General features: G+C 62.2%; 50 protein-coding genes (2 of these 50 cut by a window edge). 24 read left to right on the plus strand and 26 right to left on the minus strand.

The genetic code is table 11. The features are described from left to right. Window positions 1-147: the 5' portion of an indolepyruvate ferredoxin oxidoreductase family protein gene (locus K1X12_RS06235; RefSeq protein WP_220986756.1), read on the minus strand. The gene continues 3,315 nt to the left of window position 1, outside the view; only the first 147 of its 3,462 coding nucleotides appear in the window; its start codon is at window positions 145-147; the stop codon falls past the left edge of the window. A gap of 127 nt (window positions 148-274) precedes the next feature. Between K1X12_RS06235 and K1X12_RS06240 the strand changes: the two genes are divergently transcribed. Further along, window positions 275-772: an Lrp/AsnC family transcriptional regulator gene (locus tag K1X12_RS06240; protein ID WP_220986757.1), complete on the plus strand. Its 498-nt coding sequence runs from the start codon at window positions 275-277 to the stop codon at window positions 770-772. Window positions 773-821: 49 nt separating this feature from the next. Next, entirely contained in the window at window positions 822-1,904 is a 1,083-nt protein-coding gene (locus K1X12_RS06245; RefSeq protein WP_220986758.1) for a serine hydrolase domain-containing protein, read from the plus strand. Here the strand turns inward: K1X12_RS06245 and K1X12_RS06250 are convergent. From K1X12_RS06250 to K1X12_RS06290, 9 genes are all read right to left on the minus strand, one after another. After that, window positions 1,901-2,980: a DUF2332 domain-containing protein gene (locus tag K1X12_RS06250; protein WP_220986759.1), complete on the minus strand. Its 1,080-nt coding sequence runs from the start codon at window positions 2,978-2,980 to the stop codon at window positions 1,901-1,903. The two genes, K1X12_RS06245 and K1X12_RS06250, sit on opposite strands and share 4 nt — an antisense overlap. Then, the gene (locus K1X12_RS06255; protein ID WP_220986760.1) at window positions 2,961-3,623 is read right to left on the minus strand and encodes a hypothetical protein; all 663 of its coding nucleotides are present in this window, start codon (window positions 3,621-3,623) and stop codon (window positions 2,961-2,963) included. Before K1X12_RS06255 ends, K1X12_RS06250 begins: the two co-directional genes overlap by 20 nt. Window positions 3,624-3,642: 19 nt before the next feature. Continuing rightward, on the minus strand, window positions 3,643-4,824 hold the full coding sequence (locus tag K1X12_RS06260) for a thiolase family protein (protein ID WP_220986761.1): 1,182 nt from the start codon (window positions 4,822-4,824) through the stop codon (window positions 3,643-3,645). 113 nt (window positions 4,825-4,937) lie between these two features. Then, on the minus strand, window positions 4,938-5,531 hold the full coding sequence (locus tag K1X12_RS06265; RefSeq protein WP_220986762.1) for a glutathione peroxidase: 594 nt from the start codon (window positions 5,529-5,531) through the stop codon (window positions 4,938-4,940). A 114-nt stretch (window positions 5,532-5,645) separates the two neighbouring features. Beyond that, window positions 5,646-5,975 (minus strand): hypothetical protein, encoded by a 330-nt coding sequence (locus K1X12_RS06270; protein ID WP_220986763.1) that lies wholly within the window; start codon window positions 5,973-5,975, stop codon window positions 5,646-5,648. 135 nt (window positions 5,976-6,110) lie between these two features. Beyond that, window positions 6,111-8,354, minus strand: coding sequence for a M13 family metallopeptidase (locus tag K1X12_RS06275; protein WP_220986764.1), 2,244 nt, complete (start codon window positions 8,352-8,354; stop codon window positions 6,111-6,113). A gap of 89 nt (window positions 8,355-8,443) precedes the next feature. After that, a complete protein-coding gene (locus tag K1X12_RS06280; RefSeq protein WP_220986765.1) occupies window positions 8,444-11,665 on the minus strand; it encodes an efflux RND transporter permease subunit in 3,222 nt (1,073 codons plus the stop codon). Continuing rightward, window positions 11,662-12,933 (minus strand): efflux RND transporter periplasmic adaptor subunit, encoded by a 1,272-nt coding sequence (locus K1X12_RS06285; protein WP_220986766.1) that lies wholly within the window; start codon window positions 12,931-12,933, stop codon window positions 11,662-11,664. The genes K1X12_RS06280 and K1X12_RS06285 overlap by 4 nt, the downstream gene beginning before the upstream one ends. A gap of 5 nt (window positions 12,934-12,938) precedes the next feature. Beyond that, on the minus strand, window positions 12,939-14,408 hold the full coding sequence (locus tag K1X12_RS06290; RefSeq protein WP_220986767.1) for an efflux transporter outer membrane subunit: 1,470 nt from the start codon (window positions 14,406-14,408) through the stop codon (window positions 12,939-12,941). 216 nt (window positions 14,409-14,624) lie between these two features. On the opposite strand from K1X12_RS06290, the gene K1X12_RS06295 reads away from it, so the two are divergent. After that, window positions 14,625-16,013, plus strand: a complete 1,389-nt coding sequence (locus K1X12_RS06295; RefSeq protein WP_220986768.1) for a sensor histidine kinase — start codon at window positions 14,625-14,627, stop codon at window positions 16,011-16,013. Window positions 16,014-16,144: 131 nt separating this feature from the next. Here the strand turns inward: K1X12_RS06295 and K1X12_RS06300 are convergent, their stop codons facing one another. Further along, window positions 16,145-16,696 carry a GcrA family cell cycle regulator gene (locus K1X12_RS06300; RefSeq protein ID WP_220986769.1) on the minus strand — a complete coding sequence of 184 codons (552 nt, stop codon included), beginning with the start codon at window positions 16,694-16,696 and terminating at the stop codon, window positions 16,145-16,147. Window positions 16,697-16,944: 248 nt separating this feature from the next. On the opposite strand from K1X12_RS06300, the gene K1X12_RS06305 reads away from it, so the two are divergent. Then, complete coding sequence (locus tag K1X12_RS06305) at window positions 16,945-17,772, plus strand: ABC transporter permease (protein WP_225907893.1); 828 nt, start codon at window positions 16,945-16,947, stop codon at window positions 17,770-17,772. Between the two features lie 117 nt (window positions 17,773-17,889). Further along, window positions 17,890-18,504: a hypothetical protein gene (locus K1X12_RS06310; RefSeq protein WP_220986771.1), complete on the plus strand. Its 615-nt coding sequence runs from the start codon at window positions 17,890-17,892 to the stop codon at window positions 18,502-18,504. Between the two features lie 99 nt (window positions 18,505-18,603). Here K1X12_RS06310 and K1X12_RS06315 read toward each other — a convergent pair whose 3' ends face one another. Beyond that, window positions 18,604-19,884, minus strand: a complete 1,281-nt coding sequence (locus K1X12_RS06315; RefSeq protein WP_220986772.1) for a spinster family MFS transporter — start codon at window positions 19,882-19,884, stop codon at window positions 18,604-18,606. Further along, the gene (locus K1X12_RS06320) at window positions 19,881-20,756 is read right to left on the minus strand and encodes an alpha/beta fold hydrolase (protein ID WP_220986773.1); all 876 of its coding nucleotides are present in this window, start codon (window positions 20,754-20,756) and stop codon (window positions 19,881-19,883) included. Before K1X12_RS06320 ends, K1X12_RS06315 begins: the two co-directional genes overlap by 4 nt. Window positions 20,757-20,960: 204 nt before the next feature. On the opposite strand from K1X12_RS06320, the gene K1X12_RS06325 reads away from it, so the two are divergent. Beyond that, window positions 20,961-21,614 carry a TetR/AcrR family transcriptional regulator gene (locus K1X12_RS06325; protein ID WP_439649733.1) on the plus strand — a complete coding sequence of 218 codons (654 nt, stop codon included), beginning with the start codon at window positions 20,961-20,963 and terminating at the stop codon, window positions 21,612-21,614. Between the two features lie 130 nt (window positions 21,615-21,744). On the opposite strand, the gene K1X12_RS06330 is transcribed toward K1X12_RS06325, so the two are convergent. Together K1X12_RS06330 and K1X12_RS06335 are read right to left on the minus strand one after the other, a co-directional pair. Next, the gene (locus K1X12_RS06330) at window positions 21,745-24,111 is read right to left on the minus strand and encodes a TonB-dependent receptor (RefSeq protein WP_220986774.1); all 2,367 of its coding nucleotides are present in this window, start codon (window positions 24,109-24,111) and stop codon (window positions 21,745-21,747) included. Window positions 24,112-24,417: 306 nt separating this feature from the next. Beyond that, window positions 24,418-24,720: a hypothetical protein gene (locus K1X12_RS06335; protein WP_220986775.1), complete on the minus strand. Its 303-nt coding sequence runs from the start codon at window positions 24,718-24,720 to the stop codon at window positions 24,418-24,420. A 247-nt stretch (window positions 24,721-24,967) separates the two neighbouring features. On the opposite strand from K1X12_RS06335, the gene K1X12_RS06340 reads away from it, so the two are divergent. Continuing rightward, entirely contained in the window at window positions 24,968-25,834 is an 867-nt protein-coding gene (locus tag K1X12_RS06340) for a hypothetical protein (protein WP_220986776.1), read from the plus strand. Between the two features lie 137 nt (window positions 25,835-25,971). Beyond that, on the plus strand, window positions 25,972-26,445 hold the full coding sequence (locus K1X12_RS06345) for an REP-associated tyrosine transposase (protein ID WP_220986777.1): 474 nt from the start codon (window positions 25,972-25,974) through the stop codon (window positions 26,443-26,445). A 174-nt stretch (window positions 26,446-26,619) separates the two neighbouring features. On the opposite strand, the gene K1X12_RS06350 is transcribed toward K1X12_RS06345, so the two are convergent. From K1X12_RS06350 to uvrB, 3 genes are read right to left on the minus strand one after another with little or no spacing between them, the layout of a single operon-like run. Beyond that, window positions 26,620-27,171: a Swt1 family HEPN domain-containing protein gene (locus K1X12_RS06350; RefSeq protein WP_220986778.1), complete on the minus strand. Its 552-nt coding sequence runs from the start codon at window positions 27,169-27,171 to the stop codon at window positions 26,620-26,622. A 31-nt stretch (window positions 27,172-27,202) separates the two neighbouring features. Beyond that, window positions 27,203-27,853, minus strand: a complete 651-nt coding sequence (locus K1X12_RS06355) for a DUF5343 domain-containing protein (protein WP_220986779.1) — start codon at window positions 27,851-27,853, stop codon at window positions 27,203-27,205. Continuing rightward, a complete protein-coding gene (gene uvrB, locus K1X12_RS06360) occupies window positions 27,854-30,043 on the minus strand; it encodes an excinuclease ABC subunit UvrB (protein WP_225907894.1) in 2,190 nt (729 codons plus the stop codon). It abuts the gene before it with no gap. Window positions 30,044-30,156: 113 nt separating this feature from the next. On the opposite strand from uvrB, the gene K1X12_RS06365 reads away from it, so the two are divergent. Next, window positions 30,157-30,507 (plus strand): DUF2200 domain-containing protein, encoded by a 351-nt coding sequence (locus tag K1X12_RS06365; protein ID WP_220986780.1) that lies wholly within the window; start codon window positions 30,157-30,159, stop codon window positions 30,505-30,507. On the opposite strand, the gene K1X12_RS06370 is transcribed toward K1X12_RS06365, so the two are convergent. After that, window positions 30,504-32,882 (minus strand): hypothetical protein, encoded by a 2,379-nt coding sequence (locus K1X12_RS06370; protein ID WP_220986781.1) that lies wholly within the window; start codon window positions 32,880-32,882, stop codon window positions 30,504-30,506. The two genes, K1X12_RS06365 and K1X12_RS06370, sit on opposite strands and share 4 nt — an antisense overlap. 148 nt (window positions 32,883-33,030) lie before the next feature. After that, complete coding sequence (locus K1X12_RS06375) at window positions 33,031-34,542, minus strand: inorganic phosphate transporter (protein ID WP_225907895.1); 1,512 nt, start codon at window positions 34,540-34,542, stop codon at window positions 33,031-33,033. 304 nt (window positions 34,543-34,846) lie between these two features. On the opposite strand from K1X12_RS06375, the gene K1X12_RS06380 reads away from it, so the two are divergent. Further along, window positions 34,847-36,328 carry a sigma-54-dependent transcriptional regulator gene (locus K1X12_RS06380; protein ID WP_220986782.1) on the plus strand — a complete coding sequence of 494 codons (1,482 nt, stop codon included), beginning with the start codon at window positions 34,847-34,849 and terminating at the stop codon, window positions 36,326-36,328. Window positions 36,329-36,351: 23 nt separating this feature from the next. On the opposite strand, the gene K1X12_RS06385 is transcribed toward K1X12_RS06380, so the two are convergent. The 3 genes from K1X12_RS06385 to K1X12_RS06395 form a co-directional block, all read right to left on the minus strand. Beyond that, window positions 36,352-37,335, minus strand: a complete 984-nt coding sequence (locus K1X12_RS06385; protein WP_220986783.1) for a bifunctional helix-turn-helix transcriptional regulator/GNAT family N-acetyltransferase — start codon at window positions 37,333-37,335, stop codon at window positions 36,352-36,354. 88 nt (window positions 37,336-37,423) lie between these two features. Then, window positions 37,424-38,611 carry an MFS transporter gene (locus K1X12_RS06390; RefSeq protein WP_220986784.1) on the minus strand — a complete coding sequence of 396 codons (1,188 nt, stop codon included), beginning with the start codon at window positions 38,609-38,611 and terminating at the stop codon, window positions 37,424-37,426. 159 nt (window positions 38,612-38,770) lie between these two features. Further along, a complete protein-coding gene (locus tag K1X12_RS06395; RefSeq protein ID WP_225907896.1) occupies window positions 38,771-39,688 on the minus strand; it encodes a hydrogen peroxide-inducible genes activator in 918 nt (305 codons plus the stop codon). Between the two features lie 119 nt (window positions 39,689-39,807). Between K1X12_RS06395 and K1X12_RS06400 the strand changes: the two genes are divergently transcribed. The 14 genes from K1X12_RS06400 to K1X12_RS06465 all read left to right on the plus strand — a co-directional run bounded on the left by K1X12_RS06400 (window position 39,808) and on the right by K1X12_RS06465 (window position 55,745). After that, window positions 39,808-40,365, plus strand: a complete 558-nt coding sequence (locus tag K1X12_RS06400) for a peroxiredoxin (protein WP_220986785.1) — start codon at window positions 39,808-39,810, stop codon at window positions 40,363-40,365. 125 nt (window positions 40,366-40,490) lie between these two features. Further along, a complete protein-coding gene (ahpD, locus tag K1X12_RS06405; RefSeq protein ID WP_220986786.1) occupies window positions 40,491-41,033 on the plus strand; it encodes an alkylhydroperoxidase, AhpD family in 543 nt (180 codons plus the stop codon). A 415-nt stretch (window positions 41,034-41,448) separates the two neighbouring features. After that, on the plus strand, window positions 41,449-41,946 hold the full coding sequence (locus tag K1X12_RS06410; RefSeq protein WP_220986787.1) for a division/cell wall cluster transcriptional repressor MraZ: 498 nt from the start codon (window positions 41,449-41,451) through the stop codon (window positions 41,944-41,946). Then, the gene (gene rsmH / locus K1X12_RS06415) at window positions 41,946-42,974 is read left to right on the plus strand and encodes a 16S rRNA (cytosine(1402)-N(4))-methyltransferase RsmH (protein WP_220986788.1); all 1,029 of its coding nucleotides are present in this window, start codon (window positions 41,946-41,948) and stop codon (window positions 42,972-42,974) included. The genes K1X12_RS06410 and rsmH overlap by 1 nt, the downstream gene beginning before the upstream one ends. Further along, complete coding sequence (gene ftsL / locus K1X12_RS06420) at window positions 42,971-43,333, plus strand: cell division protein FtsL (RefSeq protein ID WP_220986789.1); 363 nt, start codon at window positions 42,971-42,973, stop codon at window positions 43,331-43,333. Before rsmH ends, ftsL begins: the two co-directional genes overlap by 4 nt. Further along, complete coding sequence (locus tag K1X12_RS06425) at window positions 43,330-44,961, plus strand: peptidoglycan D,D-transpeptidase FtsI family protein (RefSeq protein WP_220986790.1); 1,632 nt, start codon at window positions 43,330-43,332, stop codon at window positions 44,959-44,961. Before ftsL ends, K1X12_RS06425 begins: the two co-directional genes overlap by 4 nt. Next, window positions 44,958-46,394, plus strand: coding sequence for a UDP-N-acetylmuramoyl-L-alanyl-D-glutamate--2,6-diaminopimelate ligase (locus K1X12_RS06430; RefSeq protein WP_220986791.1), 1,437 nt, complete (start codon window positions 44,958-44,960; stop codon window positions 46,392-46,394). The genes K1X12_RS06425 and K1X12_RS06430 overlap by 4 nt, the downstream gene beginning before the upstream one ends. Next, window positions 46,391-47,827, plus strand: coding sequence for a UDP-N-acetylmuramoyl-tripeptide--D-alanyl-D-alanine ligase (locus tag K1X12_RS06435; RefSeq protein WP_220986792.1), 1,437 nt, complete (start codon window positions 46,391-46,393; stop codon window positions 47,825-47,827). The genes K1X12_RS06430 and K1X12_RS06435 overlap by 4 nt, the downstream gene beginning before the upstream one ends. Next, entirely contained in the window at window positions 47,827-49,020 is a 1,194-nt protein-coding gene (gene mraY / locus K1X12_RS06440) for a phospho-N-acetylmuramoyl-pentapeptide-transferase (RefSeq protein WP_220986793.1), read from the plus strand. The genes K1X12_RS06435 and mraY overlap by 1 nt, the downstream gene beginning before the upstream one ends. 10 nt (window positions 49,021-49,030) lie before the next feature. Next, complete coding sequence (gene murD, locus K1X12_RS06445) at window positions 49,031-50,446, plus strand: UDP-N-acetylmuramoyl-L-alanine--D-glutamate ligase (RefSeq protein ID WP_220986794.1); 1,416 nt, start codon at window positions 49,031-49,033, stop codon at window positions 50,444-50,446. Continuing rightward, window positions 50,443-51,594 carry an FtsW/RodA/SpoVE family cell cycle protein gene (locus K1X12_RS06450; RefSeq protein ID WP_220986795.1) on the plus strand — a complete coding sequence of 384 codons (1,152 nt, stop codon included), beginning with the start codon at window positions 50,443-50,445 and terminating at the stop codon, window positions 51,592-51,594. Before murD ends, K1X12_RS06450 begins: the two co-directional genes overlap by 4 nt. Beyond that, entirely contained in the window at window positions 51,587-52,687 is a 1,101-nt protein-coding gene (gene murG, locus K1X12_RS06455; protein WP_220986796.1) for an undecaprenyldiphospho-muramoylpentapeptide beta-N-acetylglucosaminyltransferase, read from the plus strand. Before K1X12_RS06450 ends, murG begins: the two co-directional genes overlap by 8 nt. Before the next feature lie 49 nt (window positions 52,688-52,736). Then, complete coding sequence (gene murC / locus K1X12_RS06460; RefSeq protein WP_220986797.1) at window positions 52,737-54,161, plus strand: UDP-N-acetylmuramate--L-alanine ligase; 1,425 nt, start codon at window positions 52,737-52,739, stop codon at window positions 54,159-54,161. 93 nt (window positions 54,162-54,254) lie between these two features. Next, window positions 54,255-55,745 carry an MFS transporter gene (locus K1X12_RS06465; protein ID WP_220986798.1) on the plus strand — a complete coding sequence of 497 codons (1,491 nt, stop codon included), beginning with the start codon at window positions 54,255-54,257 and terminating at the stop codon, window positions 55,743-55,745. On the opposite strand, the gene K1X12_RS06470 is transcribed toward K1X12_RS06465, so the two are convergent. From K1X12_RS06470 to K1X12_RS06480, 3 genes are all read right to left on the minus strand, one after another. Beyond that, window positions 55,742-56,359 (minus strand): TadE/TadG family type IV pilus assembly protein, encoded by a 618-nt coding sequence (locus K1X12_RS06470; protein WP_220986799.1) that lies wholly within the window; start codon window positions 56,357-56,359, stop codon window positions 55,742-55,744. The two genes, K1X12_RS06465 and K1X12_RS06470, sit on opposite strands and share 4 nt — an antisense overlap. Further along, complete coding sequence (locus tag K1X12_RS06475; protein WP_220986800.1) at window positions 56,356-56,922, minus strand: TadE/TadG family type IV pilus assembly protein; 567 nt, start codon at window positions 56,920-56,922, stop codon at window positions 56,356-56,358. Before K1X12_RS06475 ends, K1X12_RS06470 begins: the two co-directional genes overlap by 4 nt. A gap of 104 nt (window positions 56,923-57,026) precedes the next feature. Then, window positions 57,027-57,040, minus strand: partial view of a pilus assembly protein N-terminal domain-containing protein gene (locus K1X12_RS06480; RefSeq protein ID WP_220986801.1) — the 3' portion only. The gene runs 436 nt beyond the window's last position; only the last 14 of its 450 coding nucleotides appear in the window; its start codon lies off the right edge, out of view; its stop codon occupies window positions 57,027-57,029.

The raw sequence follows: 57,040 nt of genomic DNA on the forward strand, positions 1-57,040 counted from the left end.
GATGAATCCGCCTGTCTTGTGGCCCGCAGCGGCATCGAGACGCTTGCGATCAAGCGGCAGGCGAACGAGCGCCTGGATGCCGGTCATATAAGCCTTGCCCTCGACAAGTTCGTATTTGTCGTCCAGCGTAACTTCACGATGTTTCATGGCAGACGAGTCCTTTGGGCGCCTGCGGCATATTATTGGGAAAATCGAACGAAATTGCTTGCCTATCTTGCGAGAGTTTTGTTATTTCCGGGAATATTATTCTATCAAAAGAGAGGTTCCTGGCAAATTGTCCCAAGAGCTTGACGCCATCGACGCCCGAATTCTGGACCTGATCCAGCATGATGCCAGCTTGTCCGTCGCGGAAATTGCTGAGCGTGTGGGGCTTTCTTCGTCGCCCTGCTGGCGCCGTATCAAGCGTATGGAGGAGGCCGGATTCATCAAGGGCCGCGTCACGCTGATCGACAATCATGCGCTGGGCCTGAATTTCGAGGTCATCGCCAGCGTCAAGCTGGCCCTGCCGAGCAAGGAGAACCTGGAGGCCTTCGAGGCGCTGGTGCAGGTCTGGCCGGAAGTGGTCGAATGTATGACTGTGACCGGTGCCGTAGACTATTCCATGCATATCGTAACAACGGACATGCATGCTTATGACAACTTCCTGCGAGACAAACTGCTGGGTTCCAAGCTGGTTTCGGATGTTCAGTCGCGGATCGTTATCCGGGTTGCCAAGAAAACCACGGCGCTTCCACTGGGGCTGGTCCGGCAGACGGCAAAGTCCAGCGACTAGGCTCGCGGGCCTGTCGAAACGGGTCGTTTTGATATCACTCTGTGTATTTTTGAGTACGCAGAGTGCCTTTTCAGAGACAAACAGTGACAAATCGGGACATCTCAGGGACATCCTGAGCGCGGCGCAGACCGAATACGGGCTGGTCGGCGTCGGGGCCGTGATCGCGACGCCGGAAGATGGCATCCTCGCCCTGGCGGTGACGGGCGCGCGGGCCAAGGGCGGCGAACCGGTCGCGCCGGGTGACGCCTGGCACATTGGGTCCAATACAAAGATGCTGACAGCGCTAGGCTGGGGCCGTCTTGTGGATGCAGGAGGGGCGCGCTGGGGCATGACCCTTGGCGAGATTTTCGAAGGCGACGACCTGGCGCCCGGCTGGCGGGACGTGACGATCGAGGAGCTGCTGGCCCACCGCTCTGGCGCAGCGGCCAATCCGGGTGGCTTCTGGATGCTGGGCGCGGGCCGCAATGGCGAGCCGGTGGCCCGGCAGCGCGCGAAGCTGGTGGATGCCACGCTGAAACAAGGCCCACCGGGAACGCGCGGCGCGTTCGTCTATTCCAATCTTGGCTACATCATCGCGGGCCGCGCGATGGAGAAGGTGGCCGGGACAGGGGAGACCTATGAGCAGCTGATGTGGCGGCTGGTGATCAAACAGGCACCCGATGGCGCAGGCCGGGGATTTGGTTTCGGGCCGCCAAAGGCCATTCAGGGGCACAAGCCGACGCTGCTCGGCGGGATGAAGCCTGCCGGATTTGGTCAGGAGGCTGATAATGCGCCGGCCTTTGCCTCGGCAGGCACCGCGCATATCAGCCTGGAAGGCCATGCCCGCCTGCTGCTGAGCTTTTTGGAGGGGCCGGACGCGCTGCCCGCCGCGATGCGGCAGAAGCTGATGACGCCTTATCCGGATGCGGCATCCGACTATGCGCTCGGCTGGGGCGTGCAGACGGGAAAGGATGGCAGCAAGGCTTACCTTCATGCGGGATCGAACACGATGTGGCTGTCTCAGGTGGTGGTGTTGCCCGAGCCGGGCGCCGTGATCATCGTCAACACCAATCAGGCCGGCAAGGACGCAGATGCGGCCATCCGTAAGCTGACGGGTGAATTGATTGAGTGGGTAAAGACCGGAACGCCCTAGAGCGGCTGAACGCGGCGGACGTGCCCATCGGAGCGAAGCAGCCGGTGGGTTTCGTTATCTGGCCAGACACGCAGATAGGTGATGAAGTCATTCGGATCGATGCCGACCTGATCTTCTCCCTGAAAGAAGGCGCCCGGTTCGAAACAAAGCCAGGCGAGGGGGCGCTCGAACGTTGCGGCGGCGCCTTCTTCTTCCAGCATCGCCTGCAGGGCGCGGCGCGTTTCGGCTGGCGGATATTGCAGGAAGACCGAGTGATAGACGACCGTGACGCCTTCTTCAGGGCGGGCGGCAAGCTTTGCGGCCAGCCATTCGGCGGCATCGGCAGCGTCAACAGAAACGCGCGTGCGACGCGCCAGATCCATCGCCGCGTCCAGCCGGGCAAGGCGCTCTGGCTGGTCGGGCCAGAAATAGGAGGCAAGGCGCAGGGCGGCGTCCGGCTCGTTCACATTGATGGGGCTCTGGTCGCAGGCGGCGCGCGAGACGATATTGAATGCAATGTCCAAATGATCCGGAGGCGGACCATCCCATTCGGTGTCGATCTCGATGCTCGGCTCGCCGGAAAGCTCCCAGCGGTGTGTCTTGTAGGTGAAGCGGTCCCAATTGAGATTGAGGCCGGCGCTCGCGCCCAGTTCCAGCAGGTGCATCGGCCCCGGATAAAGGCTGGCAGTCTTCAGGAATCCGGGCAGCAAGGCGATGGCGCGGCGCGTCTCGTTGGTTTGCGGCGGCGATTGGATGAAGAGGGCGGCTTCTGTGGCCCGCTCTGCCAGCAGCGCGCGGGCGACCGGCCAGACCTGCTCCATCGTCCAGTCGGGATTGGCGGCCGGATAGGCTGCGGCAAGCTGCGGGGCTGCGCCGCTGAGAACGCAATAATGCAGGAAGCCGGCAATGCGCAGGGAAAGCGCGTCGCGGCGCGGATTGCCCTTCCAGCCCTTGACCAGCTTCGAGACGGGGCCGCGTTTTTCAATGTCGGTGGCCATGGCGAGGCAGAGCGCCTGCATGAAGGGCGAGCCGAGCGCCGCGCAGAAGCCGGCCTGCTCGCGAAAATGCGCGAGGATGTCATCCTGCGATGGCGCCACCCGGTTGTGCTCCTATGCCCTGCGCACTACCGATAGACGTGTGCGTCGCTGGTGAATAGCCCGAATTTAGTGCGCCGCATATGATTTCCGGCGTTAACCCCACTCCCGCTTCATGCAGGGGCCGGGAAGCGCCGTAGCCGCTGAAACTCCAAGCATAAGCAAGGCCTTGCCAGACAAGCCAGGCGCGCTCCTCGGCGGCATACATGGCGCCATCGGGCAGGGTGGTGGGGGTGATTGCGCGGCGGGGGCGTTTGCCGCTGAGAACCTGCTGGACCTCGCCGGCGGCGCGGGCGTCGACTTCCGTGATGGACGCGCCGGGGGGCAGCTCTCCGGCTCGGATAAGCGCATCACGAAAGGCGACCGCCTCGGCCCGACGGCATTCGAAACAGGGACGGTGGCCGCCCGCCAGCGCGGTCGGCTCGTCCAGGAAGAAGAGTTCGGTGTAATGGCCGGGCCGCATCAGCTGGCGGCGCCGGTCCTTGAAGTCCAGCCGGCAGATGATCCAGCGCTGGCTGGCCCATTGCCGGGCTTTCAGGGACTGGTCATCCCGGTGAAAGCAGCCGCCCCGATTGCCCATGAAGGCGCCCCGTTCGGGCACTGCGTGCAGCAGCCCGAACGGATCAGCGCGGTTTTGCAGCGGCATGGCCGCGTGCGCCTGTTAATCAGACGCGCTCGACAGCCATGGCGATGCCTTCGCCGCCGCCGATGCAGAGGGAGGCCATGCCTTTCTTGAGGCCGCGGTCTTCCATGGCGGCCAGAAGGGTGATGAGCACGCGGGCGCCGGAGGCGCCGATCGGGTGGCCCATGGCGCAGGCGCCGCCATTCACGTTCAGCTTGTCATGGCTGATGCCGAGCTCTTTCATCGCGATCATCGGGACAACCGCGAAGGCTTCGTTGACTTCCCAGAGGTCGACATCCTCGACCTTCCAGCCGGCCTTATCGAGCGCCTTCTTCATGGCGGGCACGGGGGCGGTGGTGAAGTAGGCCGGTTCGTGCGCATGGCTGGAGGCCGAGACGATCTTGGCAATGGGCTTGAGGCCGCGTTTCCTGGCTTCCGACTCGCGCATCAGCACGACAGCCGCGGCGCCATCGGAAATGGCCGAGGCGTTGGCGGCGGTGACCGTGCCATCCTTGCTGAAGGCGGGGCGCAGGGTGGGGATCTTGTCCGGCATCGCTTCGCGGGGAAGCTGGTCGGTGTCGACCACGGTTTCGCCCTTGCGGGTTTTCACGGTGACGGGCGCGATTTCGCGCTTGAACTTGCCGGCCTTGGTAGCGTCCTGCGCGCGGCGCAGCGTTTCCAGCGCATAGGCGTCCTGCTGTTCGCGCGTGAACTGGTATTCGCGGGCGATCATGTCGGCGAAGTTGCCCATCGGGCCACCTTCATAGGCGTCTTCCAGGCCATCGGTGGCCATATGGTCGCGCGCCTGGGCGGCGCCGTATTTGTGGCCCTGGCGCAGGGTGATGAGGTGGGGCGCGTTGGTCATCGATTCCATGCCGCCCGCCACGATGACGCTGGCTTCACCGGCGAGGAGGGCGTTGCGGCCCTGAACGACGGCCTGCATGCCCGAGCCGCACATCTTGTTGATGGTGACCGCTTCGGTTTTCTTGTCGAGGCCAGCCTTGATGGCAGCCTGACGGGCAGGGGCCTGGCCCTGGCCAGCGGGCAGGCAGTTGCCCATGATGATTTCGTCGATCTCGGTGTCGCCCAGCTTGGCTTCGGCGGTGGCCGCTTTGACGGCATGGGCGCCAAGCTCATTGGCGGAGAAGCTGGCGAGTTCGCCGAGCAGGCCACCCATAGGGGTGCGGGCCATACCGACGATGACGACGGGATCTTTCTCTGACATGGGACGCGTTCCTTCCTGACGTTTAAGTTTTTGTGCAGCGCGCAAGACTTAGGCGCCGGACATGCCGTTTCGTCAAGGCCGGGACGGTTGGCGGGATCTGGCCGGGAACGCGGTCAGGTGCCGAGGGCGGCGTCGATATCGGCAGCGAGGCCCTTGTCGTTTGGCTTGACCGAAGAGGGGTAGGCCTTGAGCGGGATACCGTCCGCGCTGACGAGGATCTTGTGGAAGTTCCATTTGGGCTGGGCAGGATCGCCCAGCGTGGCGACGGCGGCCTTGTAGAAGGGGTGCTGGGAGGCGCCGATGACGGCGTATTTCTTCGTCAGCGGGAAGGTGACACCGTAATTGATTTCGCAGAAGGATTTCACGTCCTCCTCGGTGCCCGGCTCCTGTCCGCCAAAGTCGTTGGAGGGGACGCCGACAATGACCAGACCATCGGCCTTGCGATCCTCATAAAGGGTTTGCAGGCCTTCATACTGGGGCGTGTATCCGCAGCGCGAGGCGGTGTTTACCACCAGGATGGCCTTGGCGCCGAGGTGGGTAAGGTCGAGCGGTTTGCCATCGATGGAGAGAAATTCGGTCGCGGTCATGGGCGCGGCGGCCTCTTCGACTGGGGGAGTGGCGGTAGGCTTGGTCTCGGGCTGGCCGGCGGTCGCCTGCGAGCAGGCGGTCGTCAGGGCGGCGGCAAGGGCAAGCAGTGCAAGGCGCATGGCGCAAATCTCCCGTGGAACTGCCCCATAAGGTATAGGGCGCACGGGCGCCGCGTCATCCCCGGGAGAGATGAAAAACGCGTGAGGTTTGAAACTTGTTGCGCGATCTGCGCGTCAGATCAGCTTGAGGCCGACCTCGGAGCCCTTCTGCCAGACAAGCTGGGCACGCCCATCCATGCCGATTGAGGCGGCGCTGACCTTCAGGAAGCGGGGCATCGTTTCATTGGTCGGGAAGCGGATGCGCAGTCCGTTATCCGAATAGTCGAGCACGATGCCTTTGCGGCTGTAGCCGGACTCGAGATGAACGGTGACTTCGCGGTAGACCTGGGAGCGGACGGGGCGCGCAAAGTCCTCCTTCGAACGGGAAGAGGTCACCCTCTCTATCCGGGAGGCGTTGATGGTACCGGCTTTCCGGCCCCCGAAGAGACGCATCAGAAATGTCATTCCCAGCTCAAAGCAAGAATCATGCCGCAGCGTATCGCGACTATGATCATGAATACGAAAGCCGGGGTTAAAAGCTAGTTGACCGGGCAAATTCAATTGCCCGGTCAACCATCGAAACGTCAGCAACCAGGCCGGTTACCAGATGCGGATGCGCTCTTCCGGCGGCAGGTAGAGGGCATCACCCTCACCCACGCCGAACGCGTCGTACCATTCGTCGAAGTTACGCACGATGCCGTTGATCCGGTATTCCGGCGGCGAGTGCGGATCGGTCAGCAGTTGCTGGCGCTTGGCTTCATCCCGGTATTTCGCGCGCCAGACCTGGGCCCAGCCGAGGAAGAAGCGCTGGTCGCCGGAGAGGCCGTCGATGACAGGCGCTTTTTCGTCTTCGCTGACAGCGCCGTCGCCATTGGCGTCGAGGCTCAGCTGGTACGCCTTGTAGGCCATCGAAAGGCCACCAAGGTCGCCGATATTCTCGCCGAGGGTCAGGCGGCCATTGACGCAGGTCTTGCCGTCATCGAGTGGGCAGTAACCGTTGTATTGGGCAACGAGCGCGTCGCCGAGGAGGCGGAAGGCTGCCTGGTCTTCCGGTGTCCACCAGTTGTTGAGCGCGCCGGTGGCGTCGAACTTGGCGCCCTGGTCGTCAAAGCCGTGGCCCATCTCGTGACCGATCACGCCGCCGATCGCGCCGTAGTTCACAGCCGGATCGGCCGAGAGATTGAAGAATGGCGGCTGCAGAATTGCGGCCGGGAACACAATCTCATTGAAGCTCGGATTGTAGTAGGCGTTGACCGTTTGCGGGGTCATGAACCAGCGGGTCTTGTCGACCGTCGTGCCGAGATCGGACAGGTTGTCCTCCATCGCCCACTTGCTGGCGGCCATGGAATTGTCAAGCGCGTTGGAGCCAACCACGAGCGTGTCATAGGTCTCGAACTTTTCCGGATAGCCGATCTTCGGGTTGAAGCTGCCCAGTTTTTCGTGCGCCTTCACCTTGGTGTCGCCGCTCATCCAGGTCAGCTCGTCGAGATTGACCGCCATGGCCTTGCGCAGGTTGACCACGAGGTCATCCATGGCAGCCTTGTTTTCCGGCGGGAAGTAGCGCTCGACGAAGACTTTGCCGATGGCTTCACCCAGGACGCCTTCGGTGGCAGACACGGCGCGCTTCCAGCGCTCGCGCTGCTCAGGCTGACCGCGCAGCGTGGTGCCATAGAACGCGAAGACTGCGTCGTCGATTTCCTTGGGCAGAACGTCGGAATGGTCGATCAGGAAGTGTGCCTTGAGATAGGCTTTCCAGGTGTCAAGCGAGGTTTCGCTGGCAAGCTGGAACATGGCGGGGAAGCCGCCGCCGAGCTTGGCGGCGTCCTCTGCCGAAATGCCGGCCGCGGCCAGTTCTTCCGCTGTCGGAGGAATTTGCGCAACGAGGAAGTTCTTTTCTGCGCCGACGCCGATGGTGTCGAGCGCTGTTTTGGCAGGGAAAGCGCCCGCCATGGCGTAGAACTCATCGCTGGTCACCTTGTTGTAGGTGATCTCCGGATTGCGCGAGAGGGCGCGGTCCCAATGGGTTTTCGCAAGGGCCGTTTCGAAGGCCATCACGTCTGCTGCAGCAGCGGCGGGGTCGGCATAGCCAGCCTTGCCGAGAAGATCGGTCAGGAGCTCGACATATTTGGCGCGCTGTTCGACCGATTTTTCATCATCCTTCAGATAATAATCGCGGTCCGGCAGGCCGAGGCCGCTGAGGCCCATCTGGAAAATGTAGGTTTCAGGGTCTTTGTCATCGACGAAGACATAGCCGCCGATCGGCGAAGCAAAGCCGACCGATGCGGTGAGGACGGCCAGGTCTTCCAGGCCGGTCATGGCGTCGATTCTGTCGAAATAGGGCTGCGCCGGATCAAGGCCTGCGGCATCGATCACAGCCGTGTCGAGATAGGCGTTGTAGTAAGCGGCGATCTTGCCTTCCGGCGTGTCCAGGGCAGGGGTCGTGGCAGCAAGGTCATCGATAATGATGCGTACGCGCTGTTCCGATTTCTCGCGCAGCAGATCGAAGGCGCCATAGCGGGAGCGGTCTGCCGGGATCTCGAAGCCGGAGATCCAGGTGCCATTGGCGAAATTGTTGAAGTCGTCACCGGCGGCGACGGACTTGTCGGCGGTGGTGAGATCGATGCCCCACGCGCCCCAGGTGTCGGGGGCGGACAGTTCGAGGCCTTCGGCGGTCAGGAATTTTTTCGGTGCTGCCGTGGCTTCCGGCTCGGACGCGGGCTCGGTGGCGGGCGCAGGAGTGGTTGGGGTAGCGGAGCTGAGCTCCGCTGCAGGCGGCGCATCCGGCGCAGTTGCACAGGCTGTCGCCAGCGCGGCAACGGCCGCGCCAAGAAGCAAACGTTTCATCTTCGGTCCTCCGAGGGTTTGCAAAAGATCACAGATGGCCGGGAGGCCCCGGCCATCTGCGGACGGATTATTGGCAGGCGCATCCCGGATCATTCCGCCGGTTGGGGAGACCCGTGACCACCGCCCTGACTCGTACCCATAAGGGCTTCTTCATCCAGCGTCACCTGTCCGGTGTAGCCTTCACCGATATGGCGGTAAGGCTTGCCACCCCAGGTCCAGCGGACGATGCGTCCGATCTCGACACCGACAGCGTAGAGCGCGGGAACCATGAGGAGAGAGACGAACAGCGCGAACGCGACCGCATAGCCCAGCGAGACGATCATCGGCTTCAGGAACTGTGCCTGCACAGACTTCTCTGCCATCAACGGCAGGATGCCGACGAAGGTGGTCACCGAAGTCAGGATGATCGGGCGGAAGCGGGAGACGCCGGCATCCACCAGGGCCTGAACGGCGCCGGCGCCTTCATCCCGCCTGCGGTTCACATAGTCGATCAGAACGAGGTTGTCGTTGATGACGACACCAGCGGCAGCCGCAATGCCGAAGAAGGCGAACATAGCCATCGGCACGCCGCTGATGGCGAGCCCGAACACCGCGCCGCAATAGGCAAACGGCAGGGCCATCATCAGCAACAATGGCTGAGAGTAGGACCGGAAGGCAATGGCCAGCAGCATATACATCGCGCCGACAGCGATCATCAGCAGGCGGCCGACTTCGGCGAAGAAGCGCTGTTGCTCTTCATATCCGCCGGCCTCACCGCGGATCACGTCCGGGAACTCCTTGCGGAACTCCGGCCAGAAATCCTTCTCCATTGCGCCCATGATCTGGCCGCGGCCGCCATCGCCGAAGATTTCAGCAGAGACAGTGACCGAGCGCATCCGATTGCGGCGGACGATGCGGTTGATACCGGGCGCAAATTCGAAGTCTGCGACCTGCGTGATCGGGATTTCGCGGCCATCAGCCGTGCGCACACGCAGGGTTTCAAGGCTGTCGAGATCCTCGCGCGCCGATTCCGGGAAGCGGACCATGACGCGCACGTCCTGTCCGTCGCGGGGCAGGCGCTGGGCTTCGAAGCCGTAATACGCCTGGCCGACCTGGCTGGTGACATCGCTGAGCGTGATGCCGAGGGACTCGGCGCCGGGCTTCAGCGTGATGCGGATTTCCTCAGCCGATGAGGAGAGGTTGTCCGAAATGTCGTAGGCTTCCGAATAGGTGGCCAGGTGTGCCTTCAGATAGTCTGCCGCGGCGCGCAGGCGTTCAAGATCCTGATGGCTGAGCGCAAACTGGACGCCGGTGTCGGCCTCGTTGAAGGTGAAGGCGAAGTCGATATTCTCCGCATCCTGAATTTCACCCGTTTTTTCGCGCATCCGCTCGGCAATGTCCTTGGAGCGGATCGTCTCGGGGCGATGTTCCGGTGGGACAAGGCCGACGAAGGCCTGGATCTGGCGGCCCGATGCGATGACGGATGCATCGCGGATGAGGCCTTTTTCGACGCCGGGATATTCCGTGTTGAACTCGGCCTTTGCCGTATCGATGCCGTTGCGCAGCTGGTCGCGCACCTGGAGCAGGCGCTCATAGGGCGTACCATCGGGCATTTCGATATTCACCCGGATGAGGTCTGCCTCGATTTCCGGCATGAATTTGAATGGCACGACGCCGGTTCCCTGGATCGAAACGGCGATCGCAAACAGGCAGAAGAAGAAGGTGACCGTCGCATAGCGCATGCGAATGGCGACTTCGAGCACAGGCTTGTAATAGTGGTTGGCGAACCACAGCATGCTGTCGGCGATCTTGCGCTGCATCGACATGAAACGGCCCGTGCGCCCGCCGAACTCCTGCTTCTTCATGTGAGACAGGTGGTTGGGCAGGATGAACATGCTCTCCACAATCGAGATCGCCAGCGCGGCCACGACCACGAAGCTGATCTGCTGGGTGAACATGCGCGTCGGGCCGGTGATGAAGGCCCAGGGCAGGAAAGCGATGATGGTCGTCAGCACACCGAAGATAACCGGCTTGAGAACAAGCTGCGTACCGATGATCGAGGCATCGATGCCGTCTCGTCGCCCGCTTTCGACTTCCCTGTGTATGTTCTCGCCGACGACAATCGCGTCATCGACGATAACCCCGATCACCAGCAGCACGGCGAAGGTGGACAGGATGTTCCAGGAGACGCCGAAGAACGGCATCAGCATCACAGCGCCGGCAAAGGCAGTGATGATGCCGGCCGTGACCCAGAAGGCCACCATGGGGCGCAGGAAGAGGATGAGGACGAGCATCACCAGCAGCGTGCCCTGGAGGGCAGAGGTGGTGATCAGGTCCATCCGGGCATTGAAGGTTTCAGAATCGTCCCAGAGGATGTCGATCTTCATGCCTTCCGGCAGGATGCCGTTGGACGGATCGTTGGCGCGCTCGATGAAGTCGCGGAAGCCAGCGGCATAGCGCGGAATGTCCATCTGGTCTGGCTCGGGCACCATCACGAAGACGGTGTTGCGGCCGTTGAACGTGGCGCTGAATTTGTCCGTCGAGAGGCCGTCAATGACATCGGCGACATCCGACACGCGGACCGTGCCTTCGTCCGTGGTCTGGCGGATGATGATGCTGCCGAACTCTTCGGCCGTGTCTGCGAGATTGCGCGACATGATGCCGACATCCCCGACGGGGGATTCGATCCGGCCGCCCGAGGAGTTGATGGAGTTTTGACGCACGGCATTGGCGACTTCGGCAAGTGTCAGGCCGTAGCGGCGCAGCGATTCCTCGGCGACCTCGATGCTCACCTGCTCGTCGGGCGAGCCTTGCAGGACGGCCAGCTCCCCGCCGGGAAGGCGGGCAACGTCGTCGCGGATTTTCTTGCCGATGCGGCGCAGGGTCTTCTGGTCGACATCGCCATGGACCACCATGCCGAAGAACCAGTTGCGCTGCTCCCAGCGCGTCACCTGCGGGCGATAGGCGGCCTGCGGAAGATTGTTGATCTGGTCGACGCGGATTTTGATCTCGTCGAGGAAGACATCCATGTCGATGTCGTCGCGGCCCTTGATGTTGACCACGCCGACGCCTTCGCTGGCGATGGAGGTGATGCGGTCGAGGCCGTTGATACTGGAAACCGCCTCTTCGATCCGGGTGACGATCTGTTCTTCGACATCGCGCGGGGAGGCGCCGTTCCAGGCAACTGAAACGGAGGCGCCCGACACCTTCACGACAGGGAACATTTCCCGTTCCATGGAGCTGTATCCGAAGACACCGCCCGCAAAGAGAAGGATCATCAGGAGGTTTGCAGCAACCGCGTTACGGGCAAACCAGGCGACAAGGCCGTTCATTGCGCGCCCCCTTCAGTGCCGTCCTTCGTGCTCGCATCGGCGACGGCTTCGGTATCAGCAGGTTTCTTCTTGGCTTCGCCATGCGTCTTCACGGTGCCGTCGGGCATCCGCTCGAGAACCGTGATGGACATGCCGTCAAAGGCAGCCTGGATCGGGCTGACGATCGCCAGCTCGCCGGGTTCTGCGCCGCCGCGGAAGTAGGCGCCGTCCTGATTGGTGTAGACCACTTCGACCGGGCGGATCGACAGCTTCCCTTCCTTGGTGTCGCCAAGATAGAGGCTGTTCTGCCCGCGGAGGGCTGCGCGCGGGGCGATCAGCACGTCCTTCACCACTTCGCCTTCGATGCTGGCGGTGACGAACAGGCCGGGCGCCATCGGCGCGCCGTCGTCAGCGCCTGCGCCGTAGGGGTCCTTCAGCTCGGCGAAGACGTTGATCTGGCGGGTCTGGGAATTGATTGCGGCGCCCGTGCGGACGACTTCGCCTGTCCAGGTGCGCGGCTTGCCGCCAACCACAGCCGAGAAAACGACCTTGGGGCCGGGCGCTTTGTCCGAGGCGGCAAAGGCGATCGGCAGGCCGAGCAGGCCGAGGTCTGCATCTTTCAGGGGCAGGGCAACTTCGACCACATCTGTGGCGAAGATGTTGCCGAGCGACTGGCCGGGGGAGACGAACTGGCCAATATCCACCGACCGTTCGCGCACGCGGCCATCGAAGGGAGCGACCACGGCTGTACGGGCGAGGCTGAGCTCTGCTTCGGCGAGCTGGGCCTTGGCAGCTTCGAGCGCGGCGCGGGCTTCGGCGAGTTGTGGCTCGCGGCGGGCAAGCGGGGACACGTCCGTCAGGCCGAGATTGTCGAGATCCTGCTGGGCAAGCTCTGCCTCGGCCACTTCGCGGGCAAGCCCCTGTTCGGCGCTGGCGACGACCGATTTGGCGCGCACGACCGTCAGCTCATAGTCGGCCGGCTCGACCCGGACGAGCACCTGGCCGCGCTTGATGAAGCCGCCATCGATAAAGTCGGGCGAAACATAAGTGACACGGCCGGCAATCTGAGGGGCGACCACGATCTCACGCTTGGGGCGGACTTCGCCTTGTGCGTCGACAGTGACTGTCAGGTCGCCGGTGCGAACCTGCTCGGCAAACACGTTGAGACCGGGGCGCGGCTCGTCACTCTTTTCCGGTACCGGTTTCATCGCGATAACTGTGCCAACGCCAAAGCCGCCGACGACGACGAGAATGGCAATTGGTGCGATGATGGCGATAAGGCGTCCCATGGCGTCTATCTCCTGCCGCTTTCGGCGGCGTCAGTGTCAAACAGGTCATCCTCAGTTGCGAGTTCCGGGCCTGGAACACCGCCGCCGAGCGCGAGGTGGTAGTTGATGCGATTACGCGCGCGGTCCGCACGGGCGGTCAGCAGCTGGCTTTCTGCGGTCAGACGGCGCGTCTGCGCATCAATCAGGTTGAAGATGTTGACCGTGCCGCTGGAGTAGTACCGCTCGGCGATCTCTTCTGCGGCGCGGGCTTCTTCAAGCGCGCGGGTCTGCGCTTCTTCCTGCCGGGCAAGCAGGACATCCGCTGTCAGAGCGTTTTCAACTTCGCTCCAAGCGTCAAGCGCGGCACCGGCATAGTTTGCCACAGCTGCCTCTGCTCGCGCAATGGCGGCCACGCGCTGCGCGTCGAGGCGCCCGGCGGTGAAGACCGGTTGCACAAGATTGCCAATGAGACGGGCCGCGATCAGCGCCGGGTCGAGCGCATCGGACAGGTCTGCAGAATTGGTGCTGGCTGACGCCGACAGGCTGAGGCTTGGCAGCAGGGCAATGCGGGCCTGTTCCGCCTGCAGGCCGGCCGACACCACGCGGGCTTCGTAAATGGCGATGTCAGGCCTGCGGGACAGCAGCATCGCCGGATTTCCGACAACCTGCATTTCCGGCAGCTCGGGGATCTGAGCCGGGGCGGTGAGTTCGGCAGACGGATAGCGGCCAAGCAGGACTTCAAGGCGGCGCGCTGCCTGTACCGAAAGCTGCCGGCGGGCGGCGATGGCCGCTTCTGCCTGAGCGAGCGTGCTGCGCGCGGTGCGCAGTTCCAGCGGGCCGTAGATGCCCGCGCGCACGCGCGGCTCTGTCAGATCCACCACGCGCTGGCGGGCTTCATAGGTGAGGACGGCAATCCGCTCCTGCGCCAGCGCCTCATTGAGGCTGATCCAGGCGGAGGCCGTTTGCGCCGCAATCGAGAGTTCAGTAGCGGCAAGGTCTGCCGAAGAGAGCGCATAGTCCGCGTCGGCCTGCGCGATGCTGTTCGAGATGCGGCCCCAGAGGTCCATTTCCCAGCTGGCATCGAGGCCAAGGCCGTAAATCTCGCTGTTCACGCGGTCGTCGCCGCCGCCCGGCAGGACAACGCCGGTGGAGGAGCCACCGAACGTGGCCGATGCAGAGAGGGAAGGCCAGCGGGCGCTGCGCGCCACACGCGACAAGGCGGTGGAGGCACGCAGGCTGGCGGCGCGGGATTCCACCGTCGGATTGGCGCTGAGCGCTTCTTCGACGAGCGTGCTCATGACAGGGTCGTTGAACTGGTCGAGCCAGTTGCCTTGTGGCGCCACGCCGGCAACGCCGCGCGCCGCCCATTCAGAGGGCGCATTGGGGGTGGTCGCAAACAGGGCGTCCCTGTCTGTCGTGAACCGTTCAACGGCGTCGGGGGAGGTGGCGCAGGCAGCCAGCATGGCAGTGCCCACCAAAAGGAAAGAATTTTTCATGCGTTATCCGGCGCTCCGGGCTGCCTTGAGGGTTCCGATACGCCTGTCCATGCCGAGCGTCAATGATAAATTATCGAAATTCAATAACTATCCATCGGTGCTCGGTAACCCTTTTTTCCAGGCCTTCTGGTTCCGCAGTTTTGTCATGGCGTCGTATACGCAATAACCGCTACAGAAGGGCCCGGGAAAAACGTTCCGATACAGGCGGTTGTCACTATGAGCCAGACTTCCGAAACAGAGGGTTTACAAGCCCGTCGCCGTTCGATGACACGGCGCGCGAAAGATTTTTCTGTTCTTGTCGGAACAGCGGGCATGGTCTTGCTGGTTCTGGTGCTGACCGGATCTCTGGGTTGGATCGAGGCGCTATCCGGAATCTTTGTGATCGGCTCTGTCGCGTCGGCTTATTATGTCGGCTCGGCGAGCCTGAAGACAGGGGGCGGGGACGTTGTTTCGGTTGCCGCTTCAACGCCCGACAGCGTGCTGACGACTGACCTCCTGGCGGCGCTGCCGCTGCCGGCATTTGAAGTGAGCCGCGATCAGCAGCGCATTGTGGCGTATAATGAGCCTGCGGCGAGCTTCCTGCGCCTTGGGCCGCGCCGGTCTGCGCCGCCGCGCGCGAGCGTGATAATCCGCACCCCGGCCTTGCTGGCTGCGATCGAAACCTGCCTTGCGGCGCCGGAGGGCGTTTCCAGCTCGCTGGAGCTGGAGATCGGGCCGGACGAGCATTGGCGGGCGCATATTCATTCGGTCCGTGCGAGCGACAGCCTGCTGGTGCTGCTGGAAGACCTGACGCCGGTAAAGCGCGCGGCCCGCGCCCGTGCCGATTTTCTCGCCAACGCCAGCCATGAGCTGCGTACGCCGCTGACGGCGATTTCCGGCTTCATCGAGACGATGCGGGGGCCTGCCCGCGAGGACAAGGACTCCTGGGACCGGTTCCTGGCGATCATGGCAGGCGAGACAGAGCGGATGAGCCGCCTGATTGCAGACCTGCTGTCACTTTCGAGGATCGAGAGCACCGAACATATGCTGCCGACGGCGCGGGAGCATTTTGCGGACATCGTGATGAACTCAGTCGACGCGCTCCTTCCACTGGCGAGCGACCGGGGCGTGGAGCTTGTGGTGGAAGGGGCAGAAGACCTTCCCGATGTGACCGCCAATTGGGACGAGCTGGTTCAGGTGGCGGAAAATCTCATTTCCAACGCCATCAAATATTCCGGTACAGGCAGCCGGGTAGTGGTCCATTGCGGCGTGGCCGCCGACGGGTTTGAAGCGCGCAGCCTGGCCGCGCAGCTGTGGGAGGGGAGCGAGCGGATGACGCTGCTGCAGACGCCCAACCGTGTGGCCGTCAATGAGCTGAACGTCTGGATGCGGGTGGAAGACCAGGGGCCGGGGATCGAGCGGGAACACCTGCCGCGCCTGGGCGAGCGGTTTTACAGGGCCGACCAGAGCCGGGGCGGCAAGATTACCGGCACGGGCCTCGGGCTCGCCATCGTCAAGCATATCATGACCCACCATCGCGGCGGGCTGGCGGTGGAGACGCGGATTGGCGAGGGGACCGCCTTTGGCGTGTGGCTTCCGGCAGCCAAGGATGCGCCGCCCGATTGAGGCCTTCCGGCCCCAGAGTTCAGGCCAGAGTTCAGGCCAGAGTTCAGGAACGATAACCCAGGAAAGGTAAAGCCCCCGGGGCGGGGGGCGCCGGGGGCTTTCTTCTATCTGGCGAGATGGAATGCTGGGCTTTAGCCCGCAATGCGCCGGACGAAGTCGTATTCGGATTTGCGGCCTTCGCGCTTCCTTGCAGGCTGGAATGCAACGGCTGCGTGCTCAGCGCAATAGGGTCCGCAATCTGCCTTGCGTCCGCAGAAAGCAAATTTGGGGTCTGCGGGGTCGCCAATCGGCCATTTGCACATGGAATCCCGAAGCGTGAGGATCGAGGCCGGTGTGCCGTCTGCCATCGGCAGGGGCGGCAGCGGCGCGAGCGATGCGGTGCGCTCCGGCAGGGCCGGGACATCGGTAACGCCCGGAAGTTTGGTAGCTGCGGCAGCCGGGGCCGGCGCTGCTGCGACGACGGCGGGCGCCTCGGCCACGAAACGGGGCTTCGGACGCGCCAGACGCGGCGGACGTTTCACTGGGCGCGACGGCGTCGCGCGGCCGGACAGGCCAAGGCGGTGTACCTTGCCGATGACGGCATTGCGGGTAACCCCGCCGAGCTGTTTGGCAATCTGAGAAGCCGAGTGGCCTTCGGCCCACAGCTTCTTGAGCACTGTTACCCGTTCATCAGTCCATGACATGGTTTGCAGGTCTCCCGCACAAAGGCCGGGCCGGAACAAGACCCAAACCTACTAGATGTTGTGACGACAATTACGCGTCGCCCCTCTCGACACCTACATATCGTATCAGGGGCGAAACGAAACACAACATGCGGACGGCGCATTCCACAGAGTTTCTATATCTTGTGGCGAGCAATCCACAGGCGAGCCGGAATGTAAAAATCGCCGGGCCCCTCGCACTGGGGTCGTGTTTCGCTTATCTGCCTTGCATGGATACGATTCCCGGCAGCGCGCAATCTCGACTTCGCCAATATGGCGCCTTCAACAGCCTTGGCTTGTGGACACTCTACAAAAGGGAGGTCGGCCGCTTCCTGAAGGTGTGGATGCAGACGGTTTTTGCACCGGTGGTGACGACCTTGTTGTTCATGACCGTGTTCAAGCTGGCCTTCGGGGACCGGGGCCGGCTGACGGGCGATTTCGAAGGGCTGAACTATAATGATTTCCTCGCCCCCGGCCTGATCATGATGGCGATCCTGCAGAACGCCTTTGCCAATACGAGCTCCAGCCTGCTGCAGGCGAAGTTCAATTCCACCCATGTCGACTTCCTGATGCCGCCGCTCTCGCCGCTGGAGCTGACGATTGCCTTCCTGGGCGGGGCGGTAACGCGCGGGCTGGTAGTGGCCGGAATTTCGGCGATTGCCATTCAGCTTTCGGGGCTGGCGAACCTCTCTGTGGCGCATGTCTGGCCGATCCTGTGGTTTACCCTGACTTCGGCCATTATCCTTGGGGCGCTGGGCGCTTTTGGTGGCATCTGGGCGGAGAAGTTCGACCATCTGGCGGCGGTGACCAACTTCGTGATCGTGCCGCTGACATTCCTGTCGGGCACCTTCTACGATGTGAAGGTTATGGTGGAGCCGTTCCAGACGCTCGCCCACCTCAACCCCATCTTCTACATGATCGATGGATACCGCTACGGGCATCTGGGTGTCGCAAATGGATCCATCCTGATCGGTGTGATTTATACAGGTTTGCTGTCGCTCGGCTCGATGATCTGGGTGTGGGCGCTGTTCCGCAGGGGCTACAAGCTGAAGACCTGAGGCGGGTATGAATAGTTCGCCCCCTGCGCGAGCTGGGTTGACCTGAAATTCTTACTGGGACCCCATAACCAGATGGAGGGCAAATGAAGCCCCCAAGGCAACGGTGATGGAGTTCAAATGACCCTGACAAAGATGCTTTCGGGCGGCCTTGCGCTGGCTGCTCTATGCGTAACGGCGGCATGCACGAGCATTCCGAACGATATGACGGTGGCGCAGTATTGCGCCAATCCGGACAAGGCGAGCGAGAATGTCTGCCGCCTGAAGGTCGAGATCGACGGCCAGTCGACCGCCCTGGCAGACACCAATATGCGCCTTTCCGATGCGCTGTCGCTGACGGCAACCGCGCAGTCGACGGCCGACCAGGCGAGGGCTGATGCAGCCGCCGCCATGGCGCGCGCCGAAGAGGCGATGGCCAAGGAAGACCAGATGCTCTGCGAAACCCGCACCATCCAGAAGTCGAACATCGGCACCTGCCGCGAAGGCTACACGCTGACCAGCTGCACGCAGACGCGCTTCACCTATCGCGCCGGTGGCCCGTCCATCCTGCGGGAAATCAACGACCAGCAGTGCCGCTTCCAGGACCGTGTGCTTGAGATGCAGGTGCGTTGCTGTGGCATGGCCAGCGCTGCGCCCCAGCCAGCGGACGAGACCATCGACGAGAAAATGCCCGAGCCTGCTGCGCCGCCGGTTGAGCCGCCGCCGGAAGCTGAGCCAAATACGCTGCAATACTGATCCCAGCGGCCAGGCGGCGACGCCTGAGCCCCCGGAGAAACAAAACAGGCCGGCAGATGGGCCCATCTGCCGGCCTGATTGCATTCTGAGGGTGGCAGCCTATTCGGCGGCGCGGGCCGCGTCGCGGCGATAGGAGCGCGTCGCCATCAGCAGGCAGACGATGCTGGCCGCGTTGAAGAGCAGGATGAGTTCCAGCGACCTGGCGAGCGGCTGGGCTGCGCCGGCGGCGGTGAAGTGGTCCGACAGGACGCCGGCAATCCACGGGCCACCGCCAATGCCGATCAGCGTGAGGCAGAACAGCATGAAGGCCGATGCAAAGGAGCGCATGCGCAGCTTCACCAGTTCCTGGGACGCGGTGTAGGCGACGCTGGCATAGATGAGGCCGATGAAGCTCGGCACGATGTTCCACGCGTAGGCCATGCCGACGCTGGGCGCACGCAGGAACATCCAGGCGAAGGGCAGGGCTATCGCGGCGCAGACCGCGATGATCAGCGGGCGCCAGCGCAGGTCCTTCTTCGAAAGCGTATCACAGACCCGGCCCAGCACGATGGCGCCGACACTACCGACACCGCCAATCAGCAGGCCGAGCGGCAGGGAGACTTGGCCGGGCGTCAGGCCATAGGTGCGCTGAAGGTGGCTGGAGGTGAAAACGAGGAAGGCGTTGGCGGAAATGCAAATGAGCAGGCAGCCGGCAAACAGCCAGAGCAGGGATTTCTGCGTGAAGATGAAGCGGAGCGTTTCGCCCATCGACGGGGCGGGGCCATCATCTTTCCGCTGGTCGGCAAGGCCGCGCACGGGCTCGCGGATGCCGAAGCGTACGATCAGGGCCAGGATCAGCCCCGGAATGCCAGCCACGAAGAAGGCGACACGCCAGCCATAAAGCTCGTTGATAAAACCGCCCAGCGCAAAGCCGGCCATGATGCCGAGGCCGATGCCGCTGGTGTAGATGCCGAGCGCGGTGGCGCGTTCCTGCGGGGGATAAAGGTCTGCGATCATCGAAGTGGCCGGCGGCGTGCCGCCTGCTTCGCCAACGCCGACACCCATCCGGGCAAGGAGGAGCTGGATGTAATTCTGCGCCAGGCCCGACAGGGCGGTCATGGCAGACCAGATGCCGAGGGCGAGCGCGATGATATTGCGCCGGTTGCCCCGGTCTGCCCACATGGCGACCGGAATGCCAAGCGTGGCATAGAAGGCGGCAAAGACGAGCCCGCTCAGCATGCCGAGCTGGCTGTCCTTCAGGCCCAACTCATTCTTGATCGGCTCCAGCAGGATGACGAGGATCTGCCGGTCGACATGGTTGAAGGTGTAGGTGAGCGTCAGGACAGCGAGGATCCAGGCGCGGCCGGAGATCTTCGATTGGGGTTCGGTGGTGAGGCTCATGCCTTGGTCTCCAGCCTACGAAGGAATTCTGTAAGGGCCGCGATGGCTTCCGGTTCGTCCAGCAGCGGGGCGTGGCCCACCTGCGGAACGGTGACAAGGCGCGCATCGGGGTGGCGGCGCACCATGCGGTCTGCCGTACTTGCGGCCAGAATGTCGGATGTGCCGCCGCGAATGATCAGTAGCGGGATTTTCTTCATCGCGCCGAAAAGGCGCCACATGACGAAACTCATCAGGCGACCCGGCTTCACTTTACCCAGGGAGGCGGCGATGTTCGGGTCATAATCGGCAATGAATTCGCCCGTAGGCAGTTCCCGATAGGTGCGCCGGGCAAAGTCCAGCCAGCGCTCGGCCGGAAGATCAGGAAACGCGACGCCTTGGGTGGCTTTTACCGCATCGGCGGCGGTTTCCCAGCTCGTCACCGGGCGTGCCTTGCCGGCATAGGTGGCGATGCGCGCAATACCGGCCTTGTCGACCTCGGGGCCGACATCATTCAGCGTGACGCCTATGAGCCGCTCCGGCGCCTGGCGTGCCAAGATCAGCGAGATCAGCCCGCCCATCGAAGTTCCGATGGTTGCGACTTTCGAGACGCCGAGATGATCGAGCAGGGCGATCATGTCCTTTGCATAGACGGGGGGCGCATAATTATCCGGATTCGGATCATAGGTCGATTGGCCTCGGCCGCGAACGTCTACGGAGATGTAGCGATAGTGCTGGGGCAGGGCGGCAATCATCGGCTCGAAATCCTTGTGATTGCGCGTGAGCCCGTGAATGCAGAGCACCGTAAGCGGCGCATCCTGCGGGCCGTAAGACTTTGCATACAGGCGAAGCCCGTCAGCCGATTCCCAGCTGATGTCCGTGCCATCCGGCAGCATCGCGATACCCTCCCCCGACGGGAGCTGGTGCCCCGTTTCAACAGATGTTGAAAATTAGCCGTAATCGGCGCAGAATTGCAAGTGTAATGGGTCACTTTGACAAGCAGGCGGTCTGGCCCGTAGGCTTGGAAATAAAAACAATGACGGGAGAGAACCCTGAACGCGCGAACCAAGACGCCGCCGAAAGCAGACAGACGGACCGCGATCCTTGACGCGGCCGAAGCGGAGTTCAGTGCGCACGGCTTTGATGGGGTGACGCTGCGCACCATTGCCAATCGGGCAGGCGTGGATCTGGCATTGCCCAATTATTATTTCGGCCCGAAGCGCGAGCTGTTCAACGCTGTCTTCATCCGGCGCGCTGAGCTCGTCAATTTGTGGCGTGAAGAAGCGCTCATGGCGGAAATCGAGGCTGCGGCGCCCAATCCGCCCACTGTGGAAGCGATTATCCGGGCCTATCTGGAGCCGATGCTGACGGGGCCGCACGTGGCCGATCAGGGCTGGAAAAACTATTTCGCCCTTGTGGCTTACGTGAACAACTCTCCGGGCTGGGGCGGCCGGCTGATGACGGAGCATTTCGACCCATTGATCCGGAAGTTTCTGGATGCGCTACGTATGTCTCTTCCGGAGATGAGCGATAAAGACCTTTATTGGGGCTATCACTGCTTCTCTGGCGCGCTGACGCTGGCATTGGCGCAGACCGGACGGATCGACCAGCTTTCCGGCGGAGTTTGTCATTCCGACGACCTGGCCGATGCCTGCGAGCATATGGTGCATTTCATCACCGGCGGCTTTGAAGCAGCGCAAAAAGCCACGCCAGCTGCTTTGCCTGTGCGGGGCCGTAAGCGCAGCGCTCGCTGAGCGGGGAAACATTTTTTCGATCTGTATAAAGAAAAAGGGCGGCGCCTGAAGGTGCCGCCCTGAAGTGGGGTCCGGAATGGCCGCGTCTCGGTGTCCCATGAGACGCGGCCGGGAGGAAACGCTCCGAACCCTAGAATGTGTAGTCGATACCGAAAGTGAAGGTACGTGGGTCGCCATAGAAGCCGGTCAGAACGCCTTCAAGGCCAAGGCTCGGGGCGCCCGTCACCGGATTGATGAAGTTGTAACCGGAGACCCGGTACCGCTCATCGGTCAGGTTCTTGGCAGTCATGTTGAAGCCCCAGCGGCTTCCCGTTTCTTGCCAGCGCAGGCTTAGATCAACCAGCGTGTAGGCTTCCTGGTCAATTGCGCTCGGGATTTCGAACTGGCTGGAGTCGCCGCGATAGGACGTCATTTGATTGATGATGAGACGGCCTTCCTTTTGAAGGATATTGAACGGCGTGTCATAGGAGAACCGAAGGCTTCCTGTCCATTCCGGCGTGTTCTGCACGACGCGCTGATCGGCGAGGTTCACTGCGGTACCGCCTACAATTGCGATGAACTCATCGTATTCGGCGTTGATGTAGCCGATGCTTGTGCTTGCGGTGAGCATGTCGGTGTCATTGAACATCTTCTCGCCGAGCAGGGCGGTTCCTTCATACTCCACGCCCCAGAGAGTTGCGGCGCCGGCATTTGTCGTGACGCCCGCGAAAGTTTCGAAGACGCCGTCATTGTTGGCATCAACACCAACCGAACCTGGGATCTGAACGTCCTTGTAGTCCATGTAGAACACAGCAAGGCTGGATTGCAGGCGGTTGTCGAAGAGATTGGATTTCCATCCAATTTCATAGCTGTCCACTTCTTCAGGCTCGAACAGCATGAACGCTTTGACTTCATCCGGCGTAACGCTGCCGCTCTGATCAAGGTCGATGGCGAGTGTGGAGACACCGCGCGGATCGAAGGAGCCGCCTTTGAAGCCCTGCGAATAGGTCGCGTAGAGCGTGTGATCCTCGACCGGCTTGTAGGTGAGCGAGGCACGCGGGCTGAAGTCATCGAATGTTTCCGAGCCGGTGAAGTTCGAGATCGTCGCTGCGACCGCGCCATTGCCGCCGAAGAATTCGGAGAACCCGCCCAGATACGTGCGGCGAAGCACCGTCGATGAGCGCTTATCCTCAGTGTACCGGCCACCCAGGGCGATGGAGAACTGGTCGGTCAGATCATATGTGAAATCAGCGAAGATCGACCAGGTGTTCGTGCCCACATCACCATAGGTTTGCGCAGTGTAACCGGAATAGATGGTCGTGCTGTTGATCAGGTTCAGAAGTTCACCGGTGGTGAAAAGGCCAACATCAAACACCGTGTCGGAATTGGCTTCCAGATAGTATGCGCCGACGATGCCGTTGAGGCGGTCACTGGAATACGAAATCTGGAATTCGTTCGACAGCTGATCATTTGTGTAGATCGCGGGAACATCGACATCGACTTCAGGCAGTGAATCGAAATCGATCGGCGAGGTGCCTTCGTCTTCACGGTAAGCCAGAATGTTCTTGAGCGTGATGTTGTCGTTGAGCTCATACTGGGCGACGATAGAGCCGCCTTTCACATCAACATTTTGCTTGATCGCGTTCAGGCCTGCGCGCGTATCATAAACGTTGTTGAGGACTGGATACTCAAACGGCGCAGACAGGTCCGGGATCATCCGATGGCCCTGACGGGCGTTGGACTCATCGCTCATATAGTCGCCAGCAACGCGGATCTGGAACTTGTCGGTGACGTCCCATTCGGCGGAGAGGCGGTAGGCGGCGACGTCTTTGTTGTAGTTGTCTTCGCCGGTGATGAGGTTTTCGCCGAAGCCGTCGCGGGTGAAGAAGGCGACGCCAGCGCCGACGCGGAGATTGTCGGTGAGCGGGGTGGAGGCGTTGGCCACGATATCGCGCTGGTTATAGCTGCCGAGGGCGCCGCGCACCTTCAGGGTGGGGTCATCGGAGAGGCCCTTGGTGACATATTTCACCGCGCCGCCGATGGTGTTACGGCCATAGAGCGTGCCTTGCGGACCACGCAAAACTTCAATGCGCTCAACGTCGTAGACTTCCAGAACGGCGCCCTGCGGACGGTTCAGATAGACGTCATCGACATAGATGCCCACGCCGGACTCAAAGCCCGAAACAGGATCCTGCTGGCCCACGCCGCGGATGAAGGCGGAGAGGGTGTTGTTCGTGCCGCGCGACACTTCGAGGGTCACGTTGGGCGAGATCTTGGCGACTTCGTCCATCGTCTGGATGCCAAGGTCGCTCAGCAGCTCGCCATCGAAAGCGGAGACCGACAGCGGCACGTCGAGCAGGTTTTCCTCGCGGCGCTGGGCGGTGACGACGACGGCGCCGAAGCGGCGTTCTTCGGAGGCGCCGGACTCATCGGCGGCTTCCTGGGCAATGGCGGCCACCGGGGTGAGCGCCGTGGCGCACAGCGCCAATGCCATGAATTTGTTGAAACTTCCGGCCATATTGTCCTCCCTTCGCCCGTTAATCGGGCATTTTTTCAACAAGTGTTGATTTTCAACAACCGTTGAAATGACAGGGGGCGGAGGTCCTGTCAATGTGTTCCGGAGGCAACACCGGCCTGATTCCAGGCGATTTCAGACCATGGTCGGATGCCTGCGCGCGGCGGCGCGGCAAAAACTCCAACCAAAACTCCAAAAAGCCGGGGATTTGTTCCAAGCAGGCGCCAGCGGCGCGCCCATCGGGCCGCCAAGGCGCGCGCGTTGCCTGGGGAGGCCCCCGCCTGCGCGGGGGTGAGCGGAGCCGCGCCGCTAGTTCGGGGGCTGCCACTCGAACAGGTCGAGCGTTTCATCGCTCGGGCGTTTGCCTTTGAGGCGGTCGAAACAGGGATGGGGAATGTGGCGGCCCGAGGGGAGGACTTCGGAAACGAAGGTGCCGCCATGCGAAGGGCGGGAGACGCGGATATGTGCCCCGCAGACAGGGCAGGTCTCGGCCCAGCCCTGGGGCGGGGGCTTATCCTTGCCATCGAGCCGGTAATAGATGGTGGCCGCCACGCGGGAGCGCTCCGGGCTGGCATTGGCATTCCGGAAGTGTTCCTTGCGGTGAATCCACATCTTGGGGGCTCCTTTCCTCTGCTGGGGCTAGGGGTAGCAGGGGGAGGTTAAGTTTGGGTGGCCAAGGCGCGGGGTTTGTCATCCCGGTTTCGCGTCGGACGAAGTCCGGGGTGAAGACCGGGAGCCAGCGTGCGGGCTTCCCGGTTGACGGCTGGGGCCCGGATATTTGCTGCGCAAATTCCGGGATGACGGCGTGGATAGCGCGGGACTTATCCGGCTGGGTTGGCGGGGCGGGTAGGCTGCGCGGATGACCGATGTTGCAGCCCCCTCAGCTCCGCCCAAGCGCACCAGGCACGTCAACACGGCGGCGACCTCGATGTCGCTGCGGCATCTGGCGCGGGAGGCGGCCGAGCAGGGCGAGCGGCTGGTGGATATTTCGCGGCGGCTGAAGATTTCTCCGTCCACGATCCATCACTGGGCGCGGGTGGATGGATTCCGCAAGAAGGATGTGCGCGCGCGGGCGAGCCTGGCGCAGGGGCCGCGCCTCACGGGGCAGGCGGACTATCCGGAGCTGAAAGATCTTGCCCCGCGCGCGCGGGTCGCGCGGCTCGGCGAGCTTTCCGGCATGGCAAAGCTGCGCGCGATTGCGGCGATCGAGGAGGGGTATGTCGATTATGGCTTGAAATGGCTGCGCGAGGCGCAGAAGCTGGAGCGCGGGCGCCAGGCGCTGAAGGCCTATCTGGAGTATCATCCGCCTCCGGAGGGGGTGGTGGAGGACGACTGGCGCACGCAGGCGCTGGAGGCCCTGGAAGAGATGGTGGCTGCGGATGCGGAGGGGCGCGCGCCCGTCTACGCAAACCAGACGCCCCTCAGTGCCGCCGAGAAAGCGGAGGAAGATCAACTCTGGGAGGCGGCGCGGGCTTCACGCGCGCCTCTGCCTGAGGATGCCTGTTCTGAAGCCATCATCGCGGAAGAGATGGAGATCCTTGGCGAAGTGTTCCGCCTGAAAGAGGAGGTGAAGAAATGGCGCCTCTTCCCCGGCCGCGGAGACCCGCCCCATTTAAGGGCGGTCTCCCGCGGGCGGAGCATCCTGCCCCAGCCCGAACCGGACATACCGGGCGGGCAGAAGCTCTACGGGATCGAGGACGCGTTTCCGGTGAGGTTTAACCGGTAGGGTGGGTTGAGCGAAGCGATACCCACCATCTGCGTTCTCCTCCGCAACGTTGCTTGGTGGGTATCGCTGCGCTCAACCCACCCTACGAAACCAACGAAACTGCTTGCAACCTTTGGGGTTCCCGGCATGTTGACGCCATGTCCAATTACCGGCGTCTTTTTGTGCCCGGCGGCACGTATTTCTTTACGCTGAACCTTCGGGACAGGCGGTCGGATTTGCTTGTGCGGCATATCGGGGCTTTGCGGGAAAGTTGGGGTGAGGTCGTCCGTGTAAGGCCATTCGAGACATTGGCGGCGGTGGTCTTGCCCGATCATATGCATGTCGTGATGGCTTTGCCGGAAGGCGACGCGGATTATCCGGCGCGGTTACGTTTGTTGAAATCAGGCTTCACGCGGCGATTGCCGGCGGCGGAGAAAGCCGAAGGCCGGAAGGGCGAACGCAATGTGTGGCAACGGCGGTATTGGGAACATGCGATCCGCGATGAGGCCGACCTCGACGCACATGTGAATTACGTCCATTTCAATCCGGTCAAACATGGCCATGTCGCGGAAATGGATGATTGGCCCTATTCGACATGGCCGCGCCGCAAGGCAGAGTTGGGGTTTATGTAATGAATCGTAGGGTGGGTTGAGCGGAGCGATACCCACCGCAAATGCGTGAGGTGGGGCACCCGTAGGGTGGGTTGAGGCGAAGCCGATACCCGCCGGGCAACGTTTCGGTGGCGAGGGCAGATGGTGGGTATCGCTCCGCTCAACCCACCCTACGGATCGCGGAGCGGTCCATTGCTAGGCAATTATTCGGAACCAATCTTTCACGGTCAATCGAAGTCGGTCCTTCTCGTCCTCTGCGAGGGGACAGCAATGCGCGATCGGGTTCCGAAGATGATTGAGTTGAAAAAGTACCCGTTGAACAGCAGATCGAGTTGTAAAAAGCGGCTCAAATATGTCCCAATTTTTGTTGATCAAAACAGCCAGTTCGCCAAACGTTGTATAGTCGATCTTGTTTTCAGATCGGGCGGTCATTGCCGCCTCACTTTCTTTATTTATTCGATCTTGAACTTCTTTTTTAATAGCAGGGTCGACACGGTCTGTGTCCCACCAATCGCCCTCTTCAGCATCTTGTAATGTCCTAGAAATCATCGTGCGAATCGAATTTTCAAGACAGAAGAATATCTCATAGTATTCCGACATCTCAGATGCCTGAGATCTAATTGCGCTTTCGAATTGATCGTAGTTTTCTAACTGCCTTGCTTCTCTAAGGCCGTTCCGAAACCCAAGCTCTATTTGATAACGCGTCTCAACTTGTTCGATATCGGCAGCGATTTGTGCTCCCGACATCCCGAAGGATCTGATTATTCCGTCTGGACGTTTAGGCATCGTCGTTTGTCAGCAGATGTTCCTTCAAGCTTTTAAAAATAGCATTGAAGACCGCGATGTCGGTAGTGGCTGGCAAATTCAGGTTTATCGTATAGCCGAGATTTAGGCCAATGCCTTGATGACCTGGTGATGCATGTGCAGGAGGCAAACTGATGTTGAAATCATTAGAACTCTTAGCACTGCTAGCGGCTTCCTCTTGATCTGAGGCCGTGTGGGTTTCGGAAAAATCCGCATACTTCTTTAGGTTAGCTATAGCGCTGGAAATAAGACCAACCACGTTTGAGTCGGCGGCTTGTCCTGTTTCTTCAACGATTAGCCCTTCGAGTTCATCCGTTGAAAGTTCGTGCATATATTCGTTTCGCACATAGAGAGGGGCATATGCTTGGCGAATTGCCGCGGCAACGGCTTTCTTTGATGTGCCAGTATTTCTAAACTTCGTGTACAGATTAGTCGGTGTGCCATCAGTGTTGGCAAATCCGATACGTTTCAAAAAGGTGGTCATTTGGTCGCCGGAGCCGCCGGGAATACCCAGTATCGTTTTGACGAAATCTTGTGTTACTTTCGGCGGCGTTGCTGCCGTCTTTATGGCATCTAGTGCTCGTGGAATATTCCCCGGTGCAGTAACATAAGGCAGCTGTGACATCTAAATCCCCAAATCCTCTTCCCTCAACCGCTTCACCTCGTCCCGGAGGCGCGCCGCTTCTTCGAACTCCAGGTTCGCGGCGGCTTCGCGCATGCGTTTTTCGAGGTCTGCGATGGCAGATTTGAGATTGTGCCCTGATGCGCCGGGAAGTGGCAAGGCTTTTTCTTCGGCGACGCCGCGGCGCTTGCTGTCCCGGCCTTTGGCGCGGGGGGCGTCTTTCTTTTCGCCGAGTTCGGCGAGGATGTCTGATACGGCGCGTTTGATGGTGGTCGGCGTGATGCCGTGTTCCTCGTTATAGGCCATCTGCTTTTCGCGGCGGCGGCTGGTTTCGTCCATCGCGCGCTGCATCGAGCCGGTGATCTTGTCCGCATAGAGAATGACTTTTGCGTCCGCGTTGCGCGCGGCGCGGCCGATGGTCTGGACGAGGGAGGTTTCCGAGCGGAGGAACCCTTCCTTGTCGGCGTCGAGGATGCCGACGAGGCCGCATTCGGGAATATCCAGCCCCTCGCGCAGCAGGTTGATGCCGACGAGGACATCGAACACGCCGAGGCGCAGGTCGCGGATGATCTCGATACGCTCGATGGTGTCGACATCGGAGTGCATGTAGCGGACTTTCACGCCGTTCTCGTGGAGGAAGTCTGTCAGGTTTTCCGCCATCTTTTTCGTCAGTGTGGTGATCAGCGTGCGCATGCCGGCTGCGGCGGCGGCCTTGGACTCGGCCATGATGTCGTCGACCTGGTTGGCGCCGTCATTGGAGACGGGGCGGACTTCGACGGGCGGGTCGATCAGGCCGGTGGGGCGGATGACCTGCTCCGTGAACACGCCGCCCGTGCGCTCCAGCTCCCAATTGCCGGGGGTGGCGGAGACGTGGACCGTCTGGGGGCGCATGGCGTCCCATTCCTCGAATTTGAGGGGGCGGTTGTCGATGCAGGAGGGCAGGCGGAAGCCGTATTCGGCGAGGGTGGACTTGCGGGAGAAGTCGCCTTTGAACATGGCGCCGATCTGGGGGATCGTCTGGTGGGACTCGTCGGTGAAGACGAGGGCGTTCTCGGGCAGGTATTCGAAGAGGGTGGGGGGCGGCTCGCCGGGCTTGCGGCCTGTGAGGTAGCGGGAATAGTTCTCGATGCCGTTGCAGGAGCCCGTGGCGGCGAGCATTTCGAGGTCGTAGGTGCAGCGCTGCTCGATGCGCTGGGCTTCGAGGAGTTTTCCGTTCTTCTCGAAATGGGCGATGGTGGCGCGCAGCTCCGCCTTGATCTTCTCGATGGCCTGGTTGAGCGTGGGGCGCGGGGTGACGTGGTGGCTGTTGGCGTAGATCTTGACCTGGGGCAGCTTCTGGATCGTCCGTCCCGTGAGGGGATCGAACTCGGTGATGGCTTCCAGCTCGTCGCCGAAGAAGGAGAGCTTCCAGGCGCGGTCCTCATAGTGGGCGGGGAAGATGTCGATGACATCGCCCTTCACGCGGAAGGCGCCGCGGCCGAAGGCGACATCGTTGCGGGTGTACTGGTTGGCGACGAGGCGCTCGATGACCTGTTTGGGGTCGATGCGGTCGCCGGCCTTCAGGGCGAAGGTCATCGAGGTGTAGGACTCGACCGAGCCGATGCCGTAAAGGCAGGAGACGGAGGCGACGATGATGACGTCGTCCCGCTCCAGGATGGCGCGGGTGGCGGAGTGGCGCATCCGGTCGATGGCCTCGTTGATGGAGCTTTCCTTCTCGATGTAAAGGTCCGAGCGCGGAACATAGGCTTCGGGCTGGTAGTAGTCGTAATAGGAGACGAAGTATTCGACGGCGTTGTCCGGGAAGAAGGATTTGAACTCGCCATAGAGCTGGGCGGCGAGGGTCTTGTTGGGGGCCAGGATGAGGGCGGGGCGCTGGGTCGCCTCGATGACCTTGGCCATGGTGAAGGTCTTGCCCGTGCCCGTGGCGCCGAGGAGGACCTGGTCGCGCTCGCCCCCGGCAATGCCGTCCACAAGCTCGGGGATGGCGGTGCGCTGGTCGCCGGCGGGCTCGTATTCGGAGGCGACGCGGAAGCGCTTGCCGCCCTCCAGCTTCACCCAGTTGCGGTCCGGCCGGTGGGGCGTCCACTGGTCCGACGGCAGGGCGCCGGCCGCGTCGAGCGCAGCACCATACATCGGGAAGGCAGCAGAAGCGTCAGCGACGCCGCGAGCGGGGGGACGGGAGGAGCGGGCCATGGCGCCAGATATGGGCCGGGGGCCGGAGCGTGTCTAGGGTGTTCTTGTTTTGTGCGATGCGCTAGACTGGCCCCACAGACCTGCGAGGGGCAGGCACGCGGGAGGCGGCAGCGATGGCAGGGCACAGGATTTTCGGCATGGCGTTCGCCAAGGTCTACCCCGCCTACATCGCCAAGGCGGAGAAGAAGGGGCGCAGCCAGGACGAGGTGGACGAGATCATCCGCTGGCACACCGGCTACACCCAGAAACAGCTGGAGAAGCAGATCGCGGCGGGCACGGATTTCGAAGGCTTCTTTGCGCAGGCACCGAAGCTCAACCCCGCGCGGGCGCTGATCACGGGCGTGGTCTGCGGCGTGCGCGTGGAAGAGGTCGAAGACCCGCTGATGCGCGAGATCCGCTACATGGACAAGCTGATCGACGAACTGGCGAAGGGCAAGGCGATGGAGAAGATCCTGCGGGGTTAGGTGGGCTCGAACTCGGGTTCGTCCCCATCGCCATCAGCTTCCGGGTCCCGCACCTGCGGATAAGCTTTCCGTATCGCGTCCTCAACTGCGTCGGCGGCCTTTCCTGCGCGCACGCGGGCAGGTTCTGCGCCGTCTATTTGAGACATTAGCCGAAGCAGCCCGAGCGTTTTCCGTTGTATGCCGGGCGTTGCTGGCGGGTTCGTCCCGAACGTCTCAAGCGCTTCGTAAACTTTGATCCGCATTGGAGCTTGTCCCAGATTTAGTGTTGGAGATCGCCCGAATTTGTTCTGTACCCTCTGGCGCCATTCAGTCTCTGCAGGCGGCAAAACGTGCGCCGCGAGCGCGAGCAGAGCGTATTCGTTCCGGAGCATTCCAAATAGACGAAGAGTTTCGATCTGCGCGAATGAAAGTTCGGGGATTTGGCGAATGTCTTCGATCAGGCTCAGCAAAAGGCCAGTTTCTTCCAGACGCACGACCGCCGGATTTTCCATCAGCTCAGCGAGCAGTTGTTCGAACTTGTGCTTTTCCTCCAGCAGGCGTTTGCGAAGGGAGGGCACGCGTGAGCCCGACAACTGCGGAAATGACAAGTTGAGCCATTGTTGGCGTAACTGCCTGATTTGCTCAACCGGCGTGCCAGTGAGAAGCTTGTACTCTTCAACCATCCAAAGTGCTGTGCGTCTGACTGCTGGGCTGTCTGAGTTCAGCAAGTCTGCGAGACGTTCCGGATTGTAGGGCTCGCCCGGCAACCGAAGAACTTCGCGAGCCGCAATGTGAGTCTGGATCTGTTTCAGAAACTCCGGGCGCGGTTTGTCGCCGGCTCCGATGAAGGCGCTTTCAAAGAATTCGCGTTCAGCAAATGGTTCAAAGTGATTCACATGGCCGATCTGGTAGAGCTTTTTCTGGGCACGGGCGCGTTGCCAGATGGCGATGGCTTGGAACAGGGCGGCCATGATGACGAGGTCGACCATCGCGCGCGCTGCGAACGTCAAGTGCTTGCCTAAAGGATTATCTGACGCGGCTTCAATCGGTGGGCTGAGGTCTACTTGATAGATTTCCCACCAGTCGACAAAGGGTACTGCCTTGGCGAGTTCGGCACCGAAGAAGCTAATCCAAGCGAAAAAAGGATTGGCGGCGCGGCTGGCGTCGGTGATTTCAAAGGCCGTTGTTTGCCATCCGTATATTTGATGCAGGGCGAGTGGCACCAGCATGAAGAGGGACGCATAGCCGAGAAGCGCTTCATCTTTCAGGTCGTTGTCGAACCCAACCTGAATTTGGGGGCTCTCCGTTTTTAGGAGGCGAGAGGCGGTCTCGCGATCCTCTTCAATCCAAGCCCAACGCCGGCCCAATGCCATGACCATCAGCATACCGAGGGCGATTGGAATAAGCCCGTAAGGTGGTGCCAGCACAAAGCCGAGTGCCGTCAGAGGGATAATCGACAGAAGCACGAAACTATGCGGTATGCCGCGGCCTTTCTGGGTCGCGCCAGTGAGCGGAGCGATCAACCGCACAAGCATTGAGTCTAGATAGCTGGCCGTCTGCGCTGGGAGGACAAGCGGATTAAATCCATTTTCGATAGTCTTGCCGACACGAGTGTCTTTGTCGCCAGCCCTCTCCAAATACCGCGCCAGATGGGGCAGAAAAATAAAAGCAACGAACAGTGCGATGACGCCCAGCGTGACAAAGAATGTCAGGTTGGAGGCAAGGGTCGCCGACTCGTTTCCAGAAACACTGGCCGCCCAGCCAGCCAGCGCGACAATGCTGCCCAGAATGATTGCGCTCGCCCAGAATGACGGAACAGAGATGGCGTCGTCCCTGAGAACTTTTCTCGAATGTGTCTTTTCCTCTGACTTAGCCTGTAAATAGATGGCAGTCAGTATAGGGACGAGTGCTAAGGATAAGCTGCTTATCAGCGTGGCTACGTGCCAAGGCTTGGCGTCCACAAGGCCGACGCCATGAAGTCCCAGGTTTTCCCATGGCAGCAAGTGAGGTTGGGCTGATAGAAACGTGAATGCCGTCAGGCCACCAAATGCTGAGAACGTGTAGAAGAACAGCTCGCGCAGCCCTCGGTGAGCGACGTTTCTCTCATGCCGGTTCCGGCGTGAAGCGGGTCGCTCGATTGCCAGCTTCAGCTTTTCCCACACTTGTAGCATGCGGGCCATGTTGGCGGTGAAGAGGCCGGTGATGAGGCAGGCGAGGGCGAGCCAGTCGGCCCGGACGGCTTCGGCGTTCACCTCCGGCAGGAAGGGCGCGGCGAGCAGGAAGGCGCCCGTCGCAGCCAGCATCAGCCCGGCGAAAATGTAAGTTGCCCCGTAGCTCCATACTTTCAGGAAGCTGCTTGTATTTCCCCCGCTCGCGGCGGCGCCTTTGCGGCCCATCTCGCGCGTCTCCTCACCCTGGATACCCCTGTGAGTTTCTACTTTTACGTTTCATTAACTTTCGCGCAAGGGGCATGGCCGCGCGCGCTCCGGAAATTTTCCGGAGGCGCGTTGGCGGGTTGATCCAATGTGCCCGCAGGGCGGGGGATCAGACGATTTTGAAGAGGTGTTCGAGGGCGAAGAAGATGATGCCCGCGAGGATGGCGCTGGCCGGGACGGTGATGATCCAGGCGGCGGCGATGGTGTTCACATGCTGGCGGCGGACGAGCTTGCGGGCGGCGGCGCGGCGGCTGAGGCCGGCAAACTCGGTCTGGGCGCCATTGGGCGACTTGGTGTGAACATAGCTGAGGCGGGTGCGCGAATTGGCAGTGAACCATTCGCGGAAGAAGCCGACGCCGAAGACTGCGCCCACGGCAATGTGGGTGGAGGAGACCGGCAGGCCCAGCCAGCTGGCGATGATGACGGTGACGGCGGCGGCGAGCGCAACGCAATAGGCGCGCATCGGGTTCAGCTTGGTGATCGATTCGCCCACCATGCGGATGAGCTTGGGCCCGAAGAGGACGAGACCGAAGGAAATGCCCGAGGCGCCGATCAGCATGACCCAGAGGGGGATGTGAACCTTGGTGGCGACTTCGCCATCCTGAAGCGTATGCACGATGGCGGCGAGCGGGCCGATGGCGTTGGCCACGTCATTGGCGCCGTGGGCGAAGGAGAGCAGGGCAGCCGAGAAGATCAGCGGCCAGATGAAAAGCTGGCGCAGGGACTGGTTGCGGTTTTCCATGCCTTCCGACTGACGGCGGATAAGCGGGCGAACGATGATCCAGGTGAGGATGGCAATGCCGAGGCCGATCAGCAGGGCGTGGGGCATCGAGATGTCGATGAGCTTGCGGATGCCTTTCAGCGACATGTAGGTGCCGAAGGTGCCGGCCATGAGGGCGATCAGCACGGGCACCCAGCGGCGGGCGGCGCCGATCTTGTCTTCCCGGTAGATGATGGCGAACTTGATGAAGGCGAGCATGGCGGCGGCAATGACGCCGCCGAGCAGGGGCGAGACGACCCAGCTGGCCGCGATGCCGGCCATGACGGGCCAGTTGACGGCGGAGAAGCCGGCCGCGGCAATGCCTGCGCCCATGACGCCGCCGACGACGGAGTGGGTTGTGGAGACCGGCGCGCTGAGCAGCGTCGCGAGGTTTACCCAGAGCGCCGAGGAGATGAGGGCGGCCATCATCAGCCAGACGAAGGTGTCAGGGTTTGACACCTGGGCGGGATCGACGATGCCCTTGGAAATGGTGGAGACGACATCGCCGCCTGCGAGCAGGGCGCCGGCGCTTTCGCAGACCGCCGCGATGGCCAGGGCGCCGAAGATGGTGAGGGCCTTGGAGCCGACCGCAGGGCCGACATTGTTGGCCACGTCATTGGCGCCGATATTGAGCGCCATGTAACCGCCGATGGCGGCGGCGGCGACGATCAGCAGGCCATTGTCCTGGCCGCCGAAAAGCGTGCCGCCGATAACCACGATGGCTGCGAGGAAGAGGAAGCCCAGGCCCGGCGCAACGACGGCGCGTGCCATGGAGGCTGTGGCCTGTTCGGCCTTCCCGATCTTCGCAAGGTCCTTGTCGAGCGTCTCCTTGACGATCACTGGTTCCTTGCCGTCCACCATTGAAGCCCCCGCGCTCTAGACGATGTGAGGCGCACAAGCCGCAACCGCCGGAAATTTGCAACCCGGTCCGATCAAGATTCCGGCGTGCAACTGCAGATGTCACGGGACTGTCACAAAACTTCCGCGTGCTGTCTAGTGAAACGGGGGCGTTCCGGGGGCGCGCAAAGGACGAAGATTTCGATGAAATTCAATCGACTGCGCAAACCGTAATTCCATGCGTCTGTGTCAGAACGGGGCGTAACGAAACGGCACGGGCCCCTGGAGAGAGGCAACCGGCCGCAGGGACTGGATGAAGGGTATACCCATGGCGAAGACGATCCTGGTGGTCGATGATGATCCGACGCAGCGCCGCCTGCTGCAGGCCGCTGTCGAGAAGGCCGGCTTTGCCTGCCGCATGGCGCCTGATGGCGAAACGGGGCTGCAGATGGCATCCGACCCGCAGGGCGGGGTGGATGTCGTGCTGCTGGACCTGACAATGCCGGGCCTTTCGGGCATGGACACGCTGGAGCGCCTCAATGCGAAGCGCCCGGACCTGCCGGTGATCATGCTGACGGCGACGAGCGGCATCGACACGATTGTCCAGACGATGCGCCGCGGGGCAGTGGACTTCATCGTCAAGCCGGCGAACCCGGAACGCGTGGTGGTCTCCATCCGCAACGCGCTGAAGATGCAAAGCCTGACGGGCGAAGTGAAACGCCTGTCGCGCAAGGCCGAAGGCGGCATGAAGTTCGAGGACATGATTGCTTCGGCCCCGGCCATGCGCTCGGTGATCCGCATGGCAGAGCGCGGCGCGGCGTCGGACATTCCGATGCTGATCCTCGGCGAAAGCGGTGTGGGTAAGGAAGTGATCGCGCGCTGTATCCAGGGCGCGAGCGCACGCAGCGGCAAACCCTTCGTGACCGTGAACTGCGGCGCCATTCCGGAAAACCTCGTCGAGTCGATCCTGTTCGGCCATGAGAAGGGCGCCTTCACCGGCGCAGTGACCAAATCACCCGGCAAGTTTGTCGAGGCCGATGGCGGCACGCTGTTCCTTGATGAAGTGGGCGAGTTGCCGCTCGACGCGCAGGTGAAGCTGCTCCGTGCACTGCAGGAAGGCGAAGTCGATGCCGTTGGCTCGCGCCGCCCGACCAAGGTGGATGTGCGCATCATTTCGGCAACCAACCGAGACCTGGCGGCCCAGGTCCAGGCCGGTACGTTCCGCGAAGACCTGTTCTACCGCCTCAACGTGTTCCCCATCGACATGCCGTCGCTGCGCGAACGCCGCGACGATGTGCCGGCGCTGGTCGATCACTTCATCGCGCGCTTCAATGCCAGCGAGGGCACGAAGGTGTCCGGCGCAGCAGACGACACGCTGAAGATGCTCTATTCCTATGACTGGCCGGGCAACGTGCGCCAGCTGGAGAATGCCGTGTTCCGCGCGGTTGTGCTGTGCGACGGCGATGAGCTGCGCCCGCAGGACTTCCCGCAGATCGCCAGCATGATGGGCGAAGTGAAGATGCTGCCGGCTGTTCCGGTGCAGCGCGCGTCAGAGCCGTCGCCGGTTCCGGCAAATGATGCCAAGCCCGCGGGCGTTCCGATGGTTGGCGATGTGCCTGTGGCCATCAAGGACGAGGCCGGGGAGCTGCGCAGCCTGCAGGATATCGAGCGCGATCTTCTTCAGTATGCGATTGAATTCTATGACGGCCATATGAGCGAAGTCTCGCGCCGTCTCGGCATCGGCCGCTCCACGCTTTATCGCAAGGTGCGTGAGTACGGCCTTGAAGTGCGCGACCGCGAAGCGGGCTGATTTTTCCAACCGCCCCGGACCTTTCAGATCCGGGGCGGATTGGAAAGATCGTAGGACATCGCCACATTGGCGCGCGCATAGCTCTTGCCATAGCGGGCCATGATCTGCGCATCATGCACGAAACCGGCCTTCTCATAGAGATGGATGGCGGCTTCGCATTTTGAATTCGTTAGCAGGAAGAGTTCCCGGATGGGCATCTGCCGGGCGCGTTCCAGCGTGCGTTTCAGCAGGAACTCACCCGCTTTAAGTCCACGCGCCGAGGCGCGCACGCCCATCTTGGTCAGTTCGAAGGTGTCGCCTTCCACGCGCATAAGTGCGCAGGTGCCCACGACGCCAAGGCCATCCGCCTCGACGAACAGAATTTCGCCGCCAGGCGCGAGGATTTTCTCGCGCGGATGCGTAATGATTTCGATATCCTTGGCTTCCAGCGTGAACATATCCTCAACCCATTCGCGGGTGATGGCGTCAAAGTCGCCTGCCAGCCGGTCGTCATACTCCGTGATCCGCAGGCCCGGCCGGCCAGCGCCGATCTCTTCGTTGATACGGGCGTGCAGGGAGCGTTCCTGAAGGGCGCCTTCGATGCGGGTGATCCAGGAGAGGAAATCGGTTTCCTCGCCCCCGCAGAGACCCTGCGCGGCGCGGCGGACCTGCGGCCAGAGGTCGTGCTTCAGCTCGTTCAGCAGCGCTTCGCCTTCCGGCGTGAGGCGGATGAGCTTCTGACGGTTATCGCTTTCCACGCGGCAGGTGGTGGTGATGCCGAGTTTCTGGAGGGCGTTGTGGATACGCGTCACCGCAGGCTGGCTTATGCCAACTGCCTCGACGGCCTCCGACACGCTGAGGGGGCCATAGGTGTTGAGCGCGGCGAGCAGGGGAAAGTGCGTGCCTTGAATGGGCAGGCCGCGATCGGCAAACACCTTGGTTGCGTCCGCCTGCATCCGTTCGGCCAGCCGTTTCAGGCGGCTGCCCAGCGCGAGGTGTCCCATCTCTGCCAGCACATCCCGAGACATCGCGCATCCTTTCAATTACTAGATATATAACGCGTTATATAAATAAGGATCAGGCGTTGGAAAGAGGGCAAATGCGCGGCGCTGAAAATCACGGCTCGTCGGGGGTGATCGGCTGGCGTGTCGCCCGCCAGGCGAGGGCGAGGCCGGCCAGCGTGACGATGACCATCAACCAGTAAAGCTTTGTCTGCGCGTCGATCCCCCCGGGCGCGAGGGCGTCATAGGCGAGGCCTGCCACAAAGCCGGTGACCGCCATGGCGGGCCCGAAGATCAGGGCGCCATTGGCGGAGTAGGCGAGCGAAAGCTTGTCATCCGGCAGGGCGGCCTGAAGGAAACGCATCGTTCCGATATGGGTCATGGCGAAGCTGGCCGCATGCAGGGTCTGGAAGACATAGACAGCCTCCACCGGCAGGACGAAGCCAGCTGCCGTCCAGCGCACGAGCGCGCCAAGGCCGCCGAGCCAGAGCAGGGCATAATAGTTGGTCTGTTTGAGCAGGTTGCGCGAGACGAGCAGCAGCACAATTTCGGCCGCGACTCCGGTGGCCCAGAGCGCGCCGATATGGCCCCCGCCGATGCCCTGCGCGATCCAGATGTTTGAAGCGAACGCATAGTACGCGCCATGGCTGGCCTGAATGAAGGCTGCTGCCAGCAGGAACACGAAGACGCCAGGCATCCGGTAGATGGTGAAGGAGTCGGTGAAGGTGGAGATCAGCGGGCGGCGGGTGACGGCGGCGCGGGCGCCCTGCTTCGTAAACAGCGGCGCGATGGCGGCGATGGCCGCTGCCGCGATGAGGTAGATCAACACCCAGTGCGGCCCCCAGGCGCTGAGGATGGCGCCGCCGGCGAGGTTTGCGCTGACGAAAGCAGCCGAGGCGATGGCGCGGCTCTCGCCATAGTCGGGCCGACCATTGCGCGTGCCGTAAACAAGGACAGCTTCAAACAGCGGGCCGGCGACGTTCATCGCGCTGTAAACGAGGACGCAGAGGAAGAAATCGAGCGCGCGGGGCGAGTCCGGGAAGAGCAGCGCGTAGGCGGCGAGCGCGATCACCATGACCGAGGCGAGCGTGCCGCGTAGGCCGTGATCCTGCGCGAACCCCGCGGCCAAAGGACCGGCGACAATGCGGATGAGGATGGCAATCGTGCTGGCGCCGGCAATCTCGGCGCCGGACATACCGGCGACGCGCTCCATCCACACAGGGAGGTAAGGCAGGTTTGCGCCGAGCACGAGATTGACTGCGCCCGCCGCAAAGGCGGCGCGCCAGGAAGCGCTCAGGCCCATGGCGCCTCACAAATGCCGATGGCTGCATGGCTTTGCATGCCGGATCCGGTGTCCTTTGAGGTCTCCCCTGTAACGCCTCTTACTCTGCCGCTGCCGGCGGCGGTAGGGGGGCGGCGCGGGAGAATTCCGGGGCGTGGGCTCAGGGCACCAGAGCGCAGGTCAGCTGGCGCTGGAAATCTGTGGGCGGATCTGTTCGCGCACCAGTTCGCCCAGCTTGCGGGCTTCGGCTTCGCGCGGGCTGCCGGACTTCCAGGCGATGCCGACCTGGCGACCGATGATCGGCGTCACGAAGGAGCGCACGGCGACATCCGGGCCAAGCGCGAGGCCGTTATCGGCCGCAAGGCGCGGAATGAGAGAGACGCCAAGGCCACCGGCGACCATGTTGACCAGCGTGCCGAGCGAGGTGGCGGCGACCTGCTCCCGGCCCGCGCCCGATTTCAGGCGGCAGACGGAGACGGCATGGTCGCGCAGGCAGTGGCCGTCTTCCAGCAGCAGCAGGTCTTCGTCCTGCAGGTCTTCCGGGGAGAGGCCGTTCTTACGGGTCAGCGGGTGGCTGGCGGGGGCGGCGAGCAGGAACTCATCGTCGAACAAGGTCATCACTTCGATGCCGGGCGCTTCCCAGGGCAGGGCAATGAAGGCGGCGTCGAGCGTTCGCGCGCGCAGCTGGTCGATCAGCCGGTGGGTGCGGTCTTCGGTGAGGTAGAGTTTGAGGTCGGGATAGCGGCGTGTCAGCTGGCCGACGATGCGCGGCAGGACGAAGGGCGCGATGGTGGGAATGGCGCCAAGGTGGAACGGGCCGGAGAAGAGCGCCCCGGCGCTGGTGACTGCCTGGACGAGGGCGTGAGCGTCTGCCAGCAGCGCAGAAGCGCGCGCCACGGCGATTTCCCCAGCATGCGTCAATGTGGCGCCACGGGATTCGCGCTCTGCCAAAGCGACGCCAAACAGGTCTTCCAGCTCCTTGATCCCTGCTGACAGGGTAGGCTGGGTGACGTGACAAGCCTCGGCAGCACGGGAGAAAGAGCCCGTTTCACCGAGCGCGACGAGGAACTGAAGCTGGCGGAGCGTGGGAAGTATCATAGGGATAATCTATACGATAAATCGAAATTATCAATTTTCTTTATTATGTGCGCTGCAGCAAGGCGGGGGTGCCTGCAGCCACCGACGCAGGCTTGCAAACTCGTTTGAGGAGACCTCCCATGCTTGGCATCGGCCAGAAACTGCCCGACTTCACCATCACCGGCGTGAAGCCGAAATTCATGCAACACGAGCAGAACGGCGAAAGCGCTTTCGAGACGCTGACGCAGGACAGCTTCCCCGGTCTCTGGAAAGTCATCTTCTTCTACCCGAAGGACTTCACCTTTGTGTGCCCGACCGAGATCGCCGAGTTCGCGCGTCTTGCTCCGGAATTTGCTGACCGTGACGCGGTTGTCCTCGGCGGCTCGACCGACAACGAGTTCGTGAAGCTCGCCTGGCGCCGTGAGCACGGCGACCTGAAAGAACTGCCGATCTGGCAATTCGCTGACACCAACGGTTCGCTCGTCGATGGCCTCGGCGTGCGTGAAGAAGGCGCCGGCGTTGCTTACCGCGCCACCTTCGTTGTCGACCCGCACAACGTCATCCAGCACGTTTACGTCACCAACCTGAACGTTGGCCGTAACCCGCAGGACACGCTGCGCGTGCTCGACGCTCTGCAGACCGACGAGCTGTGCCCGTGCAACCGCCCGGTTGGCGGCAAGACGCTCGAACTCGCTTAAGCGAGACGGAATGCCGGCTGGCTTCGGGCGCCCAGCGCCCGCTCTGCGTCCCCCACCCAATGCCGGTGCGGGGCCCGGAGCCAGCCGGTTATCCCCTTGAATCCGAATTCTGACAGGAGTGTGCGATGTCGCTTGAGACCCTGAAAACCCTGATTCCCGACTATGCCAAGGATATCCGCCTGAACGTCGGCTCTCTGGCGAACGAAACCATCCTGACCGACCAGCAGAAATATGGCTGCTACCTGGCGTCGGCCCATGCCGTGGGGGAGCCGCGGACGCTGCGTGCTGTCGAAGCTGAGGCACGCGCCAAGATGTCGCCTGAAGCGCTGAACGCGGCCAAGGCAGCCAGCGCCATCATGGGCATGAACAATGTCTATTACCGCGCCACCCACCTCGTCACGAACAACACCTACACGACCATGCCGGCCCGCCTGCGGATGAACGTCATCGGCAATCCGGGCGTCGAGAAGGTCGATTTCGAGCTGTGGTCGCTGGCGGTGTCCGCCATCAATGGCTGCGGCATGTGCCTCGACGCGCATGAAGCCGAGCTGCGCAAGCACGGTATGACCAGCGAGCAGATCCAGGCGGCCATCCGCATTGGCGCCGTGGTGAACGCTGCGTCTCGTGTTCTGGCGGCTGAAGCGGCGCTGGCGGCTGAGCCGGCCTGAGCGCCAAATCAGGCCCTGATGGCCGAATCCTCATGGGTGCCCCTGGGCCGGAATGGGCCTGGGGGCATTCCTTTTGGGGGAGGGGGCAGTTTTTCAGCGGCCGGCGGATTTATTCTTGGTAAGAAAGCGCGAAATTTCAGCGCTTCTGCATCTCTGGCGCGCAAGCGATGCGGCATCGCAACACGCTCGTTTAAGGCCCGGTTTCCGTTAAGGTTTTCAGCCAAATCCCATGGCTGCCCATGGAGCTTCCTTGTGAGGTTCTGCGCGCGGTCTCTTTTTGTTCCCGAATTAGTCCAATGTGGAAATTCTGATTCGTTAGACCTGCCCATTGAGGCCCATGACGGCCCATGATACTCCAAATTTACACATGGTTTACCCATGGCGGGGTTTAGGCAAAGAAGATCGGGCTAGGCGGGTGTTTGTTTCCACCTATGAGGGCGCTATTGATGCAAAGGGCAGGGTTTCGATCCCTGCGCCTTTCCGCGCCGCTTTGGGTGGGTCCAGCCGCGTGTTCGTGTGGCAGGCGCCCGATGGTTCGGGCGCGCTGGAAGGCGGCGGTGAAGAGCTGATGGAGCTCTATCGCGAGACGCTGGCAGAGCTACCCCTCCAGTCCCCTATCCGCGAAGCCATCGTCACCTGCATCATCGCAGCCTCGGCTGACCTGAAGATAGACGAGACGGGCCGTGTGAAGCTGCCCGACGAGCTGTGCGAAGCGGCAGACCTCAACGGCAAGATCAAGTTTTCCGGCCAGCTCGACAGCTTCCGGATCTGGAACCCGGAGCGTTACAACCTGCATCAGACCCGCATGCGCTCGATCGTCAACGCGCCCGAAACGCTCGACGTGTTCGCCTCCGCCTACAACAAGGTGCGCCAGCGCCGGGCCGCTTCGGGCCGGAGTGGGGAGGTTGGCTGATGTCGACGCGTGCAGGCTCCCGAAGTCCGGCGGAACCCGGACACCTCCCGGTCATGCTGGAGGAAGTGCTCACCGCGCTGAAGCCGGCGAGCGGTGAAACCATTATCGACGGCACATTCGGTGGCGGTGGCTATACCAGCGCCATCCTGAAAGCGGCGGAATGCCGGGTTCTCGGCATCGACCGCGATCTGGACGCCATCATGCGCGCAGAGAAGATGGCGGAGGCCAATCCCCGCCTCGTGCCGCTGCTCGGCTGTTTCGGCGATCTCGACACGCTGGCCGAGCAGGCCGGATATGAGAGCGTCGACGGCGTTGTGCTCGATATCGGCGTTTCCAGCTTCCAGATCGATCAGGCCGATCGCGGCTTCTCCTTCCAGAAGGATGGCCCGCTCGACATGCGGATGGGCGGCAGCGGGCCTTCGGCTGCAGATGTCGTCAACCGGATGAGCGAGAAGGGCCTGGCGGACGTGATCTTCCGTCTCGGTGAAGAGAAGAATTCGCGCCGCATTGCCCGCACGCTCGTGGCCCGCCGCGCTGAAGCGCCGTTTGAAACGACAGCAGATCTTGCGGCGGTGGTCGAAGAGGCGGTCGGTGGCCGGCGGGGCGCGCGCGTGCATCCCGCAACGCTGACTTTCCAGGCGATCCGCATGTATGTGAACGACGAGTTGGGCGAGCTGGCGCGCGGCCTGCGGGCGGCAGAGCGCATCTTGAAGCCGGGCGGGCGGCTGGTGGTTGTCACCTTCCATTCATTGGAAGACCGGCTGGTCAAGCAATGGTTGCGCCAGCGCGCCGGCGCTATTCCGGCCGGCTCCCGCCACATGCCACTGATGTCCAAAGGACCGAAACCGGCCTTTGAACTGCAGGAAAACAAGGCGGTGCAGCCATCTGACAAGGAAGTGGAAACCAATCCACGCGCACGCTCTGCAAAGTTGCGGGCGGCCATCCGCACGAACGCGGACGCTGCCCAGGATGAGGCGAGCGACGGCATGAATTTGCCGCCACTCACGGAACTGGAGAGGTCCCGATGAGCCGTAAAGTATTCTTCTTCGGTCTGGTGGTCGCCGCACTGCTGGTTTTCAGCCTGTACCGCGCGAAATACGGCGCCAAGGACACAGCCGCAGAATTGATGGCTGTTGAGGCGCAGATCGAGCAGGCCCAACAGGAGAAATCCCTGCTGGAGACTGAGCTTGCGCATATGAGCCGGCGCGACTGGATTGAGGAATATGCCCGCAAGCAGCTGGGCATGGCCCCACCCAAGCCAGGGCAGATGGTCAATGAGGGCGATCTTGATGAGGTGGTTGGTGCGCCGGTAACAACCCTTCAATCTTTGACGGTCGTTGAGGACAAGGCCGGCGCCGCAGAAACTGCTGCGGAGGCGCCTCAGTGAGTGAAGCCTCCCGGCATCGTACAAGGCTTGTGGGGTTGGCTGTCGGCCTGCTCTTTGTGCTGATGGCGGGCCGGGGCGGGTTTCTGGCGCTGTCGGATGCGCCAGCGCGGCCATCCGCACGGCCAATGGTGGCCGATCTTAATTCGCGTGCTGACATTGTGGACCGAAATGGCGAACTGCTCGCCACGTCCGTAAGTTCCTGGTCGCTGTGGGCCAATCCCAGCCTGATCTGGGACGGCGCCGATGCCGCACGCCAGCTCGCCGGCGTCTTGCCTGAAATCAATGAAGCCGACCTTGCGGTGCGTCTTTCTGACCAGTCTCGCAAGTTCGTATGGGTTCGGCGCGGCCTGACGCCTCGGCAGCGTGAGCATGTGAGGGCACTGGGGCTTGAGGGCATCGACTTCCGCGAAGAGTCCCGCCGGGCTTATCCGCGCGGTGTTCTGGCTGGTCAGGTGCTCGGCTATACCAATGTCGACGGCAAGGGCATTGCCGGGATCGAGCTGGCGCAGGACGAAGCGCTGCGCAGCGGCGAGGGGCCGGTTCACCTGACGCTGGATATCGGCGCGCAGGCGGCGCTTGAGGCAGAGCTTGCGACCGCCGCCATGGACTATGACATGAAGGGCGGGGCTGCCATTCTGATGGATACGCGCACTGGCGCAATCCGCGGCATGGCGAGTTGGCCGCCTTTCGATCCCAATCGTGCGAGTGATACGCCGCCGGACGACCCTTCGCGTATGAACCGCGCCATCGGCGCCGTGTACGAACTTGGCTCGGTGTTCAAGCCGCTGACCGTTGCCGCTGCCCTCGACGCCGGGGCGATAACTGCTGAAGACCGTTTTCAGATCGGCCAACCGCTCCTGATCCAGGGGCGGCGGATTCGTGACACGCACTGGTTCGCCCAAGAGGCAAATGTCTGGAAGATCCTGTCGGAAAGTTCCAACATCGGAACCGTGCAGGTGAACTATGCGCTGGGTACGGAGCGTCAGCTGCAATTCCTGAAGCATGCGGGCCTTACCAGCCGAGCGCCTGTTGGTCTGCCCGGTTCGGCGGCGCCGCTTGTGCCGGCGCGGATGGATGAGGTGACCTCGGCAACGGTTTCCTATGGCCATGGAATGTCGGTTTCGCCGTTGACGTTCCTGCTGGCGTTCGCCTCGCTCGGCAATGAAGGGCAGATGCCCGCTCCGCAAATCATCGAGGACGAGGTCGCAGAAGCGCCCGAGCCTGTGCGCCTCTTCTCGGCGGAAACGGCGCATCTGGTGACTGAGATGATGCGGGCATCGGTGGTCAGCGGGACCGGGCGGCGCGCGGATGTGGCGGGCTACCGCGTGGCGGGTAAAACCGGCACAGCGGAAAAGGCCATCGCTGGCGGTTATGCCAAGGACCGTAACGTTTCGAGCTTTGCTGCCGTGTTTCCTGCAGACAGCCCCCAATATGCCCTGATTGTGACTTTGGATGAGCCGCGTGCCATCGAGGACGGAAGCACGACGGCTGCGGTGAATGCGGCGCCCATCGCTGGCCGCATTGTCGAGCGGGTTGCGCCGTTGCTCGGGGTCGATCCGAGATTTGAGGATTTGCGGCCCACCTCAACACCTGCCCGCGACCTCTCCCAGAACAGGAGTGAACTTTGAAACTCAAGGACCTCTTCCCGCTTGCCGAGAATGGCGAAACCGAGATCCTCGGCATGACTGCCGACAGCCGGAAGGTGCAGCCTGGCTGGCTGTTTGCCGCGCTGAAAGGCAGCGTGCATGATGGCGGCCGGTTTGTGCCCCAGGCGATCCAGCGCGGCGCCGCCGCGGTGCTTTCGGGCAGCGACGTTGCCGAGGTTTCTGTGCCGCATGTGATTGCCGATGAGCCGCGCCGCGCGCTGGCGCTGGCGGCCAAGAGTTTCTACGGCGTGCAGCCGGAGTTCGTGGTCGCGGTGACCGGCACCAATGGCAAATCCTCGACGGTCGATTTCTGCCGACAGATCTGGAGCCGGGCAGGCATCAAGGCCGCCTCCATGGGAACGCTCGGCGCCATCGGGCCGGAAGGCAAGGTGGACATTGGCCACACGACGCCGGACCCGGTGACCGTGAGCGAGACGATGAAGGCGCTGGCCAGCCAGGGCGTGACGCATTGCGCGATGGAAGCGTCCAGCCACGGCCTTGAGCAGCACCGCCTCGACGGCGTTGATCTTGCCGCCGTTGCCTTCCTGAACCTGACGCAGGACCATCTCGATTATCACGCGACGATGGAAGACTATCTGGACGCCAAGCTGCGCCTCTTCCGCGACCTTTCGCCAAAGGGTGTTCCGGCGATCGTCAATGCTGACAGCGCGCATCGCGAAGTGGTTGAGGAGACGGCGCGCGCAGCCGGGCTTCCCGTGATTTCGTTTGGCTGGCGCGGCGAAGATCTGTGGATCGACGAGTTGATGCCCAAAGCCACCGGGCAGACGCTGTTCCTTTACTGGAAGGATGTGGAGCAGAAGCCGATCGAGCTGCCGCTGATCGGTGAGTTCCAGGCGCTGAACGCGCTGGCTGCGGCTGCGCTCTGCCTGTCGCTCGGCATGGAATTTCCGGCAGTTGCAGAGGGGCTTGCCAATCTGAAGCCTGTGAAAGGGCGCCTCGAATTCGTCGGCAAGACGGAGACGGGCGGCGCCGTGTTTGTGGACTATGCTCACACGCCGGACGGGCTGGACGTGCTGCTGCGCGCGGTGCGCCCGCATACGGCAGGGCGCCTGAAGGTGATCTTCGGTTGCGGCGGCGACCGCGATGCCAAGAAGCGCCCGATCATGGGCGAAATTGCCTCGCGCCAGGCTGATGATGTGATCGTGACCGACGACAATCCGAGATCGGAAGACCCGGCGAAAATCCGCGCGTCCATTCTGGGCGGCGCAAAAGATGCCCGCGAGATCGGTGATCGGGCGGAAGCGATCCACACGGTGATCCGCGAATTGAAAAAGGGCGACACGCTGGTGATCGCAGGCAAGGGGCATGAGACGGGGCAGATCATCGGCTCCGAAGTGTTGCCCTTCTCCGATCAGGATGAGGCGCTTGCCGCCCTGAAAGGGCTTGCGCGATGACACGCCCGCTCTGGACATCCGGTGATATCGAACTGGCGACGGGCGGCAAGGCCAGCGCGCCGTTTGAAGTGACCGGTTCGATTTCGATCGACACACGCTCGCTGCAGAAGGGTGACCTGTTCGTGGCGCTGAAGGACCAGCGCGATGGGCATGACTTCGTTGAGGCCGCGTTCAAGGCCGGGGCGGCTGGCGCGCTTGTGTCACGCCCGATTTCGGGTGGCGCTCTGGTTGAGGTTGGTGATGTGCTCGATGCGCTGACCCAGCTTGGCATTGCGGCGCGTGTGCGCTGCGGCGCCCACCGCACGGCGGTGACCGGTTCGGCAGGCAAGACCTCGGTCAAAGAAATGCTGGCGCGGATCTATCGCGCTTTCGGTCCGGCGCACTGGAACGTGAAGAGCTTCAACAACCACTGGGGCGTGCCGCTGACGCTGGCGCGGATGCCGGAAGAAACCGAACGTGCGGTTTTCGAGATCGGCATGAATACCCCTGGTGAGATCGCGCCGCGCAGCCATATGGTGCGCCCGCATACCGGCATCATTACCTGCATCGCGTCGGCGCATCTTCAGGGCCTCGGCTCGGTCGAAGGTATCGCCGAAGAGAAGGCAAATATCTTTGCCGGTCTGGAAGCGGGCGGCACAATCATTCTGCCAGCGGACGATGCTTTCCTCGACTATCTTTCCGAGCGTGCACGGAATTTTTGCCCGACCGGGAATGTCGAGACGTTTGGCGCCTCGCCGGATGCGACCGCGCGCATCGTCGCCTACGAAACCGATGGCCGCACGAGCCGGATCGAAGTCGAAATCGTCGGGATGCGCGCGAGCGTCACGCTCGACGCTGTGGGCGCGCACTGGGCGCAGAACGTCGCAGCATCTCTGCTTGCGGCGAGCCAATCCGGCCTCTCGGTAAAGGAAAGCGCCGAGGCGCTTTCGGGCTATGCGCCGCCGCCGGGGCGCGGAACTTCCGAAACGCTCAACCTGCCAGAGATCGGTGAGATCACTCTGATCGATGACGCTTACAACGCCAATCCGGCGAGCATGCGCGCAGCGCTGATATCGCTGGCGCAGCGTGCTGGCACGCGCCGCCTTGCTGCCCTCGGTGACATGCGTGAAATCGGCGACACCTCTGCCGAGGAGCACCGCAATCTGGCGGGACCGATCATCGAAGCCGGTGTTGACGGTGTGTTCCTCGCTGGTGCTGAAATGCAACACCTCGCTGACGCACTTCCGCCTCATTTGCAGCAGGTATCTGCTCCGACCTCTGATGAGTTGTGGAATCAGCTGCAAAAAGCATTGCGGGCTGGTGATGTGCTCTTGATCAAAGGGTCGAATGCGTCCGGGATGGGTCGGATAGCGGACCGGCTGCGCCAATGGAGCCAACCGGCCGAAATGGGCAAGATGGATGGCGGCTCAGAAGGAGCTGCGAGGGTAAGCTGATGCTGTATGAACTGCTGGCTGCGGACAGCGGCCTCTTCAACCTTCTGAATTACATTACCTTCCGCACCGGTGCGGCGGTCGTCACGGCATTTCTGGTGACGGTGCTGGTCGGCGATGGACTGATCAATTTCCTGCGCGCACGCCAGGGCAAGGGGCAGCCGATTCGCGATCTCTCGCTCGAAGCGCAGCTCTCGAAAAAAGGCACGCCCACGATGGGCGGTTTCCTCATCTGGTTCGGCCTGCTGGTCGCGGTGCTGCTGTGGGGCAACCTGCGCAACCCTTATGTCTGGGTCACGCTGTTCGTCACCTTCTCCTACGCCTTCCTCGGCTTCCTGGACGATTACGCAAAAGTCACGAAGCAATCGACCGACGGCGTTTCTGCCGGTGCCCGCCTGCTCTCCGGCTTCGGCATTGCCGCGCTCGCCTGCGCCATCATCATGGGCCTGCACGGCGCGCACACGCCGGATGGTCATGCTGCCTGGGGCCCACTGCACCCGCTGGCCGAATGGATTGCCGGTTTTGCGCCTGAAACGTCGGTAAAGCCGGCCGATCCGGATTTTTCCGGCGGCGTGGCTGTGCCCTTCGTCAACAACTACTTCCTTCCGCTCGGCGGCTTCTTCATCCTTTTCGGGATGATCGTCATCGTCGGCGCGGCAAACGCTGTGAACTTCACCGATGGTCTTGATGGTCTCGCCATCGTACCGATGACCTTCGCGGCAGCCGCCTATGCAATGATCGCCTACCTGACCGGCAACTTCGTGTTTGCCTCCTATCTCGGCATCCAGTTTGCGCCGGGGGCAGGTGAGCTTGCCGTCGTGCTCGCCGGGGTGATCGGCGCGGGCATGGGCTTCCTCTGGTACAACGCCTATCCGGCAAAGGTGTTCATGGGTGACACCGGATCGCTCGGCCTCGGCGGTATGCTCGGCGTTGTCGCCGTGGCCACCAAGCATGAGTTCGCGCTCGTCGTGATCGGCGGCCTGTTCGTCATCGAAGCGCTGTCGGTGCTGACCCAGATCGGCTGGTTCAAGATCACCAAGCGTCTCACGGGTGAGGGCAAGCGCATCTTCCTGATGGCGCCGCTGCACCACCATTTCCAGAAGAAGAACTGGCCGGAGACGCGCGTTGTCGTGCGCTTCTGGATCCTGTCCGTGCTGTTCGCCCTCGCGGGCCTTGCCACGCTGAAGCTGAGGTGAGCGCCGCGCGATGATCCCCATTACCGAATACGCTGGAAAAGATGTTGCGGTTTACGGCCTCGGCCGGACCGGACTCAGCGCGGCCAAGGCCCTCAAGGCCGGCGGGGCGCGCGTCCATGCGTGGGACGATAATGAAGAATCGCGCGCCAAGGCCGAAGCCGCCGGCATCGCCCTCTCCGACATCAACAAGCGCGACTGGCAGACCTTTGCCGCGCTCGTTCTCTCGCCGGGCATTCCCTACAAATACCCGCAGCCCCACCGCCTGGTGCGCATGGCAGAGATGACCGGTGTGCCGGTGATCGGCGACATGGAACTCTTCGCCCGCGCCGTGCAGGCGCTGCCCGAGCGTGCGCGTCCGAAAGTCGTTGGCATTACCGGCACCAATGGCAAGTCGACAACCACTGCGCTGATCGGGCATATCCTGAAACAAGCCGGACGGGATGTTCGCGTCGGCGGCAATATCGGCACCGGCGTGCTCGACCTGGCTGCGCTTCATTCCAATGCGGTCTATGTTCTGGAAATGTCGTCCTATCAGCTCGACCTTGTGAAGAGCCTGCACTGCGATGTTGCTGTCTTCCTGAACCTGTCGCCCGATCATCTGGACCGCCATGGCGGCATGGACGGCTATCAGGCCGCGAAGATGCGCATCTTCCAGAACCAGACGGAAAAGGATGTCGCCGTCATCGGCTTTGATGACATCTACAGCCAGTCGATCGCCATCGGCCTTGCCGCCAAGGGGCCGCAGCATGTGGTGCAGATCTCGTCGACCTACACGCTCGGCAAAGGCATCAGCGCGGTCGATGGCCGCCTCTATGACAACCAGTCGGGCAAGGCGGAATTCGTCGGTAAGATGGATGAATGCCCGGCCCTGCTCGGCCGTCACAATTTCCAGAATGCGGCGGCTGCCTTTGCCACCTGCCGGGCGCTCGGCCTCGATCCGGGTACCATTATGGCGGGCCTGAAATCCTTCCCCGGCCTTGCCCATCGTATGGAAGCTGTCGGCGAGATCGACGGTATTCGCTTCATCAACGATTCCAAGGCAACGAACGCCCAGGCTGCCGAACAGGCGCTGCGCTCGTTCAAGAACATTTACTGGATTGCCGGCGGTGTCCCCAAGGCCGAAGGCATCCTGCCGCTCGCGCCGCTGTTTCCCAACATCACCAAGGCTTACCTGATCGGGCAGGCCGAAGACGCATTCGCTGCCACCCTGCAGGGCAAAGTGCCCAATCAGGTGTGCGGTACGCTGGAGCGAGCGCTGGAAGCGGCGCATCGGGACGCGAAAGCGGCGGGTGAGCCCGGCGCGGTTGTCCTGCTTTCGCCGGCATGTGCGAGCTTCGATCAGTTCAAGGACTATGAGCAGCGGGGGGACGCTTTCCGCAGCCTGGTTCAGGGTATGACCCCGGTCAGCTTCAGGGTGACCGCGTGAGCTACACCGCCAACGCTCCGCTTCTGCCGCGTTCGGATACATCCTGGTTCACCGAATGGCGCCGCACGCTCGATTGGGGGCTGGTTGCCGGTGCTTTTCTTCTGGCGGGCATCGGCATGATGATGTCGCTGGCCGCTGGCCCCACTGCGGCCAACAAGCTCGGCTACGACACCTATTACTTCGTCTACCGGCAAGTCAGCTTCGCCAGCTTCGGCCTGCTCCTGATGATGGCGACCAGCATGCTCAGCCGCGCCTGGGCGCGGCGGATCGCGGTGTTGATGTTCTTCGGCGCGATCTTGCTGATGACCGCAATTCTCGGCTTCGGACACGAGGTGAACGGCGCGCAGAGCTGGTTCCGTTTCGGCGGCGCGTCGATGCAACCGAGCGAGGTGGCCAAGCCAACTTTGCTGGTGCTGTGCGGCTGGCTGCTTTCCCAGCGTGAGCGGTATCCGCAAGGCCCGTGGGCCATCGTCACCTTTGTCTTCTTTGCGGTGACGCTTGGCCTGTTCCTGCTGCAGCCGGATGTCGGCGGCGCGGCGCTTCTCTCGTTTGCGTTTGTGACAGCATTTTTCGTCAGTGGCCTGCCGAAACGATGGATCGCCATTTTTGCTGCTGGTGGAGCGGTTCTGGCTGTGTCGCTCTATCAGCTTGTGCCGAACGTCAAGCGCAGGGTCGATACGATCTTCAACCCGACCAGCGATCTCGACCGCTACCAGATCGACAAGACGCTGGAGGCGATCTCGCGCGGAGGCCTGTTCGGACAGGGGCCGGGCGAGGGGCTGGTGAAGGCGCAAATCCCCGAAGCACACACCGATTTCATCTTTGCCGTCATGGCCGAGGAGTATGGTCTCGTTGCGATCCTCGTGCTGATGGGCATCTATGCGCTGATGGCCATTCGCGGCTTCCGCGCGGCATCGCGTATCGAAGACGGTTTTGCCCGCACGGCGGCGTCCGGGCTGTTCGCCCTGTTCGCCTTGCAGGCGATTATCAACATTGGTGTTAATCTCGCCATTGTGCCGCCAACGGGGCTGCCACTGCCATTTATCTCCTACGGAGGCTCTTCGATGGCAGGCATGGGATTGACGCTCGGCTTCGCGCTTGCTCTCGTCCGCGGGGAAGGCACAAGGAGCCGGGGACAGTATGGCTGATACGCCAGATTCAAAACTCGTCATTATCGCAGCCGGTGGTACGGGCGGGCACATGTTCCCGGCGCGCGCCTTTGCCGATGAAATGCGCGCGCGTGGCTGGTCCACTGCGCTGATCTCGGACTCGCGCGGTCTGCGGTATGCGGGTGACTTCCCGGCGGATTGGAAAGAAGAGATCGAAGCCGCCAGCCCCAATTTCCGCAAGCCCTGGACCGTTCCGGGCGCCGCGTTGAAGATCAATGCGGGTATTGCCCGCGCGCGGCGCGCAATGAAGCTGCACCGTCCGGCTCTTGTCGCGGGGTTTGGCGGCTATCCCGCGTTTCCCGCGCTGGCGGCGGCGCGCCGTCTTGGCGTGCCGATCATCATTCACGAACAGAACGCCGTTCTGGGTCGGGTGAACCGGCAGTTTGCCAAACACGCCAAGCTTGTGGCCAGCGGCTTTGAACGGCTCGACCGTCTGCCACCCGGCTCGGCCCATTTGGCAATCGGAAACCCCGTGCGCGCCCCGATCATCGAGGCGGGGAAAACTTCCTATCCGTCCACGGATGAGACACTGAACATCTTCGTCACCGGTGGCAGCCAGGGATCGCGCATTATTGGCGAGATTGTGCCGCTGGCGATTGCCAATCACGTTTCGCCCCCGCTCCGTGTGCGCCTCAAGGTGGTTCAGCAGGTCCGCGAAGAACAGTATGAGATTGTCTCGAACATCTACCGCAATGCTGGCGTGGAGTGCGAGCTGTCTGCCTTCTTCCGCGATATGCCGGAGCGCCTTGCTGCGGCCCATCTTGTGATCGCCCGGTCCGGGGCGGGAACAGTCAGCGAGTTGGCGGCCGTTGGCCGGCCCTCGATCCTCATTCCGCTCGCCATCGCGATGGATGACCATCAGGCCGCCAACGCCGAAGCGCTGACAGCCATCGGCGCGGCCGACATGATGCTTGAAGCAAACACCACGCCCAGGCTGCTGGGAGAGCTGATTAGCGCCCGGCTGGGCGACGCGGCGGATATGACGGCGCGCGCGGCGGCGGCAAAGTCTGCAGCTCGCCCGGATGCGGCCCAAAAACTGGCGGATATGGCGGAGAGGATCGCGGAGCTGTAAAGGCTAACCCGCGCCTGCCACCTGCTTTCCGAAAGGAACCGGAGTTTCCATGACCTCGCCCACCCCGTTTTCCGTTGGTCCCGCCCATATCGTTGGAATCGGTGGTATTGGTATGTCCGGCATTGCCGACGTGATGCTCACCATGGGCTATCAGGTGCAGGGCTCGGATGTGGCCGACAGTGCCAATGTCGAGCGCCTGCGCCAGCGCGGCGTGAAAGTGTTCATAGGCCACAAATCCGAGAATGTGACGGGCGCCGGAACGGTCATCATTTCCTCGGCAATCAAGCGTGACAATCCGGAAGTGCAGGCTGCGCGCGCGGCTGGCATTCCGGTCGTGCGCCGGGCCAACATGCTGGCCGAGATCACGCGCCTGAAATACACGGTCTGCATCGCTGGAACCCACGGCAAAACCACAACCACATCGCTTGTGGCCTGCCTCCTGGATGGGGCGGGGATCGACCCCACGGTCATCAATGGCGGCATAATCCATGCCTATGGATCGAACTATAAGGCCGGGGAAAGCGACTGGATGGTGGTCGAGAGCGATGAGAGCGACGGCACGTTTGCCAAGCTGCATCCCACCTGCGCGATCGTCACCAATATCGATCCTGAACACATGGACCATTACGGCACCATGGAGAAATTGCTGGAAGCATTCGACACCTTTGTCGAGAACCTTCCCTTCTATGGTTTCGCTGTTCTCTGTACGGACCATCCTGAGGTGCAGGCACTGGCTGCGCGCGTAACCGATCGCCGCCGCATCACTTACGGCTTCAACCTTCAGGCCGATGTCCGCGCGGTGAACCTGCGTACCGATCTCAGCGGCGCACATTTCGATGTTGAAATCCGCCGCGCCGCCGGCGACAGCCCGCGCCGTATCGATGGGCTGACCCTGCCGATGGCCGGGGAGCACAATGTGCAGAACTCCCTGGCGGCGATCACGGTGGCGCTGGAACTTGGCGCAACCGATCAGCAGATCCGAAGTGCGCTTGCCAAGTTCGGCGGCGTGAAGCGCCGCTTCACGGCGGTCGGCGACTGGACGCCCGTTGCTGGCGCAGATCCAGTGAAGGTGATCGACGATTATGGCCACCATCCGGTGGAGATTGCCGCTGTGCTGAAAGCTGCCCGCGCGATGCAGGGCGACCGCACGCTGATCGCCGTGTGCCAGCCGCACCGCTATTCCCGCCTGCAGGATCTGTTCGAAGATTTCTCCCGCTGTTTTGATCAGGCCGATCATGTGCTCGTCGCGCCGGTCTATGAGGCAGGGGAGGTGCCGATCCCCGGCATCAGCCACGAAACGCTTGTCCGCTCTATCCAGCGCCACGGCCATCGCAGCGCGCAGACGCTGACATCGCTTTCGGATCTTCCGGTGGCCGTGAAAGAGCTGGCCGGACCTGGCGCCATGGTTGTCTGCCTCGGCGCGGGTGACATTACCCGCTATGCCGGGGAGCTGCCTGCGAAGCTGAACGGCTGACGCAGGGTCACAGCGAAAACCGCCTTCCGCTTTGCCGTTTCCCGGATAGTCTCGCCTTCAGCTGCGCGGGCACACGCGCCGGGAGGAACTTGAATGGCACAAGCTATCATGGATGCCGGCAGCGGCAGCCCTGCTCATGTTCACAAGGGGGAGGGCGGTGCGTTTGGCCGGACGGGCTTTGCCTGGGCCTGGTTCGAGGCTGCGCGCAATCCCTACTATATCCTGATCGTCATCTACGTCTTTGCGCCTTACTTCGCGCGCGACATTGTGGGCGCGGATATTCTGGCCAGCGGCAAGCTCAATGGCCTTTCCCCGGAAGAGGCACACCGGGTGGCTGGGGCGGAAGGCCAGGCAACCGTTGCCAACCTTTCGAAGACAGCCGGCTATATTGCCGCGCTGACGGCGCCCTTCCTCGGCGCTGCATTCGACAGAGGCCTGCGCCGCAAGCCTTTGATCCTGCTATGCCTGTCTCTGATCGCCTTGGTGGGTATGTCGCTCTGGTGGGCCATTCCCGGCCCGGCCGGACTTTCGACCGCCGCCATCATGGCCCTGCTGATCGCGGCTTATGTTTCCTACAGCTACAGCGAAGTGGCGCATAATTCGATGTTGCCGGATGCGGCGCGCCTTGAGGCACTACCCGCCGTTTCGGGGCTTGGGCTCGCGCTGGGCAATGGGCTGGCAACCTTGATGTTCGTGGCCCTTGTCCTGATGTTTGCCCTGCCCGATGCGCTCGGTTGGCCATTCGCTGAGCCGTTATTCGGGATCGATACATCCCAGTACGAACAGTTCCGTATCGCCGGCCCGATTTGCGGCGTCTGGCTCCTCTTCTCGATGCTGCCTTTTTTCCTTTATGCCAAAGATACTGGCGTGAAGGGCACCTCACCGGTCAAGGCCGTGAAAGAAGGCGCGCAGGGTGTGATCCGCACCATCCGGAAAGCGACCCACCACAAGGAAGCTTTCAAGTTCCTGATCGCGCGGACGATCTATGCCGATGGGATGTTTGCGCTCCTCACGATTGGCGCGGTCTATGTCAGTCTCTTCCTTGGTTGGGGGCTGATCGAGCTGACCATCTACGCCATCTGGGCCTCTGCCTGGGGGGTGGTTGGAGGCTTCTTCGGTGGCTGGCTGGACCAGAAGGTCGGTCCAAAGAATGCGCTTCTGATTGAGCTGGCGGCCATTGTGCTGATCCTCTTCCTGGGCCTTTCGGTCACGCGGGAGTCGGCTTTCTTCGGGCTGGTTCCGAATGTGAAAGTCTGGAACGCGCAGTTCTTCTCCGGCACGTCGGATCTGATCTATCTGGCGCAGGGCGCTCTGATTGCCGTGTTCGCAACGGCCAACATTTCGTCCAGCCGCTCGATGCTCGTGCATGTCGCGCCGCCGCATATGCGGGGAGAGTTCTTCGGCCTGTTCGCCATTGCCGGCACGGTGACGGTCTGGCTCGGCCCGCTGCTGATTGAGCAGTTCACACGCTTGTCCGGAGATCAGCGGATCGGCATGTCGGCGATCGCGCTGCTGTTCTTCCTGGGCTTTGCGATGCTTCTGACTGTCCGGTCTGTTCCGCCGGCGCAGGCGACCGAGGGTTAGCTCGTCGGGCCGAAGGCTCCGGAACTGGCGCCGCTGGTGATGCGTTCGATCTTCGAAACCCGGCGTGGGCGAAGATAGAACGTGTCCGACAATGTCATCGAGCTGTCGATCACAACGGTGATGCCATCCCGGTAGTCATACTCCACCTCGGTGAGAATGACCGAGCCGGGGGAGGGAACGATGCCCGAAGGCACATCCACAACCGAGTCGACGACCCGCGGGGTCATCTTGTACCCATCTGACCAGGCGACTTTCTTCTGCCCGTCGCCGCTGTCCACGATCGAGGTGATCCGCATACGTGTATCCGAGGCGCTATAAGGTTGCATCAGCACGGCGGCGGCATTGTAAAGCTCGTGCATGTCATCATCGCTCACCGAAGCGAGACGCGATGTCAGGTCACCCAGGCTGGCGGCTGTCGCCGTAACGCGGCGGTCTGCGCGCATCAGAAGGCTGAGTTCGATACAGCCGAAGAAGATCAGCACCAACAGCGGTGCGATGAACGCGAACTCAACCGCTGAGACGCCATCCTCATTCCGGAGGAGACTTTTCAGGCCCAGCTTTCGGGGCGCATTCTTGCGGCGCAGGCGCGCCTCGAAATAGCGATTGAACATCATTCGGATTCGCTCCCGAAAGGCTCGTTGCGGAAGACGGCATTGGTCTGCAGCAGATGCTTGTTGCCGGTCATATTGGCCAGCGGCATGGTCAGGCCCGGCGTCAGCAGGTCCCACTCATAGAAAACGCGCACGGCAACCACGTCGTTGGGGCCGCCGGGATTGAAGCCAAAGCCTTCATCCTGCAGTTCGCCTGCAGTGTTCAGCGGCGAAGCGGTTGGCGTGTTGCTGAAGCTGTCGACTGTCTGCACGTCGATGTGCAGGCGGGTCTCGCAGTCCATCATGTCCATGAGTTCCGAGCAGACCAGTTCCTTGAACTGTTCGGACGTCATGGAGACTTGCTGGGCGGCGCCTGTGCGCAGCGGGCGGGACGCTTCGACAACACCATGATCGAGGATCGCCGACATGATGAAGATCATGCAGACCTCAAGCAGGCCGAAGATGAGGAAGAAGAAGGGGGCCGCAATCAGGGCGAATTCAACGGCCGCCACACCGCGCTTGTCGTCCGCAAAAGTGCGGAGGCGAGCATGCAGGCGCGCAGCCAGGCTGAAACGGTTGGTAAGCATTAAAAGCCATTCCCCCACTGGGATCAGCTTACAGCTCTATCAGGTTCCGGTTTTTGGCAGGTTGAACAGGTCGATGAAATTTCACCGACCAGGCCTGCAAAGGCCTAGTTGGAGCCGC

The organism is Hyphomonas sediminis, assembly GCF_019679475.1.
Lineage (GTDB): Bacteria > Pseudomonadota > Alphaproteobacteria > Caulobacterales > Hyphomonadaceae > Hyphomonas > Hyphomonas sediminis.

What these genes read in the sequence shown, in the direction of transcription:
- K1X12_RS06255 (WP_220986760.1), bottom strand. Translation starts at nt 3,623, where the DNA reads ATGCCGCTGCAAAACCGCGCTGATCCGTTCGGGCTGCTGCACGCAGTG.
- K1X12_RS06260 (WP_220986761.1), bottom strand. Translation starts at nt 4,824, where the DNA reads ATGTCAGAGAAAGATCCCGTCGTCATCGTCGGTATGGCCCGCACCCCT.
- K1X12_RS06265 (WP_220986762.1), bottom strand. Translation starts at nt 5,531, where the DNA reads ATGCGCCTTGCACTGCTTGCCCTTGCCGCCGCCCTGACGACCGCCTGC.
- K1X12_RS06270 (WP_220986763.1), bottom strand. Translation starts at nt 5,975, where the DNA reads ATGACATTTCTGATGCGTCTCTTCGGGGGCCGGAAAGCCGGTACCATC.
- K1X12_RS06275 (WP_220986764.1), bottom strand. Translation starts at nt 8,354, where the DNA reads ATGAAACGTTTGCTTCTTGGCGCGGCCGTTGCCGCGCTGGCGACAGCC.
- K1X12_RS06280 (WP_220986765.1), bottom strand. Translation starts at nt 11,665, where the DNA reads ATGAACGGCCTTGTCGCCTGGTTTGCCCGTAACGCGGTTGCTGCAAAC.
- K1X12_RS06285 (WP_220986766.1), bottom strand. Translation starts at nt 12,933, where the DNA reads ATGGGACGCCTTATCGCCATCATCGCACCAATTGCCATTCTCGTCGTC.
- K1X12_RS06290 (WP_220986767.1), bottom strand. Translation starts at nt 14,408, where the DNA reads ATGAAAAATTCTTTCCTTTTGGTGGGCACTGCCATGCTGGCTGCCTGC.
- K1X12_RS06295 (WP_220986768.1), top strand. Translation starts at nt 14,625, where the DNA reads ATGAGCCAGACTTCCGAAACAGAGGGTTTACAAGCCCGTCGCCGTTCG.
- K1X12_RS06300 (WP_220986769.1), bottom strand. Translation starts at nt 16,696, where the DNA reads ATGTCATGGACTGATGAACGGGTAACAGTGCTCAAGAAGCTGTGGGCC.
- K1X12_RS06305 (WP_225907893.1), top strand. Translation starts at nt 16,945, where the DNA reads ATGGATACGATTCCCGGCAGCGCGCAATCTCGACTTCGCCAATATGGC.
- K1X12_RS06310 (WP_220986771.1), top strand. Translation starts at nt 17,890, where the DNA reads ATGACCCTGACAAAGATGCTTTCGGGCGGCCTTGCGCTGGCTGCTCTA.
- K1X12_RS06315 (WP_220986772.1), bottom strand. Translation starts at nt 19,884, where the DNA reads ATGAGCCTCACCACCGAACCCCAATCGAAGATCTCCGGCCGCGCCTGG.
- K1X12_RS06320 (WP_220986773.1), bottom strand. Translation starts at nt 20,756, where the DNA reads ATGCTGCCGGATGGCACGGACATCAGCTGGGAATCGGCTGACGGGCTT.
- K1X12_RS06330 (WP_220986774.1), bottom strand. Translation starts at nt 24,111, where the DNA reads ATGGCCGGAAGTTTCAACAAATTCATGGCATTGGCGCTGTGCGCCACG.
- K1X12_RS06335 (WP_220986775.1), bottom strand. Translation starts at nt 24,720, where the DNA reads ATGTGGATTCACCGCAAGGAACACTTCCGGAATGCCAATGCCAGCCCG.
- K1X12_RS06340 (WP_220986776.1), top strand. Translation starts at nt 24,968, where the DNA reads ATGACCGATGTTGCAGCCCCCTCAGCTCCGCCCAAGCGCACCAGGCAC.
- K1X12_RS06345 (WP_220986777.1), top strand. Translation starts at nt 25,972, where the DNA reads ATGTCCAATTACCGGCGTCTTTTTGTGCCCGGCGGCACGTATTTCTTT.
- K1X12_RS06350 (WP_220986778.1), bottom strand. Translation starts at nt 27,171, where the DNA reads ATGTCGGGAGCACAAATCGCTGCCGATATCGAACAAGTTGAGACGCGT.
- K1X12_RS06355 (WP_220986779.1), bottom strand. Translation starts at nt 27,853, where the DNA reads ATGTCACAGCTGCCTTATGTTACTGCACCGGGGAATATTCCACGAGCA.
- uvrB (WP_225907894.1), bottom strand. Translation starts at nt 30,043, where the DNA reads ATGGCCCGCTCCTCCCGTCCCCCCGCTCGCGGCGTCGCTGACGCTTCT.
- K1X12_RS06365 (WP_220986780.1), top strand. Translation starts at nt 30,157, where the DNA reads ATGGCAGGGCACAGGATTTTCGGCATGGCGTTCGCCAAGGTCTACCCC.
- K1X12_RS06370 (WP_220986781.1), bottom strand. Translation starts at nt 32,882, where the DNA reads ATGGGCCGCAAAGGCGCCGCCGCGAGCGGGGGAAATACAAGCAGCTTC.
- K1X12_RS06375 (WP_225907895.1), bottom strand. Translation starts at nt 34,542, where the DNA reads ATGGTGGACGGCAAGGAACCAGTGATCGTCAAGGAGACGCTCGACAAG.
- K1X12_RS06380 (WP_220986782.1), top strand. Translation starts at nt 34,847, where the DNA reads ATGGCGAAGACGATCCTGGTGGTCGATGATGATCCGACGCAGCGCCGC.
- K1X12_RS06385 (WP_220986783.1), bottom strand. Translation starts at nt 37,335, where the DNA reads ATGTCTCGGGATGTGCTGGCAGAGATGGGACACCTCGCGCTGGGCAGC.
- K1X12_RS06390 (WP_220986784.1), bottom strand. Translation starts at nt 38,611, where the DNA reads ATGGGCCTGAGCGCTTCCTGGCGCGCCGCCTTTGCGGCGGGCGCAGTC.
- K1X12_RS06395 (WP_225907896.1), bottom strand. Translation starts at nt 39,688, where the DNA reads ATGATACTTCCCACGCTCCGCCAGCTTCAGTTCCTCGTCGCGCTCGGT.
- K1X12_RS06400 (WP_220986785.1), top strand. Translation starts at nt 39,808, where the DNA reads ATGCTTGGCATCGGCCAGAAACTGCCCGACTTCACCATCACCGGCGTG.
- ahpD (WP_220986786.1), top strand. Translation starts at nt 40,491, where the DNA reads ATGTCGCTTGAGACCCTGAAAACCCTGATTCCCGACTATGCCAAGGAT.
- rsmH (WP_220986788.1), top strand. Translation starts at nt 41,946, where the DNA reads ATGTCGACGCGTGCAGGCTCCCGAAGTCCGGCGGAACCCGGACACCTC.
- ftsL (WP_220986789.1), top strand. Translation starts at nt 42,971, where the DNA reads ATGAGCCGTAAAGTATTCTTCTTCGGTCTGGTGGTCGCCGCACTGCTG.
- K1X12_RS06435 (WP_220986792.1), top strand. Translation starts at nt 46,391, where the DNA reads ATGACACGCCCGCTCTGGACATCCGGTGATATCGAACTGGCGACGGGC.
- mraY (WP_220986793.1), top strand. Translation starts at nt 47,827, where the DNA reads ATGCTGTATGAACTGCTGGCTGCGGACAGCGGCCTCTTCAACCTTCTG.
- murD (WP_220986794.1), top strand. Translation starts at nt 49,031, where the DNA reads ATGATCCCCATTACCGAATACGCTGGAAAAGATGTTGCGGTTTACGGC.
- murG (WP_220986796.1), top strand. Translation starts at nt 51,587, where the DNA reads ATGGCTGATACGCCAGATTCAAAACTCGTCATTATCGCAGCCGGTGGT.
- murC (WP_220986797.1), top strand. Translation starts at nt 52,737, where the DNA reads ATGACCTCGCCCACCCCGTTTTCCGTTGGTCCCGCCCATATCGTTGGA.
- K1X12_RS06465 (WP_220986798.1), top strand. Translation starts at nt 54,255, where the DNA reads ATGGCACAAGCTATCATGGATGCCGGCAGCGGCAGCCCTGCTCATGTT.
- K1X12_RS06470 (WP_220986799.1), bottom strand. Translation starts at nt 56,359, where the DNA reads ATGATGTTCAATCGCTATTTCGAGGCGCGCCTGCGCCGCAAGAATGCG.
- K1X12_RS06475 (WP_220986800.1), bottom strand. Translation starts at nt 56,922, where the DNA reads ATGCTTACCAACCGTTTCAGCCTGGCTGCGCGCCTGCATGCTCGCCTC.